Here is a 55,734-nt window from a genome sequence, read left to right on the forward strand (position 1 = left end):
GTGATGTGATCACCCATCTGAACAACCAAGCGATCGACTCGGCAAAGACCTTTGCCGAAGTGGCCGGTGCACTGCCGAAAGACCGTTCGGTGTCCATGCGGGTGCTGCGTCAGGGGCGGGCCAGTTTCATTACGTTCAAATTGGCCGAGTAAACCTTTCAGGGCACGAAAAAGGGCGGTCTCACCGCCCTTTTTCGTGTTTGTCAAGAGAGGGTAGTGCGTGACGTTGGTAATATCGATCAGTTAAACTCTCCGGCTATTTTCGACGGCTAGCCCGCCTGCGCCTTTTCGAGTGCTGAACTGTGAGTGACCTCAGTCATATCCGCAATTTCTCCATCATCGCCCATATCGATCACGGCAAGTCGACACTGGCAGACCGATTCATCCAGATCTGCGGCGGTCTTTCGGAGCGCGAGATGGAGGCCCAAGTTCTGGACTCCATGGACCTCGAGCGCGAACGCGGCATCACCATCAAGGCCCATAGCGTGACCCTGCACTACAAGGCGCAGGACGGCAAAACCTACCAGTTGAACTTCATCGACACTCCCGGCCATGTCGACTTCACCTACGAAGTCAGCCGTTCCCTGGCCGCCTGCGAGGGGGCTTTGCTGGTCGTGGATGCCGGTCAGGGCGTGGAGGCGCAATCGGTCGCCAACTGCTACACCGCCATCGAGCAGGGGCTGGAAGTGATGCCCGTGCTGAACAAGATGGATCTGCCCCAGGCCGAGCCGGAGCGGGTCAAGGACGAGATCGAACACATCATCGGCATCGATGCCGGTGATGCAGTCCCGTGCAGCGCCAAGAGTGGGATGGGTGTGCTTGACGTGCTGGAGCGTCTGGTCCAGGTCATCCCGCCCCCGGAGGGCGAGATCGAGGCGCCGTTGCAGGCGTTGATCATCGACTCCTGGTTCGACAACTACCTGGGCGTGGTCTCGCTGGTACGGGTCAAGCACGGCCGGGTGAAGAAGGGCGACAAGATTCTGGTGAAGTCCACCGGCAAGCTCCATCAAGTGGACAGCGTTGGGGTTTTCACCCCGAAGCACGCCGAGATGCCAGACCTCAAGGCGGGCGAGGTGGGTTTCATCATCGCCGGCATCAAGGACATCCATGGTGCGCCGGTAGGCGATACCCTGACCCTCTCCAGTACTCCTGACGTGGACATGCTGCCGGGCTTCCAGCGGATCAAGCCGCAGGTATATGCCGGCCTGTTTCCGGTCAGCTCGGACGATTTCGAGGATTTCCGCGAGGCGCTGCAGAAGCTGACGCTGAACGACGCCGCGCTGCAGTACGAGCCGGAAAGCTCGGATGCGCTCGGTTTCGGGTTCCGCATCGGCTTCCTCGGCATGCTGCACATGGAGATCATCCAGGAGCGCCTGGAGCGCGAATACGACCTGGATCTGATCACCACGGCGCCGACCGTGGTCTACGAGGTCCTGCTGAAGAACGGCGACACGGTTTATGTCGACAACCCGTCGAAGTTGCCGGATCTGTCGTCGATAGCCGAAATGCGCGAGCCGATCGTGCGAGCCAATATCCTGGTGCCGCAGGAGCATCTGGGCAACGTCATTAACCTGTGCATCGAGAAGCGTGGCGTCCAGCGCGACATGCAGTTCCTCAGCAGCCAGGTGCAGATCAGCTATGACCTGCCGATGAACGAGGTGGTGCTGGATTTCTTCGACCGGCTGAAGTCGGTCAGTCGCGGTTATGCCTCGCTGGATTACAGCTTCGATCGCTTCCAGCCTGCCAATCTGGTCAGGTTGGACGTGCTGATCAATGGCGACAAGGTGGATGCTCTGGCGCTCATCGTGCACCGCGACAAGTCCCATCAGAAGGGGCGGGCACTCACCGAGAAGATGAAGGAACTGATCCCTCGGCAGATGTTCGATGTGGCCATTCAGGCCGCTATCGGTGGGCAGGTCGTGGCGCGAACCACGGTCAAGGCGCTGAGAAAAAACGTGCTGGCAAAGTGCTATGGTGGCGACGTGAGCCGCAAGCGCAAGTTGCTGGAGAAGCAGAAGGCCGGCAAGAAGCGGATGAAGCAGGTTGGCAGTGTGGAGATTCCACAGGAAGCCTTCCTCGCGGTGCTCAAGGTAGATAGTTAGCCCTATGTCGATCAATTTCCCCCTGTTGCTGGTGCTGGCGGTGCTGGTCAGCGGTGCATTGGCTCTGCTGGATCTGGTCTTGTTGGCGCCACGTCGACGGGCGGCGATCACCGCATACGAGGGCAGTGTCGACAAGCCCGATCAGAACGTGGTGGAGCGCCTGAGCAAGGAGCCGCTGCTGGTCGAGTACGGCAAGTCGTTCTTCCCGGTCTTGGCCATCGTGCTGGTGCTGCGCTCCTTCTTGGTAGAGCCTTTCCAGATTCCTTCGGGCTCGATGAAGCCCACCCTGGAAGTGGGCGACTTCATTCTGGTGAACAAGTTCGCCTATGGTATCCGACTGCCGGTGTTGGACACCAAGGTAATCGAAGTGGGCGAGCCGCAGCGTGGCGACGTCATGGTCTTCCGCTACCCGAGCGATCCGAACATCAACTACATCAAGCGAGTGGTCGGCTTGCCGGGCGACCATATCCGCTATGACAGCGACAAGCGCCTGTTCGTCAATGGGGTGCCGGTTGCCGAGCAACTGCTGGGCAAGGCACCGGGGATTCTGGGCAGTGCGGTGCTTTACAAGGAGCAAATCGGCGATGTCGACCACCTGATCCGCAAGGAAACGAGGCGCCCCGCCGAGCCCTCTCACGAATGGGTGGTGCCGGAAGGCCACTATTTCATGATGGGCGACAACCGCGACAACTCCAACGACAGTCGTTACTGGAACGACCCGCAGATCGCTGGCGAGATGCAGGGTATGGTTCCGGACGAGAACATCGTCGGCAAGGCCTTCGCCGTCTGGATGAGCTGGCCGGAGCCCAAGTGGCAGAATCTGCCGAACTTCACCCGCGTCGGCCTGATCCGCTGAGCCCTCGACAAATGTGCGGTACTCGCCAGCACGGTGGGGCAGCCTCTCTATAGGCTGTGTCCGCCGTCAATGGCTGTTGAAAGAGATCGAGCATGAAATTCCCGCACTCACAGAAAGGCCTGTCGATACTGAGTTGGCTGGTTGTGCTGGCCGTGGTGGCATTCTTCGCCAGTACGGCGTTCAAGGTGATGCCCCATTATTTCGACTATATGTCCATGGAGAAGATCATCATCTCCATCGAAACGGAGCGGGCCGCGGATATCCGCAGCGTCGGAGACTTCTATGCCCATGTCAGCAAGGGTATGCAGGTCAACAACCTCCGGGACCTGAATCTGCAAGAGGTGCTGAAAGTGACCCTCGAAAACAACGAGTTTCGCGCCCATCTAAAATACGAAAAGCGCGAGCCGCTGATCGAGAACCTCGATCTGGTGGTGAATTTCGACAAAGAATTCCGTGTACCCATGCCGTGAGCTCATCCCTGAATCGTTTGGAGCGCAAGCTCGGTCATACCTTCCAGAACCAGGACCTGATGCTCCTGGCGCTGACCCATCGCAGTTTCGCCAGTCGCAACAACGAGCGACTGGAGTTTCTCGGCGATGCCATTCTCAACTTCGTCGCCGGCGAGGTGCTCTTCGAGCGCTTTCCCCAGGCGCGGGAGGGGCAGTTGTCGCGCCTGCGGGCACGGCTGGTCAAGGGCGAGACCCTGGCCCTGCTGGCCCGCGGCTTCGACCTCGGCGATTACCTGCGACTCGGCTCCGGTGAGCTGAAGAGCGGCGGTTTCCGTCGTGAATCCATCCTCGCCGACGCCCTCGAGGCGCTGATCGGTGCCATCTACCTGGATGCCGGTCTGGAAACGGTGCGCGAGCGTGTGCTGGATTGGCTGGCCGGCGAGCTGGATAGCCTGACCCTGGTCGACACCAACAAGGACCCCAAGACCCGCCTGCAGGAGTTCCTCCAGTCCCGGGCCTGCGAGCTGCCCCGCTACGAAGTGGCGGATATCCAGGGTGAGCCGCACTGCCGGACGTTTTTCGTCGAGTGCCAGGTTGCCCTCCTGAACGACAAGACCTACGGCCAAGGTGCCAGTCGCCGCATCGCCGAACAGGTAGCGGCGGCAGCGGCTCTGGTGGCCCTGGGGGTGGAGAATGGCAATGACTGAAGCAAGTTCGCCGCGCTGCGGATACGTGGCCATCGTCGGCCGTCCCAACGTCGGCAAGTCCACGCTGCTCAACCATCTCCTCGGGCAGAAGCTGGCGATCACCTCGCGCAAGCCGCAGACTACCCGGCACAACATGCTGGGGATCAAGACCGAGGGCAACGTGCAGGCGATCTACGTCGACACCCCCGGTCTGCACAAGCAGAACGACAAGGCACTCAACCGCTACATGAACAAGACCGCCTCGGCAGCCTTGAAGGATGTCGACGTAGTGGTCTTCGTGGTCGACCGCACGCGCTGGACCGAAGAGGACCAGTTGGTGCTCGAGCGCGTCCAGTATGTGCAGGGGCCGGTGCTGATCGCGGTGAACAAGGCCGATCGCCTCGAGGACAAGAGCGAACTGCTGCCGCATCTGGAATGGCTGGCGCAGCAGCTGCCCAACGCCGAGGTCGTGCCCATCTCCGCGCTGCACGGACAGAACCTGGATACCCTGGAGCGGCTGGTCGCCGAGCGCCTGCCGGAAGGCGAGCATTTCTTCCCGGAAGACCAGATCACCGATCGTTCCAGCCGCTTCCTCGCCGCCGAACTGGTGCGGGAGAAGATCATGCGCCAGTTGGGCGCCGAACTGCCCTACCAAGTCACGGTGGAGATCGAGGACTTTAAGCAGGAGGGGCGTATCCTGCACATCCACGCGTTGATCCTGGTCGAGCGCGAGGGGCAGAAGAAGATCATCATCGGCGAGAAGGGCGAGCGGATCAAACGCATCGGCCAGGATGCCCGCCAGGACATGGAGGTGCTGTTCGACTCCAAGATCATGCTCAACCTGTGGGTCAAGGTGAAGGGCGGTTGGTCCGACGACGAGCGGGCGCTGCATTCGCTGGGCTACCGGGAGAGCTGAGCATCGGCCTCTGACGGGTCGTCCATCCCGTGCTGGCCGCCGGCCGCGTGTATGCCATGACCTGCCAACCCGCCTTCATCCTGCATAGCCGCCCCTACAAGGAAAGCAGCGCGCTGGCGGACTTCCTCACTCCGCAGGGCCGGCTGCGCGCCGTGTTGCGGGCGGCGCGCGGCAGGGCCGGCAGCCCGGCGCGGCCCTTCGTGCCGCTGGAGCTGGAGCTGCGCGGGCGCGGCGAGTTGAAGACCGTCGCCCGTCTGGAAAGCAGCGGCATTCCCTACTGGCTGACCGGCGCGAGCCTGTTCGCGGCGCTCTACCTGAACGAGTTGCTGATCCGCCTGCTGCCCGCCGAGGATCCTCACCCGCCGCTGTTCGAGCATTACGCCCTGACTCTCGATGCCCTGGCCGGCGGACGCCCGCTGGAGCCGCTGCTGCGCGCCTTCGAATGGCGCCTGCTGGCGGAGCTGGGCTATGGTTTTTCCCTGGATCGTGATCGACACGGCCGGCCGGTGCGCGCCGGCAGCCTCTATCGGCTGCTGCCCGATGCCGGCCTGGAGTCGGTCGAGCAGCTGCAGCCAGGTTTGTTCCGGGGCCGTGAGTTGCTCGCCATGGGCAAGGCCGACTGGCAGTTCCCCGGCGCCCTGGCCGCGGCCAAGCGCCTGATGCGTCAGGCTCTGGCACCCCATCTCGGCGGTCGGCCGCTGGTCAGCCGCGAACTCTTCACGACTCTCAAGGAATCCTCCCGTGACTGAAGCCAACCGCATTCTGCTCGGCGTGAACATCGACCATGTGGCGACCCTGCGCCAGGCTCGCGGCACCCGCTATCCGGACCCGGTCAAGGCCGCATTGGATGCCGAGGAGGCCGGCGCCGACGGCATCACCGTGCATCTGCGCGAGGACCGCCGGCATATCCAGGACCGCGATGTGCGGGTACTCAAGGACGTGCTGCAGACGCGGATGAACTTCGAGATGGGGGTCACCGAGGAGATGCTCGCCTTCGCCGAGCAAATCCGTCCGGCGCATGCCTGTTTGGTGCCGGAGACTCGTCAGGAGCTGACCACCGAGGGCGGTCTGGATGTCGCCGGGCAGGAGGCGCGGATCCGCGCGGCGGTGGAACGGCTGGCGGCCATCGGCTGCGAGGTGTCGCTGTTCATCGATGCCGACCCGCGGCAGATCGAGGCCGCTGCGCGCGTCGGTGCGCCGGCCATCGAACTGCACACCGGCCGCTATGCCGACGCCCACACCCCGGCGGAAACGGCCTGCGAGCTGGCACGCATCCGCGACGGTGTGGACTGCGGGCTGAGCCACGGGCTGATCGTCAATGCCGGACACGGCCTGCACTACCACAACGTCGAGCCGATGGCGGCGATTCCCGGAGTGCACGAGTTGAACATCGGCCACGCCATCGTCGCCCATGCCCTGTTCGTCGGCTTCAAGGAGGCGGTGCGGGAGATGAAGGCGCTGATGCGGGGCGCTGCGGCACGCCGCTAACGGCGGAGCAGGTTGAGCAGCAGGCTTGCCACCAGGCTGACCAGTAGCATCGAGGTGATGGGGACGAACGGCCTGCCGCGCGCCGTTTCGATATGGAGGTCGCCCGGCAGCCGGCCGAACCAGCCGAACAGCCAGGGCGCATGGCGCAGCGCGAGGCCGAGCAGCGGCAGGGCCGCGCCGAGGATCATCAGCCCGCGGGCCACCCGATCATCTCCGTCAGGGCCGGGGCAGACGGGCTGCCTGGGCCTCAGGGCTTGCGTGCCAGCAGTGTGGCGCGGGTCGGCGCGGGCAGGCCTTCGACGGTCTTGCCGTGGTCAGCAGGGTCGAGGAAGTCCGGCAGCGACTGGAACTTCATCCATTCGGTGGCGCGCTGCTCCTCGACGGAGGTGACGGCGACATCCACGCAGCGCACCTCGACGAAGCCGGCACGGCGCAGCCACAACTCCAGGGCCGCCACTGAAGGCAGGAACCAGACGTTGCGCATCTGCGCATAGCGGTCTTCCGGTACCAGCACGGTACTGGCATCCCCTTCCACCACCAGGGTTTCCAGCAGCAGTTCGCCGCCCCGACGCAGGCAGTCCTTGAGCGCCAGCAGGTGATCGATGGGCGAGCGGCGGTGGTAGAGCACGCCCATGGAGAACACCGTGTCGAAGCCCTCGAGCTTCTCCGGGAGATCTTCCAGGGCGAGGGGAAGGTGCCAGGCGGGCAGCTCCGGCAGGTAGCGGCGGAGCGCGAGGAACTGGCAGAAGAACAGCCAGTTGGGGTCGATGCCGACCACGCAGTCGGCGCCGGCGCCGAGCATGCGCCACATGTAGTAACCGTTGCCGCAGCCGACATCGAGGATGCGCCGGCCGGTCAAGTCCAGATGCGGAGCGACCCGCTGCCACTTCCAGTCCGAGCGCCACTCGGTGTCGACATGCACGCCGAACACATCGAAGGGGCCTTTGCGCCAGGGCGACAGCCCAAGCAGGGCTTGGCGCAGGGCGGCTCGGGTGGCGTCGTCGCAGGCGCCGGCAAGCTGTACCTGCTCGCCCAGCTCGATGCGCTCGGCAGTCAGTGCGGGCAGGGCCTGGAGGGCTGCCTGCCAGCGCTGCAGGTCGCCATGGCTGCGGGTCAGGCGCTCGTCCAGCTGCGTCGGGAGGGTGTCGGCCCAGGCGGCCAGAGGAGTGCCGGCAAGGCGGCGGGCGAGGGGCTGCAGGTCGATCATGGCAGGGCGATCAGCGAGGCGAAGTTGAGACACTGGAACCAGGGTACCACTTTGCGAAAGCCGGCGGCCTGCAGGCGCTCGCGGTGTTCCTCAAGGCTGTCCGGCAGCATCACCTTCTCGATGGCGCTGCGCTTCTGGGCGATCTCCAGCTCGCTGTAGCCGTTGGCGCGCTTGAAGGCGACGTGCAGGTCGCCGAGCAGGGCCTGCTCCTCGGTATCGGTAAAGCGCAGCTTCTCCGAGAGAATCAGCGCACCGCCCGGCAGCAGGGCTTGGCGGATGCGCCCGAGCAGTTCCTGGCGCCGCTCGGGCGGGATGAACTGCAGGGTGAAGTTCATCGCCACCAGAGACGCCGGCGCGAGCTCCAGAGCGAGAATGTCCGCCTCGACGGTTTCCACCGGCAACAGCTCCTGGAACATGGCGTCCTGAGCGTGCAGGTATTCGCGGCAGCGCTCGAGCATGGCCGGCGAGTTGTCCACCGCGATCACCCGGCAGCCTTCGCTCTTCACGTGGCGGCGCAGCGCCTGGCTGACCGCGCCGAGGGAGCAGCCGAGGTCGTAGAGGCGGGTGCCGGGCTGGGCGAACTGCGCGGCGAGCACGCCGATGTTCTCGACGATGGTCGGGTAGCCAGGCACCGAGCGCTTGATCATGTCCGGGAACACCCGAGCCACGTCCTCGTTGAAGGTGAAGTCCGGCACTTCGGCGAGGGGGCGGGCGAAGAGGCGGTCGGGAGAGTGTTTCACGTGACTTCCGCGTCGGATGGCAGGGCGCGGCATTTTAGCCAAGAGCGCCCCGTCCATACAGCGGCGTCGACGGCGTGCGCCGGGCGGTCATTCGACGGTGATGGCGCAGTCGAAGGCCTTCGCCGGCTCCACACCGACTTCCCAGGGCCGCCGGTAGACCAGCAGCAGGGTGTCCTGACCGGCCTGCACGGCCTGGAAGCGCCAGGTCGACTGTCCGGCGCTGCCGACCACCTCGGAGTCTTTCGGCGAGCTGTAGACCTCCGGGCCGAGGCTGCGCAAAACCTTGGAGGCGGATTCGCGCACCTGCCAGCGGTAGCCGGTGGAGGGGTTGCTGGGCAGCGTCAGCACCAGTTGCTGGCGGCTTTCCAGCTGCAGCGGGCAGTCGTCCTCGTCCTCTAGGGCGACGACGCTGGAGGGGCCGCTGTGCGCGCAACCGGCCAGCCAGACGAGGCCGATGGTCAGCAGGCAGGGCAGGGCGAGGCGCATGACGGACTCCTCCTGGCGGGGTGGTGGAGGGAGGATAGCCGGAACCATGGGCCTCTGCCGTGGCCTGGGCGGTTTTCCCCTCTCTCCATAGGGGCGCTGGGTCGATGTTCAGGCGGAGGTTGTGGTGCAGTTGAGATAGCGCAATCTTTCCACCAGCGCCGGCAATTCGTGCATGTTGTGCAGCAGGTGTTCGACGCCCAGCTCGCGGAGGATCTCGCCCTGTTCCGGTGGAATGTGGCTGGCGCCGAGGAAGCCGATCACCTGCATGCCGGCGGTCAGGGCGGCGGTCGCGCCGGTAGCGCTGTCTTCGACGACCAGGCAACGCTGCGGGTCCACGCCGGCCGTGCTGGCTGCCAGCAGGTAGACGTCCGGCGCCGGCTTGGGACGCTCGACCAGGTCGGCGCTGAACACGCCCACGTCGACTCGCTCGGTCAGTCCGGTACGCTGCAACGCGTGGCGCACCGCCGCGTGCTGGCTGTTGGAGGCGATCGCCAGCGGCAGGTCGATGGCATGGAGCGCCTCGCGCACGCCGGCAATGGCCTGCACTTCGGCGCGGATGATTTCCTCGGCGCGGCGGCGCACGTTGGGATGGAAGTCGGTCGGCAGGTCGAGGCCGAAATGCGCGGCGACCCGGGCGATGATGTCGCGGCTCTGCAGGCCGAAGGTGCCGGCCAGTTGCACGTCCAGCTCATGTTCCGGCACCAGCGCGGCGAGCGCCTCGCGGATCACGCGGCCGGTGATGATTTCGCTGTCGATCAGCACGCCGTCGCAATCGCAGATCAGCAGGTCGATATGGCTGGTTCGGTTCATGGGCAAGGCCTCTTCGGGTCGGATCGTTGTTGTGTGAAGAGGCATCTAAACCTTGTAGTGGAGCGATGTGCAAGGCATCAGGATGCCCATGGCGGGCGGGCGGCGAAGGCCTCGACCAGGTAGTCGAGCATCGCCCGGACCTTGGCCGGCGGGCGGCGCTCGGGCGGGTAGAGCGCGTGGATGCCGCCCAGGGGATGCGGCGGATGGTCGAGTTCCAGGGGCACCAGCGCGCCGCGCTGCAGGGCGGCGGCAACGATGAACAGCGGCTGGTAGATGAGCCCCTGGCCGCCGAGCGCGGCAGCCAGCAGAGCGTCGCCGTTGTTTGCCGTCAAATTGCCGGAAACGACCACGCGCACGCTGCCGTCGCGGCCGAAGGCCCATTCCCGGCGCCCACCCCAGGACGACAGGGTGTAGCCCAGGCAGTTGTGCTGGCCGAGATCGGCGACCCGCCGCGGCAGGCCGCGCCGGTCGAGATAGTCCGGTGCGGCGCAGACCAGCATCGGGCAGTCGCCGAGCCGGCGTGCCTGCAGCGGGCTGTCGGCGAGCCGGCCGATGCGCACGGCCAGGTCCCAGCGGTCCTCGATGAGGTCGACCTGGCTGTCGGTCAGACCCAGTTCGACCTGCACCGCCGGATGGCGGCGGGCGAAGGCCGGCAGCAGCGGGGCGATGAAGCGGTTGCCGAAGCTCAGCGGCACGTTCATGCGCAGTAGGCCGCTGGCCTCGACCCGCTGCGAGAGCAGCGCCGCCTCGGCCTCGTCGAGTTCGCCGAGAAGGCGCTGGCAGGTCTCCAGGTACTGGCTGCCGGCGTCGGTGAGAACCAGGCGCCGGGTGCTACGCTGGAACAGCTTGAGGCCGAGGCGCTGCTCCAAAGCGTCCACGTGCTTGGTCGCCATGGCCGGCGAGATTTCCAGCTGGCGGGCGGCGGCGGACAGGCTGCCGGCGCTGGCGGCGCGGACGAAGACGCGCATGCCGGTGATGCGGTCGAGCATGGTTATTTCCTACTCTTGGTGAGAATTGATGCTGCGGATTGGAAGATTATCCGTTGGCAGGCGCAGGTCCATACTCCTTGCCACTTACCGCTTAGGAGCCTGTCCATGTCCGCCCGCGAAGCCATTCAGCCGACCCTGTTCGTGCCCCACGGGGCCGGTCCCTGTTTTTTCATGGACTGGAATCCGCCGGAGGCCTGGAACGCCATGGCCGCTTTCCTCAAGGGAGTGGCTGGCACGCTGCCGCAGCCGCCGCGGGCGATCCTAATGGTTTCGGCGCACTGGCTGGAGGCGGAGTTCGCCGTCGGCGGCGCTCGTCAACCGGGGCTGATCTACGACTACTACGGCTTTCCGCCGCACACCTACGAGCTGCGCTATCCCGCGCCCGGCGATCCGGCGCTGGCGGACGAGGTCGCCGGACTGCTCGGCGCGGTCGGTCTGCCTTGCGGGGTGGATGCGCAGCGCGGCTTCGACCACGGCATGTTCATCCCGCTGAAGCTGATGTTCCCCGCCGCCGACATCCCGGTGGTGCAGCTGTCGCTGCGCGGGGACCTCGACCCGCAGACGCACCTCGACGTCGGCCGTGCGCTGGCACCGCTGCGCGAGGAGGGCGTGCTGATCGTCGGCAGCGGCATGAGCTTCCACAACATGCGTGGCTATGGCGACCCGCGCTTCGGGCCGGTGTCCGACCAGTTCGACCAGTGGCTGACCGCCACGGTGGAGGCCTCGCCGGCACAGCGCACGGCGCTGCTGGCGCACTGGGAGGCGGCGCCGGCGGCACGGCTCTGCCATCCGCCGCGCGCCGAGGAGCATCTGATGCCGCTGATGGTGGTCGCCGGCGCAGCGGCCGAGGGGCGCGGCCGGCGAGTGTTCTCCGACCGGGTGTTGGAAACCACCCTGTCGGCTTTCCGTTTCGACTGAATAATTCGCACAAGGAGATTCGCATGATCATCGATCTGTCCGGCAAGACCGCCCTCGTCACCGGCTCCACCGGCGGCATCGGCCTGGCCATCGCCCGGGGGCTGGCCGAGGCCGGTGCCACCGTCGTCGTCAACGGCCGCGAACAGAGCAGCGTCGACGCGGCGCTGGCGCAGTTGCGCGATACGAAGGGCGGCGCCTCGGCCCGCGGCGTGGCCGGCGACCTGGGCACGGCCGCCGGCTGCCAGGCGCTGATCGCCGCCGAGCCGGAAGCCGACATCCTGGTCAACAACCTCGGCATCTACGGTGCCCGTGACTTCTTCGAGATCGGCGACGAGGAGTGGGAGGAGATCTTCCAGGTCAACGTGATGAGCGGCATCCGCCTGTCGCGCCATTACGCCCGGGGCATGCAGGCCCGCGGCTGGGGGCGCATCCAGTTCATCTCCAGCGAGTCGGCGCTGAACATCCCGAGCGAAATGGTCCACTACGGGGTCAGCAAGACGGCGCTGCAAGGCGTCTCGCGCGGCCTGGCCAAGGTGCTGGCCGGCAGCGGGGTGACCGTCAACAGCATCCTGCCGGGGCCGACCCGCACCGAGGGGGTGATCGCCTTCATCGCCGAGATGGCCCGCCAGGAGGGCGTCACCCCGGAGGAAATGGAGCGGCTGTTCATCCAGCGCCATCGGCCGTCGAGCCTGCTGCGTCGCTTCGCCGAGCCGGCGGAGGTCGCCCACCTCTGCGTCTACGCCGCCTCGCCGCAGGCCAGCGCCACCACTGGCGCGGCGCTGCGGGTGGAGGGCGGGATCGTCGAGAGCATCGCCTGATATTCACCGCTGGCCGGCGTGCCCGGCCAGCCTGTCGAGGAGTACCGACATGTCCGCTTCGTCCGCCCGCATCGCTACCCAGGACCCGCCCCGCCTGATCCGGCGCCTGTGCAAGCACTGGGCGCACAAGTTTCCCGTCAGCTTCGACGAGCGGCAGGGCGAGATCCAGCTGCCCCTGGGGCGTTGCCTGTTGCAGGCGGGCGACGGGCAGTTGCAGGTCCATCTGCAGGCGAGCGACGCCGAGCAAGTCCAGCGTCTCCAGCAGGTGGTCGCCGAGCACCTGCAGCGCATGGCCGGCGACGAAACGCTGGACTTCGTTTGGGGCGACGGCGAACCAGGGGGGCATGTTCGATAGTGGGAAAGAGTAGGAAGTATCCAGCAAGCAGACATCGGCAGCGCTACGGGTCAAGGGCGGCCATTATCTGCCGTATGTCTGCGTGGTCCCGATGCCGGTCACCGGCCCTGCGGGCTTGCCAGCCGGGGCGGGGAAGTGCCAAGGTTCCCCGCCTTTTTCCGGACGACGGACCGCCATGCGCCTGCTGCATACCTCCGACTGGCATCTCGGCCAGCATTTCATGGGCAAGACCCGCCAGGTCGAGCACCAGGCTTTCTGCGCCTGGCTGATCGAGCAGGTACGCGAGCACGCGGTCGACGCGCTGATCGTCGCCGGCGACGTGTTCGACAGCGGTGCGCCGCCCAGCTACGCCCGCGAGCAGTACAACCGCTTCATCGTCGAACTGCGCGAGACCGGCGCGCGGCTGGTGGTGCTCGGCGGCAACCACGATTCGGTGGCCATGCTCGGCGAGTCGCGCGGCCTGCTGGCCTGCCTGGACACCTGGGTGATCCCGGGGGTGGCGGCGGACCCGGCCGAGCAACTGCTGGTGCTGCCCAAGCGCGACGGCTCGCCGGGGGCGCTGCTCTGCGCCATCCCCTTCGTCCGCCCGCGCGATGTGCTGAAGAGCGAGGCCGGGCAGAGTGCCGAGGACAAGCAGCAGGCGCTGCAGGCGGCGATCCGCGACCATTACCGGGCGTTGTTCGCCCTCGCCGAGGCGCGCCGTGCGGAGCTGGGCGGCAGGCTGCCGATCGTCGCCAGCGGGCACCTGACCACCGTGGGCGCCAGCGCCAGCGAATCGGTGCGGGAGATCTACGTCGGCAGCCTGGAAGCCTTTCCGACCAGCGCCTTCCCGCCGGCGGCCTACATCGCCCTCGGCCACATCCACCGCCCGCAGAAGGTCGGCGGACGGGAGCACATCCGCTACAGCGGCTCGCCGATCCCGCTGTCCTTCGACGAGGCGCGCCAGCAGAAGGAGGTGCTTCTGGTCGACCTGCACGAGGGCGGCCTCGAGGCGGTGACGCCGCTGCCGGTGCCCCGTTTCCAGGCGCTGGTCGCGCTGCGCGGCACCCTCGCCGAGCTGGCCGGCGCCATCGCCGAATCGGCCGGACAGGGCAGCGTCGAGCGGCCGGTGTGGCTGGAGGTGCAGGTCGCCGCCGACGAGCACCTGCCCGACCTGCCGGCGCGCATCGCCGCGCTCTGCGCGGGACTGCCGGTGGAGGTGTTGCGCATCCGCCGCGAACGCGCCGGTACCGCCGCCGGGTTGCAGCGCGTGGCCCGGGAAACCCTCGACGAGCTGAGCCCGGAGGAGGTGTTCGACCGGCGTCTGGCCGGCGAGGCGCTGGACGAGGCGCTGCGCGAACCGCTGCAGGAACTCTATCGTCAGGTGCGCGACGAGCTGCGGGAGGGCGAGGCATGAAGATCCTCAGCCTGCGCCTGAAGAATCTCAACTCCCTCAAGGGCGAGTGGAAGATCGATTTTCGCGAGGCGCCGTTCAAGGGCAACGGCCTGTTCGCCATCACCGGGCCGACCGGCGCCGGCAAGACCACCCTCCTCGACGCCATCTGCCTGGCCCTTTACCACCGCACGCCGCGCATGGACCGCCTGTCCAAGGAGTCCAACCAGCTGATGACCCGGCACACCGCCGAGTGCCTGGCCGAGGTGGAGTTCGAGGTCAAGGGGCAGGGCTACCGGGCCTTCTGGAGCCAGCGCCGTGCCCGCGACAAGGTCGACGGCGCGCTGCAGATGCCCAAGGTCGAGCTGGCCGCGGCGGACGGGACCCTCCTTGCCGACAAGGTTGGCGACAAGCTCGCCCAGATCGAGGCGCTCACCGGTCTCGACTTCGCGCGCTTCACCCGCTCCATGCTGCTCGCCCAGGGCGGTTTCGCCGCCTTTCTCGAAGCCGATGCGAAAAGCCGTGCCGAGCTGCTCGAACAGCTCACCGGCACCGAGATCTACGGGCGGATTTCCCAGCGGGTCTACGCCCACGCCAAGCAGGCCGGCGAGGCGCTCGAGCTGCTCAAGGCGCGGGCCGGCGGCGTCGAGCTGCTCGACGAGGCGCAACGCGGCGCGCTAGCCGCCGAGGCTGCTGGCCTGTCCGCACAGGAGGAGCCGCTGCTGGCGCACCAGGGCGAGCTGCAGAGGCAGCGCCAGTGGCTGGATCGCCTGGCCCAGGCCGAAGCCCATCAGGCGCAGGCCGGCGAAAACTGCCGGGCAGCCGAGCAGGCCCTGGGCGAGGCAGCGCCACAGCTGGCACGGCTGGCCGCCGGCGAGCCGGCGCTGCGTTTGCAGCCCGCCTGGCTGGCCTGGCAGCAGGCCCGCCAGCAGCTGCAGCAGGGCGAGCGCAGCCGCGAGCAGATCCTCGGCGAGCGCCGGCAGGCTTTGGCGGAAGTCAGCCTGCGGCTGTGGCAGGCCAGCCAGGCTGCCGGGCAGATCGCCGAGGCCGCCCGGAGCAAGGAGTCCGCCTTGCGGCGGCAAGTGCGCGAGCTGCAGGAACGGCTGGCCGTGCAGCCGCGGCATGCCGAGCTGGGCGGCTGTCTCGGCGCCTGGCGCGGGCAGTTCGCCAATCGGCGCCAGCGGTGCATGGAGATCGCCGAACTCGCTGGCCGGCGGCAGGTCGAGCAGGCGGCGCTGGTCGAGCTGGCCGGCCGGCTGGACAGCTGGGCTCGCCAGCTCGATGCGATGCGCGGCCAACTGGCGGTTGCCCGCAGCGCCGAGGGTGACTGCCGTCAGCGGCTGGATATCCTGCTCGACGGCCAGAGCGAAGGGGTGCTGCGCCAGCACTGGCAGCAGCTGATGGGGCAGCGCAACCTGCTGGAGCAGTTGGAGCGGATCGCTCTGGACCTCGACAGGCTCGACGCCCAGTTGGCCGCCTCCGACCGGGAGCGCGCCGAGCAGCAGCTGCTGCAGACCGAAAAGGCGGCGCAGCGCGACGGGCTGCGCCAGCGTTTTCTCGAACTCGAGCAGCAGATCGACGACAAGCAGAAACTGCTTGAGCAGGAGACGCGCATCCAGGCACTGGAGGCCTATCGTGCCCGGCTGCAACCTGACGAGGCCTGCCCGCTGTGCGGCTCCCGCGAGCATCCTGCGATCGCCGCCTACCAGGCGCTGGATGTCTCCGCCACGCAGCAGGCGCTGCAGGAGAGGCAGGCCGAACGGGACGGCGTGCGCACGGCGAGCGAGCGCCTGAGCGCCGAACTCGCCGCCCTCGACGCCGACCTGAAGCGGACCCGGCAGCGTCTGGAGCAGGGCCAGGCCGAACGCGCGCAACTGCTGCAGCGCTGGCAGCGCTTGGCCGGCGAACTGGATGCCCCCCTGGCCGGTCCGCCGGCGCTGGCTGAGCGGAAGCGGCAAGTGGCCGAGCACCTGGCCGCCAGCGAGCAGCGTCTGCAGCAACTGGACGGCCTGAAGAGCGCGCTGGAAGACGCCCGCAACCAGCGCTTGGCGTTGGAGCGGCAGTGTGCCGACGGGGAGCGCGAGCTGGCCCGGCTGGAGGAGCGCCGGCAGGGCGGAGAAACCGGGTTGCAGAGCCTGGCCGAGCGGCTGTGCCGGTGCGAGGCGCAGCTGCAGCAGGACGAGGCGGTGCTGGCCGAGGCGCTGGCGCTCTTCGGGCATGCGCTGCCGGCCGACGAGGACGCCTGGCTCGCTGCACGCGAGGCCGAGTGGCAGGCCTGGCAGGGGGATCAGGAGCGGCTGCAGCAGCTGGGGCGCGATCTGTCGCTCCAGTGCCGCGCGGTCGAGATCGCCGGGGACCAGGCCGCGCTCTGGCAGCGGCGCTGGCAGGAACTGGGGGAGGCGGGGCGGCCGGTGCTGGTGCTCGACGACCCGCAGGCGGCGCTGGACCGGGCAGAAGCCGCTCTGCAGGTCGCTCGGCGGCTGGCCGACGAACTCGGCGGCCGGCTGCAGTCGCTGGACGAGGCGCTGCAGGGACAGCATCGGCAGTTCGAGGCCTGCTCCGACGACTGGCGGGCGCAGCTGGCGCAGAGCCCCTTCGTCGACGAGGCGGCCTTTCTCGCCGCACGGCTCGAGGAGGCCGAGCGCGGTGCGCTGCAGGCATTGAGGACGCGCCTGGAGCGGGGGCAGACCGAGGCCCTGGCGTTGCGCGCTGTTGCCGAGCAGGCCGTGGCCGAGCTGCGCGGCGAGCCGGCTACCGAGGTCTCTGCCAGCGAGCTGGCGGCCCAGTTGCAGGTGCTGGCCGAGCAGCTCAAGGCCCTGGCCCAGCGCCAGGGCGAGCTCCGCGCCACGCTGGCCGCCGACGACGAGCGCCGTCTGGGCCAGCAGGCGCTGTTCGCCGCGATCGCCGCGCGCCAGGGCGAATACGACCTTTGGCAACGTCTCAACGGGCTGATCGGCTCGGCCGACGGCGCCAAGTACCGCAAGTTCGCCCAGGGCCTGACCCTCGACCACCTGGTCTGGCTGGCCAACCGCCAGTTGGCCAGACTGCACGGTCGCTACCAGTTGGCGCGCAAGGCCGATGGCGAGCTGGAGCTGGAGGTGGTCGATACCTGGCAGGCCGATGTCGCCCGCGACACCCGCACCCTCTCCGGCGGCGAGAGCTTTCTGGTCAGCCTGGCGCTGGCCCTGGCGCTGTCCGACCTGGTCAGCCACACGACTAGCATCGACTCGCTGTTTCTCGACGAGGGCTTCGGCACCCTCGACGGGGAAACCCTGGAGGTCGCCCTGGATGCCCTGGACAGTCTCAACGCCAGCGGCAAGACCATCGGGGTGATCAGCCATGTCGAGGCGCTCAAGGAGCGCATCCCGGTGCAGCTCCGGGTGAGCAAGGGCGTGGGTCTGGGCTACAGCAGCCTGGAGCGGCGCTTCGCCGTGTCCTGAGTCAGGGTCTGCAAGGATGGCGTGAAATATGCTTGAGGCTGGTCGGCACGGCGAATTCGCGGAGCCGGCCGGTTCGCCGCACCAGCAGCGGGCAACGGTCGCCCTGTCGCGCAACCGTAACCAATCTTCTGTAAACAGCTGCCATCGCAACGCGGAGCCCGTGGTATGTCCACCCTGACCGAACTCGCCCAACAGATCGCCCAACTCTATCCTCTCGAGGACCAGCGAGGCGGCAAGCGCTATCGCGTGGTCGACGAATTGGCGGGAATGACCGAGCTGGAGGAGGTCGGCGGTGCGCCGCGCTATATCCGCACCGCCGATCTGAAGGATCGCCGGCTGTGGGTCCTCGCCGCCGACAGCTGGCCCGAGCGCCGGCGGCGCGGCGGCCACCGCTGAGCTTGGTGGCCTGTTTGGTCGGTTCGATTAGTCAATTTCGGCGCCCGAGGCCTCGATACTGCGTGGCCGCTCCTCGCCATAGCTCGGCTATGACTCGTCGCGGCGCCTTGTCTCGAAAGCCCGGTCATCCGAACCTGAGTTAATCAACCAACCGCACAGGCCGCTAGACCGGGCGCGGCGGCTCCAGCAGCATGCGGGTGATCCGCCGCTCCTTCACTTCGCTGACCCTCAGCCGCCAGCCGCGGTAGCTCAGCGCGTCGCCGGTCGCCGGCAGGCGGTCGAGCAGGCTCATGGCCAGCCCCGCCAGGGTCTGGTAGTCGTCGGTGGCCTGGGCCTGGAAGCCCAGGCGCCGGCCGAGCAGCGCCAGGCCGATGGCACCGCTGACCTCGTAGACGCCGTCGCGCTCGATCACGTCCGGCCCTTCCATCTCGCTGGCATCCGGCAGTTCGCCGGCGATCGCCTCGAGAATGTCGGTGAGGGTCAGCAGGCCCTCGAAGTGGCCGAACTCGTTGACTACGAAGGCCACGTGGGTGGAGGCCTGGCGCATCTGTTCGAGGGCATTGAGCACCGAGCAGCCGTCCGGCAGGTTGAGCGGCTGGCGCACCAGTTGCTCGATGTCCGGATGCGCGCCCTGCAGCAGGGCGCGCAGCAGCTCCTTCTTGTGCACGTAGCCGAGGGGTTCGTCGATGGCCGCGGTGCGTGCCACCACCAGCCGCGAATGGGGCGAATCGAGCAGTTGCTGGCGGATCTGCGCCTCGTCGGCGTCGAGGGCGATGTGGTCGACCTGCATGCGGTCGGTCATCGCGGTGGCGATGGGCCGTTCGGCCAGGTGCAGCACGCCGCTGATCATCACCCGCTCGCGGCGGCCGAACGGCGCGCGGTCGGCTTCGTTGCCCTTGAGCAGGTCGGCGATCTCCTCGCCGACCTCTTCGGCCTCCAGTTGGTGCCCGCCGAGCAGGCGCAGCACCGCGTGGGCGGTGCGCTCGCGCCGCGTGCGCCGGCCCTGCAGCTGTTTCTTGCGGCGCCAGCGGGCCAGCTGGTTGAACACTTCGATGAGGATCGAGAAGCCGATCGCCGCGTACAGGTAGCCCTTGGGAATGTGGAAGCCGAAGCCCTCCGCGGTGAGGCTGAAGCCGATCATCATCAGAAAGCCCAGGCACAGCATGATCACCGTGGGGTGGGCGTTGACGAAGGCGGTCAGCGGCTTGCTGGCGGCGATCATCAGGCCGATGGAGATCACCACGGCGAGCATCATGATCTCGAGCTGCTCGACCATGCCGACGGCGGTGATCACCGCGTCCAGGGAGAACACCGCATCGAGCACGACGATCTGCGCCACCACCGGCCAGAAGCGGGCGTAGGCCCGGCTGCCGGACTGCGCGTGGGTGTGGCCCTCGAGGCGTTCGTGCAACTCCATGGTGGCCTTGAAGAGCAGGAACACGCCGCCCAGCAGCATGATCAGGTCGCGCCCGGAGAAGCTCTTGCCCAGGATCGAGAGCAGCGGCTCGGTCAGGGTCACCAGCCAGGAGATGCTGGCCAGCAGGCCCAGGCGCATGACCAGCGCCAGGGACAGGCCGATGATTCGCGCGCGGTCGCGCCGCTCGGGCGGCAGCTTGTCGGCGAGGATGGCGATGAACACCAGGTTGTCGATGCCGAGCACGATCTCCAGCACGATCAGGGTCAGCAGGCCTAGCCAGGCCGTGGGGTCAGCCAGCCATTCCATGGGCGGTTACCTTGCTTGCGAGAGAGAGGAGGAGGGCGCCTGCGGCCTTCCGGCGGGGGCGGGAGGCCAGCGGGCGAACGCATTCGTTCGTGGGGGAAAGACCGGGCCGACCCGGGGAGGAGCGCCGCCCCGCGGGAAGGCGAGGCGGCTGACGACAGGCGTTGTCCATGTGCGACCGATCAATAGGGAGGAACGTGCATCCTACGGCATCGATGCGGCGTCGCTAAGCGCGCAAGCGTAACCGTTTCTTAGCGGCAGGCCTGCCAGCGTTCTTCCCGCCAGCGGCGCCGGGCCTCAAGGTCGAGGAAGGTCCAGGCGATGAAGCGGCTCTGCTTCTGCCCCTGGGCCATGGGCACGACGCGCACCTCGGTGGCCCCGGCCTTGTTCAGCGCGGCCTGGGCGGCGGGCAGGTTGGCGGCCTTGGAGAGCAGGCTGCTGAACCAGTAGACCTGCCCGGCGAACTGCGCGCTTTCCGCGATCATCCGCCCGACGAAGGCGGCCTCGCCGCCGGGACAGTGCAGTTCGGCGCCCTGGCCGCCGAAGTTCAGCAGCGGCAGCTTGCGCTTGGGGTCGAGCTTGCCGAGGTTGCGCCATTTGCGCCGGCTGCCGCGGGTGGCTTCCTCCGCCGTGGCGTGGAAGGGCGGGTTGCAGAGGCTCAGGTCGAAGCGTTCGTCGGCCTGCAGCAGGCCCTGGAAGAGGTGCGCGGGATCGGCCTGGCGGCGCAGCCGGATGGCCCCTTCCAGCGCGTTGGCGCGGACGATGACCTCTGCCGAGGCGAGGGCGGTCGGGTCGATGTCGGTGCCGAGAAAGCGCCAGCCGTACTCGCGATGGCCGATCAGCGGGTAGATGCAGTTGGCGCCGACGCCGATGTCCAGCACCTGCAGCGCCGCGCCGTGCGGGATCGCCCCGCCGTGGTCGGCGGCCAGCAGGTCGGCGAGGCCGTGCAGGTAGTCGGCGCGGCCGGGAATCGGCGGGCACAGGTAGCCGGGCGGGATATCCCAGTGGCGGATGCCGTAGTGGTCGGCGAGCAGGGCACGGTTGAGGGTCTTGACCGCGTCCGGATTGGCGAAGTCGATGCTCTGCTTGCCGTAGGGGTTGAGGATGACGAAGGCGGCGAGCGCCGGGTGGCGGCGGATCAGCGCGGGGAAGTCGTAGCGGCCTTGGTGACGGTTGCGCGGGTGCAGCGAACTCGGGCGTTCCGGCGGCTGCGCGGGGGGCGACGGGGGACGGGGCTGGCTGGGCATTGCGGGAGGCTAGCGGTGGGTTGGGTGACGGATTGTCCCACAACTCGGGCCGCTGCGCCGCCCGGTGCCGCTATTCGGCGGGCACCGGGGGGTAGCCGAGGAAGGCCAGCGGCGGGCGCCGCTGGCCGGTCGCTATCAGAGCGTGGCGATGCGGGCGCGCTGCTCGCCCAGTTTGGCCAGGGCCTGCTCGGCCTCGCTCAGCTTGGCGCGCTCCTTGGCGATCACCTCGGCGGGGGCCTTGTCGACGAAGCTGGCGTTGCCCAACTTGCCGCCGACGCGCTTGACCTCGCCGTCCAGGCGCTGGATTTCCTTGTCCAGGCGGGCCAGTTCGGCGTCTTTGTCGATCAGCCCGGCCATCGGCACCAGCACCTGCATCTCGCCGACCAGCGCGGTGGCGGCCAGCGGCGCTTCCTCGCCCTCGGCCAGTACGCGGATCGACTCCAGCTTGGCCAGCTTGGCCAGCAGCGGCTCGTTCTCGGCGAGGCGGCGACGGTCGCCGGCCGAGGCGTTGTTGAGCACCACGTCGATGCGCTTGGCCATCGAGATGTTCATCTCGCCGCGGATCTGCCGCACGCCGAGCATCAGCGCCTTGATCCACTCGATGTCGTCCTCGGCGGCCTCGTCGAGGCGCGCCTCGTCGGCCACCGGCCAGGGCTGCAGCATCAGGGTCGGGCCGGACTTGCCGGCCAGCGGTGCGAGGCGCTGCCAGATTTCCTCGGTGATGAAGGGCATGAAGGGGTGCGCCAGGCGCAGCGCGGTTTCCAGTACCCGCACCAGGGTGCGGCGGGTGCCGCGCTGGCGGGAGGCCGGGGCGTTCTCGTCCCAGAGCACCGGCTTGACCAGTTCCAGGTACCAGGCGCAGTACTGGTCCCAGACGAACTCGTAGAGCGCCTGGGCGGCGAGGTCGAAGCGGAAGGCGTCGAGCTGGCGGGTCACCTCCTGCTCGGTGCGCTGCAGCTGGGAGACGATCCAGCGGTCCACCGGGGACAGCTCGACCGGCTCGCCGGCGGCGCCGCAATCCTTGCCCTCGGTGTTCTCGAAGACGAAGTTGGCGGCGTTCCAGACCTTGTTGCAGAAGTTGCGGTAGCCCTCGACCCGGCCCATGTCGAACTTGATGTCGCGGCCGGTGGAGGCCAGCGAGCAGAAGGTGAAGCGCAGCGCGTCGGTGCCGTAGCTGGCGATGCCTTCGGGGAATTCGGCGCGGGTCTGTTTGGCGATCTTCTCGGCGAGCTTGGGCTGCATCATGCCGCTGGTGCGCTTGGTCAGCAGGGTGTCGAGGCCGATGCCGTCGACGATGTCCAGCGGGTCGAGGACGTTGCCCTTGGACTTGGACATCTTCTGGCCCTGGGCATCGCGCACCAGGCCGTGGACGTAGACGGTCTTGAAGGGGATCTGCCCGGTCAGGTGCAGGGACATCATGATCATCCGGGCGACCCAGAAGAAGATGATGTCGAAGCCGGTGACCAGCACGTCGGTGGGGTGGAAGGTCTTGAGGAAGTCGGTCTGCGCAGGCCAGCCGAGGGTGGAGAAGGTCCACAGGCCGGAGCTGAACCAGGTGTCCAGCACGTCCTCGTCCTGGCGCAGCGGCTCGTCGTTGCGGATCGCGTACTTGCTGCGCACCTCCGCCTCGTCGCGGCCGACGTAGGCGTTGCCGGCCTCGTCGTACCAGGCCGGGATGCGGTGGCCCCACCAGAGTTGGCGGCTGATGCACCAGTCTTGGATGTCGCGCATCCAGGAGAAGTACATGTTCTCGTACTGCCTGGGCACGAACTGGATGGCGCCGTCTTCCACGGCCTTGATGGCCTTCTCGGCTAGCGGCTTGGTGGAGACGTACCACTGGTCGGTCAGCCAGGGTTCGATGATGCTCCCGGAGCGGTCGCCGCGCGGCACCTTCAGCGCATGGTCGTCGATCTTCTCCAGAAGGCCCATGCCGTCGAAGTCGGCGACGATGGCCTTGCGCGCGTCGAAGCGGTCCATGCCGGCATAGCTATCCGGCAGGGTCGGATCGATACGCGCGTTCGGCGTGCCGTCGATGTCGAACACCTGAGCCTGGGCCAGGACGCCGGCGTTCTTGTCGAAGATGTTGATCAGCGGCAGGTGGTGGCGCTTGCCGACCTCGTAATCGTTGAAGTCGTGAGCCGGGGTGATCTTCACGCAGCCGGTGCCGAACTCGCGGTCGACGTAGTCGTCGGCGACGATCGGGATCAGGCGGTTGACCAGTGGCAGCAGCACGTGGCGGCCGATCAGGTCCTGGTAGCGCTCGTCCTCCGGATGCACGGCGACGGCGGCGTCGCCCAGCATGGTTTCCGGACGGGTGGTGGCGACCACCAGGTAGGTCTTGCCCTCGGCGGTGCGGGCGCCGTCGGCCAGCGGGTAGCGCAGCTGCCAGAGGTGGCCCTTCTCGTCGTGGTTTTCCACTTCCAGGTCGGAGATCGCGGTGTGCAGCTTGGTGTCCCAGTTGACCAGGCGCTTGCCGCGGTAGATCAGGCCATCCTCATGGAGGCGCACGAAGGCTTCCTTGACCGCTTCGGAGAGGCCCTCGTCCATGGTGAAGCGCTCCCGCGACCAGTCCACCGAGCTGCCCAGGCGGCGGATCTGCCGGGTGATGGTGCCGCCGGACTCCTCCTTCCACTCCCAGACCTTGTCGAGGAACTTCTCGCGGCCGAGGTCGTGGCGGCTGACGCCCTGGGCGGCCAGCTGGCGCTCCACCACCATCTGGGTGGCGATGCCGGCGTGGTCGGTGCCCGGCTGCCACAGGGTGTTGCGGCCCTGCATGCGGCGGAAGCGGATCAGCGCGTCCATGATCGCGTTGTTGAAGCCATGGCCCATGTGCAGGCTGCCGGTGACGTTCGGCGGCGGGATCATGATGGTGTAGGGCTCGCCGCTGCCCTGCGGGGCGAAGTAGTTCTTCGACTCCCATTCGGTGTACCAACGGGATTCAATGGCGTGCGGCTGGTAGGTCTTGTCCATGCGGAGGAAACCCTTATAAGACGGCTGATCTGGGGGAACCGGGGAGTATAAAGGCAAACCCGTGCCTGTGGGCTGTATCCCTGCACGTCCAGGCGGGCGATCCCGATGGTCGGATTTCGCCGTCGGCGGCGACACTCTAGGAGTGGCGCGAGGCGAGCAGGCGCTCTAGGCGAATCTCGAGGCGGCGCTTCAGTTCGGCCTCGATCTGCGGCAGGAAGTCGTCGATGACTTCCTGCAGGACCAGCTGGCTCTCGGTGCGCAGGGTCTGCTCCAGGCTGGGCGGAGACGGGGTGGGGCGGGGTTCTTCCCCATCCTCTTCGAGGGTGACGATCTCCGAAAGCAGCGGGATCTCGTCGGCACCGAGGGTTTCGGTGAGCAGCGGCGGCAACAGGTCTTCGTCCAGCAGATCGCGGATCGATTGCAGGTCGTCCAGCAGGTGGGCGGTGTCCGGCTTGGGTTTCAGGCTGTCCATAGGTCGTCAGATGCGCGGCAGGCGGTGATCCTGCAAAGGATAGCCGCGCTCGCGGTAGACGCGGTAGTTGGTGCGCGAGGCCTGACGGATGGCCGGCTCGCTCACCACCAGCTCGGCGATCCGCTCGAAGCGCTCGCAGAAGGGCGGCACGACGAGGGCCAGGTTGATCAACAGGTCGTGGTGGCTGCCGGGATCGTCGCCCAGGCCGAGGGTGATCGGCGCGTCGGCATCCTCCTCGGTCGCGCCGTGGGGCAGGAAGGCTTCGTCCTTGAAGCTCCACAGCTGCTCGTTCAGCGCATCGCGCTGGGCCGCGTCCTGGCAGTGCAGATAGATGCGGTGCCCCAGGCGCCAGGCCTTTTCCGTCAGCTTGCAGGCGAAGGCGAGGCGCGTCGCCGGGTCTGCGGAGGGCAGGATGTAGAAGTCGACCTGGGGCATGGAGTCCTCGGTTGCGGGAGCGGGCAGGCCGCTCCCGCGTCCCTCACGGGGCACTGCGATCCAGCAGGAACTGGGTGAGTAGCGGGACTGGGCGGCCGGTGGCGCCCTTCTCCTTGCCGCCGCTGATCCAAGCGGTACCGGCGATGTCCAGGTGCGCCCAGTGGTAGTTCTTGGCGAAGCGCGATAGGAAGCAGGCGGCGGTGATGGTGCCGGCCTTGGGGCCGCCGATGTTGGCGATGTCGGCGAACGGGCTGTCGAGCTGTTCCTGGTACTCCTCGAACAGCGGCAGCTGCCAGGCACGGTCGGCAGCATGTTCGCCGGCCTTGAGGATCTGGCGGATCAGGGTGTCGTGGTTGCCCATCAGGCCCGAAGCCTGGGTGCCCAGGGCGGTGATGCAGGCGCCGGTGAGGGTGGCGACGTCGATCACCGCCTGCGGCTTGAAGCGTTCGGCGTAGGTGAGGGTGTCGCACAGCACCAGGCGGCCCTCGGCGTCGGTGTTGAGGATCTCCACGGTCTGCCCGCTCATGCTGGTGACGATGTCGCCGGGGCGGGTGGCGCCGCCGCTGGGCATGTTCTCGGCGCAGGCCAGAAGGCCCACCACGTTGATCGGCAACGCCAGTTCGAGCAATGCGCGGAAGGTGCCGAGCACGCTGGCGGCGCCGCACATGTCGTACTTCATCTCGTCCATGCCGAGGCCGGGTTTGAGGCTGATGCCGCCGGTGTCGAAGGTGATGCCCTTGCCGACCAGCACGAAGGGCTGCTCGTCCTTCTTGCCGCCCTGGTAGTTGAGTACGACCAGCCGCGGCGGCTGGTCGCTGCCCTGGGCTACGGCGAGGAAGGCGCCCATGCCGAGCTCCTTGAGCTTCTTCTCGTCGAGGACCTCGACCTTCAGCGCGTCGTGCGCCTTGGCCAGCGCCTTGGCCTCGTCGGCCAGGCGGCTCGGGTGGCAGAGGTTCGGCGGCAGGTTGCCGAGGTCGCGGGTCAGGGCCATGCCGCTGGTGATCGCCTGGGCGTGGCTGGCGGCGCGGGTCACCTCGGCCTGGCTGGCCTTGTCGCAGACCAGGACGATCTTCTTCAGGGCCGGGGCGGTGGCCTTCTCGCTCTTGAAGCGGTCGAACACGTAGGTGGCGTCGAGCAGCGTCTCGGCCAGCAGGCGGGCCTTGCCGTAGGCATCGCGCCCCTTGACGTGGAGCTCGCCCAGGGTCAGCGCGGCGTCGCTGCCGCCCAGGCCTTTGAGTACACCCTGGGCGGCGGCGACGATCTTGCGGAACTGGCGGTCGCTCAGTTCGTTCTCCTTGCCCGCGCCGACCAGCAGCACGCGCTCGGCCTTGAGGTTCGGCAGGTTGTGCAGCAGCAAGGTCTGTCCGGCCTTGCCGGCCAGATCGCCGCGCTTGAGGGCGGCGGTCAGGGCGCCGTCGCAGGCCTGATCGATGACTTTGGCGGTGGCGCCGAGCTTGCGGCCTTCGCCGACGGCGATCACCAGCGTGGCGGTTTTCAGGGTTTCCGGGCTGGCACTTTTGACAACGAGTTGCATGGCGTGATGTCCCCAAGACAAAGGGTCTGGTTTGCAGGATAATGCCGGTCTTTTTCGTGGTGTGTCGCAGGCTGTTGAAACTGCTGCGTTCGGCTATCGGCGTTGGCGTCGGGTTCGGAGTCCTTCCATGTCGGGGAAACGGCGCTTCGCTGCCCGGTCCGGCCTTCGCTTGCCGCCTGTGCGACGGCCTGGGAGGCAGCGGGTCGGCTCAGGCAGCTAGTGTGAGCGCAGCGGCTTGAGCCTGACAACCCTGGAGTGTCTGGTTTGATCATCCCTCGTTATCTTTCCCGTGAGCTGCTCATGACGCTGAGCGCGGTCAGTGCCGTGCTGCTGGTGATCATCATGAGCGGCCGCTTCATCAAGTACCTGGCGCAGGCGGCCCAGGGGCAGCTTGATCCGGGTGTGTTGCTGCAGATCATGTTCTACCGGATACCCAGCTTCCTGGAGTTGATTCTGCCGCTGGGGCTGTTCCTCGGTATCCTGCTGGCCTACGGCCGACTCTATCTCGACAGCGAGATGACCGTGCTGGCGGCGGCCGGGATGAGTCCGCAGCGCCTGGCCGCCTATACCCTGGTGCCGGTCATTCCGGTCGCCGCGCTGGTCGCCTGGATGAGCCTGGGGCTGGCGCCCCAGGGGATACGGATGATGGAGCAGCTGCTCAACGAGCAGGAGGCCCTGACCGAGTTCGATACCCTGGTGCCGGGGCGTTTTCAGACCATGAAGGACGGCTCGCGGGTGACCTATGTCGAGGATTTGACCGACGACCGCACCGAGCTTTCCAGCGTGTTCATCAGCGAGAAGCGGATGTCCCACGATGGTGATAAGGAGCGCGGTATCACCGTGCTGGTGGCGGAGGGCGGTCGCCAGGAGGTGCGGGAGGACGGCAGTCGCTACCTGATTCTGCAAAACGGCTATCGCTATGATGGCAACCCCGGGCAGGCCGACTACCGGGTGATTCGCTACGACACCTATGGCGTGCTGCTGGCCAAACCGGCGGTGAGCAGCGAGATCAACGAGCGCGAGGCGATCCCCACCGGCGAGCTGATCGGCAGCGAGCTGCCGCGCCACCAGGCCGAACTGCAATGGCGCCTTTCCCTGCCTTTGCTGGTGTTCGTGGTCACCGTGCTGGCGGTGCCGCTGGCAAGGGTTAACCCCCGCCAGGGCCGTTTTCTCAAGCTGCTGCCGGCGATCCTTCTCTACATGGCCTATCTGGCCACGTTGATCTCCGTTCGCGGTGCGCTGGAGAAGGGCCGGATCCCGATGCTGATCGGCCTCTGGTGGGTTCACGGGATCTTCCTGCTGATCGGTCTGGGGCTGCTGTTCTGGGAGCCCTTGAGTCTGCGACTGGCAAGCCGGCGTGCCGCGCGGGGTCCGAGTCATGGGTAAGCTGGACAGATACATCGGCGTCAGCGTGTTTCTCGCCATCTTGGCGGTGCTCGGGGTGATCGTCGGGCTGGCCCTGCTGTTCGCTTTCATCGACGAGTTGGGCGATGTCCGGGGCAACTACGATCTGGCTGCGGCCGCCTGGTACGTCTTCCTGACCGTGCCGCAGCGGATCTATGAAATGCTGCCGATGGCCGCGCTGATCGGCTGCCTGATCGGTCTCGGCAATCTGGCCAGCAGCAGCGAGCTGACGGTCATGCGTGCCGCCGGGGTATCGCTCGGGCGCATTGTCTGGGCGGTGATGAAGCCCATGCTGGTGCTGATGCTGCTTGGCGGGCTGCTCGGCGAATACCTGGCGCCCTGGGCGGAAAACAAGGCCGAGGCCTACCGCTCCCTGGCCCAGGGCGGCGGCGAGGCGCAGACCGGCAGGCACGGCCTCTGGCATCGTCAAGGCGATGAGTTCGTGCACATCAACGCGGTGCAGCCCGGTGGTGTGCTCTATGGGGTGACGCGCTATCGTTTCGACGAGCAGCGCCATATGCTGTCCTCCAGCTTTGCCAGGAAGGCGCGGTACCAGGACGGACGCTGGCAGTTGGAGGAGGTGACGAGTACCCGCTTCCTCGAGCGCAGCACGGAGGTCGTCAAGGTTGCCAGCGAGCAGTGGGATGTTGCGCTGAGTCCGCAGTTGCTGGGGACCGTGGTGATGGATCCGGAGGCCCTGTCGATGACCGGGCTATGGCGCTACATCCATTATCTGGCCGAGCAGGGGCTGAACAATGCGCGCTACTGGCTGGCCTTCTGGGCCAAGGTGCTGCAGCCCTTGGTGACTGCGGCGCTGGTGCTGATGGCGATTTCCTTCATCTTCGGCCCGTTGCGCTCGGTTACCCTTGGCCAGCGGCTCTTTACCGGGGTGCTGGTCGGCTTCGTTTTCCGCATCATCCAGGATCTGCTCGGCCCTTCGAGCCAGGTGTTCGGCTTCTCGCCCCTGCTGGCGGTGGCTCTGCCGGCCGGGCTCTGTGCGCTGCTGGGGCTCCACCTGCTGCGTCGGGCCGGGTAGCGGAGCTGTACCCCGCCGCCCGCGGCCGAATGAACGGGGGCTGTCGGCGGCTACTTCTTGTGGAGGCTCTTCGGCAGTCGGACCACCTGGCTGCTGGAGTACATGTCCTGCCAGGTGCGCCCCTGTTTATCCCAGAGCATCCAGAGGTAGCCTAGGCCGAGGCATAGCCCTGAGGCGATGGCGATCAGGAAGCGCAGCAAGGCCTGCCACAGGTCGATGGCGGTGCCGTCGGCGTTCTGGATGCGCAATCCCCAGACCTGCATGCCGAGCGTCTGGCCGTTGTGCGTCCAGAATTTCGCGAAGAAGCCAAACAGGCAGAAGAACAGCAGGGTGGAAAGCAGCGGGTCGCCATCCAGCGCACCGGCATCGGACAACTGCCTGAGTCGGTCGCTCCCGATGATGCCCATCTGAATCAGCTTGTAGATGAAGGTAACGACGATCAGCAGGGCGATACAGAGTAGAAAGTCGTAGAACACCGCTGCCAGGCGGCGGGGCAGCCCCGCGGCAGGAAAGTCGCCTTGGGGTTTCAGGACAGGTTTGGGCATGGATGGACTCGCGGTAAGGCAAAGGCCATCATTCTACGAAATGCCGGGCACAAAAAAGCCCCTGATGTCGCCATCAGGGGCTTTCTTACAAACCGAGGATCAGCCCAGGATCTGAACTTTGTCAGCCTGCATGCCTTTCTGGCCTTGTACCGCTTCGAAGGTGACTTTCTGGCCTTCTTTCAGGCTCTTGAAGCCGGTACCTTCGATTGCGCGGAAGTGGACGAACAGGTCCGGGCCGCTTTCGGGAGTGATGAAACCAAAGCCTTTCTCGTCGTTGAACCACTTGACGGTGCCGGTTTGACGATTCGACATGTCTTATTTCCTTGAAACTGGAGTTGATGGCAGTCTCTGTGACAACAGAGAGCTGGAACTGGTTGCAGAGAGTAAGAGAAGTCGAGCGGGATGTAGCGGACCTGTAGGACCTACTGCCACCAAGTCAAGATTCAACAGCGACCCACGCAAACACAGTTTAGATACTGTACGCCAAGTCCGCGGAAAAAGCCAAGCCCTGGCGAGGAAGGTTTTTGTAGGGGAATTTCTTGTCGATATTTTGTAATGATTTTCGCTGAAAATAATGGATTTTTGTGCTGATTCGTGATGCTTTGGTGTTCTGTTGCCGCCAGCTTCCGTGGCGGTTGATGAATGAGATTTACCGGTAGATTGCTGTGTTCCCGGCGGCAGTTCGTCGCATGTGGACATGTCTTGCTGCATTGGCCGGTTTCAATCTGTTTTCCGCATCGCTGTGACGGATCCGTGTTCAATCGATGAGTGCGAGCGACGCCCGAAGGTTTCCCGTGTGCTTCGGCAGCCGAGGAGGGTAAAGAGGAAACCTGATTGGCAATGATGCTCAGCCAGAGGCCCGACAGGCGTGAGGCGTGTCATGCCCTCGAAGCCAGGTTCAGGTCGACGATGCCTATCTCGGCGGCGAGTTCAGCGGGGTACGGTCGGGGACGGAAAACAAGGTTCCGTTCGTCGCCGCCGTCTCGCTCAGCAATGATGGCCGCTCCCTGAGCACCCAGCTTATGCCCGTGCCGGGCTTCAGTTTCAAGGCCGTCGAACAGTGGGCCAGGTCCTGCCGGGTCCCAGGCTAAGCCGTGCCCTGCGGCGGACTGGCTTGCTTCACTGCGATCACCGCGGCTGGATGTCCACATCAACGAACCGTGATCGCTGGACACAAGCCCAGGGACTTGACCGAGTTCCAGTGGGTCAAGTCCCTGGGCAATCTCGAGACCCGCTCGGCCGGGCGTTACCCTGCCTTCAGCTTCCGCAAGTAGGCGGCCCGACACCTGGGCGCATTCGCCTACCGCTTCAACCGCCGATTCGAACTACGCACGCTGCCTGCGCGACTCCTCGTGGCGGTCGCGCGTTGCACGCCACACCCCTGCGGGTGATTCGGGATGGTTGAGGCTAATTCTCATTACTAATCAGGAAAGGCCTTGAAGGGGGGATAAGACGTCGCGACGTGATCGGAAAATCCGGGGGGTACACTCGGTTTTTGTGGGCGCTGGATATTTAATTCTTTCGATCTGTTTGGAAATAACGCTATCTAATAAGCGCTGGCTTGACCTTGAGGTCGTCAGGATCTTTCCTTGTAGTAGTCGCGTTTTATCGCAGGCTTTCCTGGGGGCTGGGAAGGGCAGGGCTTCCGGGAGTGTCGATCAGTGCATGGCTGGGCGAATGCGGCAGGGCATTCGTTTTCATCGAGGAGGAGGACAGTCATGTACTTTCACTCAAACGATGAGGCCGTAGTCCGTTCATTCGTGTCGGGATGCAGGTGCTGACCAGGGATGAGTAACGGCGGTTGCCCTGTTTCGCCAGGGGATTGGGGCGCGTCTTTAGCTATAGCTATGCTCTTCATCATCCGGAAAGGGTAGCCAAGCCGGTCCTCTTCGTTGGCCTGTTCCGTCTTTTACCGCTGCCTGAGAGAGCTGCCGAGCCGGCACTCTCCGTCGCAAGATTCTCGTGTTTCTTCTCGTGTGAGAGGGTGTCCTATGACGGTCTTCAGTGTAAAACCCGTGAAGCTGCTTTTTGCAATGGCAGTGCTTTTGCCAGCTTCCCTGTCCATGGCTGAAAGTGGCGGCAGTCCCGCCGCTGCTCCCAGTGCTCCTGCTCCAATAGTACTGGAAAGTACGGTCGTTTATTCGCAGATGCCTGAGGTTCAGGATTATGCTTATGGGATGCGCCTGGATATCGCTGAGGTGGTGGCCATGGAGTATTTCCCCCCCGAGCCGCATTTTTGCGGAGTAATTCCGGCACAGATGACATATGAGGACTCCATGGGGGAACTCAATACCATTCGCTATCTGTATCCGGAAACTGCAGGATGTAGCGAGAATTAGAGCAATGAAATGGACTCCCCCTCCTTATGGCGTCAATGTGCCAGGCTGAAGTTGCGAAAAAACAGCAACCATCGGAGGAGGAGTCATCATGAAACTCAGCGTATATGGGCTCCCCCGGCTCCCCCGGTTCGTCTTCACTACCTGTCACTGTGCAATCGTGGTAGATCTACTGCTCAACATCATCCAGGCGTCCTGGCCTGCCGATCATCCCGGTTGATAACACTGACTGCGCCTATCTGCCTTGTCCCGGCAATGCTGGAGCACCATGGATCAGTAGGGTGCGCAGGTAGATATCGCCTCGCTTGTGATCGATCCCAAGCACTCCTTGCCGCCAGCTGGAGTGCTGGCGAGGAACCAAGTCCAGCCAGTAATGGGCACTGCCACATGCCTCCATCGCCACCGTGCAGGGCTTGAGTCGACGAAAGAAGCCCAGCACTTGCGAACGCTTGAGCTGTTTGCGGCAGACCACCTACTCGTGGCTGTCGACGCCATGAGGCTGAAATACCTGCTTCGCCAAAGCGATGCCTAATTCGATGACTGCTGTTTTTTGCAACTTCAGTCTGGCGCGCTGACGCGGTAAGAAGAGGGAGTCCATTTCATTGCTCTAGGCCCAGTAGGTCGCATCGTCGAGGATTTCCTGGTCCTGGGCGAAGGCCTTGGGCAGTTCCTCCTTGAGCAGTTCGATCCACGTGCGGGTCTTGGCGTCGAGGAAGCTGCGCGAGGGATAGAGCGCGTAGATGCTGCGCTGGTGCAGCCGGAACTGTGGCAGCAGGCGCTTCAGGATGCCCTGGCGCAGGGCCTTGGCGGCGACGAAGCTGGGCAGCAGGCAGATGCCCATGCCGGCCGCCGCGGCCTGGGCCATGGCTTCGGCGACGTTGACCTGGAAGTGGTCGCCGGGACGCACGATCAATTCCGTGTCGCCATCCTGGAACACCCAGCGGTCGGAGAACAGCGGGTCGACCGAGCGCAGGCAGCGATGTGCGTGCAGATCCTGGGGCAGTTTCGGGATGCCGTGCCGTTCGAGGTACTCCGGTGCGGCGCAGACCACGCTGTACAGGTCGCCCAGGCGCTGCGCGACCAGCTCCGAGTCGGGCAGGTCGCGGGACAGGGTGATGACCACGTCGTGGCCTTCCTCGAGCAGGTCCGGCACCCGCTGCGAGAGGGTCAGCTCCAGGGTGACCTCGGGATAGCGCGCGGTATAGCGGGCCACCAGCGGCGCGAGCTGGAGGGTGCCGAGGCTGGTGATCGAGTGCACGCGCAGGTGGCCGCGGGGTGTCAGGTGCGCACCGCTGGCCTCCACGGCGGCGTCGTGCACTTCGGCGAGGATCGTCCGGCAGCGCTGCAGGTAGCGCTCGCCGGCCTCGGTCACCGCCAGGCGGCGGGTGGTGCGGTGCAGCAGGCGCGCCTGCAGGCTGGCCTCCAGATCGGACACCAGCCGCGATACCTGGGCGTTGGAAAGCTGCAGGGAGGTCGCTGCGGCGGTGAAGCTGCCGCTGTCGACTACCCGCACGAAGGCGCGCATGGCTTGCAGGATGTCCATGACTTTACTCCGAGACAGGAAACAGACTGAATTATGCGCAAAGCCGCCCAGCTTGTTGCTGCGAAAATCGGTCGCGGGCGCCTGACGGGCATTTTTTCGTCCGTTCAGCGTCCGCTCTTCTCGATGAGAATTCGCTCCTGGCTGCATTCGCCCGGTGCGGCGCTGTGCGTCTTGGGCGGCTGCGGCCCGATCAGCCCGGCCAGGCTGGGGCCTTCCCGGAAGTTCGCCGGCAGGCGGATCTGGATCTCGTGGAGGCGGTTGTCGGTGCAGAGGAAACTGAAGCTGTTGGGCGCATCCGGGTGGGTCCGCTTGAGGATTTCCAGCAGTTCCCGGCGCTCGACGCTCTTGCCGATGTTCGCCCGGATGTACTGGCCGACCTCCGAATCGTTGAAGGTCCGCACCGCCGTCACCGCCTTGCGGAAATAGGCGTCGTCGTCCATCTCGGTCTGGCAGGTACCGTGTTTCTGCCATTCGTAGTTGCCGAAGTTGTTCTCGAACTGGAAGTTCGGCATCCAGGGTTTGACGAGGGAAAGCGTTTCCTCGCTGAGTTGAATATCGGACTTGGCGCAATTGCCGTAATTCTTTCCGCACTCTTTCTTGTTCGGCCAAAGTCCGTGCAGGGTGAAGTGGGCGATATTCAGTTCGCCGCTGTCCATGGCCCGGCATTCGGGCTTCTGCTTGCTCTTGCTTTTATCCAGCTTGTATTCGCAGAAGCCCGGCTGCCAGGTGACGGCCAGTACGTAGCTGTCCTGCAGCCCCGGGGTCTGGCAGACCCCGGCGGATGACTGCCGGGTCTCGCGGGCGGCCGGTTTGGTCAGGTCCATGTCCCGGGCGCTACCGCAGTCTCCCGGCACCCAGCGCAGCGGCTCGGCGACGCCGGGCATCTCGATGCGCAGCCAATGGTAATCCCGCTCGTCGATCTCGCGAATCCGGTATTCGCGGCCAGGTTCGGCCTTCGTCGGGCCGGGGTTGGTCTGCTTGCGAAACGACAGATAGGCCTCGCAGCGTTGGCTGGCGACGAAGGTGCCGGAGGCGGGCTGGCTGGCCCAGGTGGCGCCGGTCAGGAGACAGAGCAGCAGGGGCAGTGCGAATTTTTTCATGGGGTTTTATTGCCGGGGGAATTGAGGAGTGTGTCTGCGACGGGGGTTTTGCGGATATATGGATGATAAAGGCGTAGGTATATCAAGATGTTACAAGGTTTGTTCAAATGTTTCCTTTGAAAGAGTCAATGCTATAATCGTGCCACTATAACAAGGCCGGCTTGTGGAAGAGATTTCCTTTTATTACCGGTCGTGTCGGGACAGGTATCTTCTTATGTAGTTTTACTACGTAAAGTTGTCGACGAAAGTTGCCGGAGTCGGTACTTCGCAAGAAATTGCGGCGGTATTCGGCTGCGCGTATTTCGGCCTTCGAGACGGTTCCCGACAAGCTGCAAACACTCAAGATCACTACGAAAAAACAACAAGGTCATCTATGAAGAAAGTCATTGCCGTGCCGGTTCTGCTCGCACTGGCCATCTCGAACGCCGTCGCCTCCGAAAGCCATCAGGACAAGCCTGACTGGACGTACGAGGGGCATACCGGCGCCGAACACTGGGGCAACCTGCACGCCGATTACGCCACCTGCAGGCGCGGCCAGGCCCAATCGCCCATCGACATCCAGCACACCGCCGTTGCCGGTGGCGAGTTGCCTGCCATCGCTTTCAAATATGCCGAAAGCCCCGCCAGGGTGGCCAACAACGGTCACACGGTACAGATCGACTTCGACTCCGCCGGGCATATCAAGTTGGGCGACGATAATTATACGTTGCACCAGTTCCACTTCCATACGCCCAGCGAGGAACGGCTGAACGGCGAGCACTATCCGCTGGTCGCCCACATGGTCCATCGCAGCGATGCCGGCGAGCTGGCAGTGGTGGCCGTATTGTTCAAGGAGGGCGAGAAACACGAGGCGCTCGAGCGGGTGTTCGCCGCCATGCCGGCAAAGATCCACGGCAAGGTCGAGCTGGCGGAGGACTTCCATCCGGCCCATCTGCTGCCGGAGGACCAGGATTACTACCACTACATCGGCTCGCTGACCACGCCGCCCTGTACCGAGGGGGTCCGCTGGCATGTGCTTAAGCAGCCCGTGGAGGTTTCGGCGGAGCAGATCGCGGCGTTCAAGCAGCTCTATCCGATGAATGCCCGTCCGCTGCAGCCGCTCAACGGCCGCACGGTGGGAGCCCGTCTGTAATTTGGGGCACGGGGACGGCCGGGGCGGTCCGCGCCCAGAGGCTTCCGGTCGTCCCCGAGCCCGGCGGCCGGAAACGGCCGGCCCCCGTCCGCTCAGTGCAGCGCCGCCACCACTTCCACCTGGCGCAGCCGCTGGCTCAGTTGCAGGCGCTGGGCCGGGTCGTCGCAGAGCAGCAGGGCGCGCTGCAGGTCGAAGCGTTCGCCCAAGGGACATTCGAGCCGCTGGTAGAGGTCGGCGCGGACGAGATGGTCGGCGACGCTGGGCGGGCCGAGCAGCAGGACCCGTTCGGCGTCCTTCAGGGCGGCCAGATGGTCGTCGTCCTGCAGGTGGGTTTGGCGCAGCTGGCGCGACAGCTGCTGCAGCAGGCTGTGCGGGGCGCAGGGCTGCAGGTGGCGGGCCTCGAGTTCCACCTGTGCGCCGATCTGGCGGACCAGCAGGTCGCGACAGTCGCGGGTATACAGGCGGCGGCCGGTGACGGGATCGAGCAGGTGGTCGGCGCTTTCCATGCGCAGCAGGAAGTGTCCGGGAAAATCCACGCCGTAGAGGGGAATCTCCAGGTAGCGGGCCACTTCCAGGGCGATCAGCGCCAGCGCCAGCGGGTGGCCACGGCGCTGTTGCAGCACCTTGTGGAGCAGTGCCGCAGGCGGACGCAGCGGCAGGTGGTCCTCTTCGTGGAAACCCAGGTCGTGCAGCTGGCGCAGCAGCGGCTGGCCCAGCTCCTGCAGCGGCAGGCCGGGCAGGGCGGCGGCGACCTGCTGCGCCAGTCCGCCGACCTCGCGCAGGACGAGCTCGGGGCGCAGGGCGGGATCGTGCTCGGTGGCGATCCACAGGGCGGCCTCGAAGGTGGCTGGCGGATCGCGTTGCAGACAGGCAAAGCAGGCTTGGCGCGAGTTCATGGGCACACTCCAGTGTTGTCCTGTTTTTAGCCGCTGCGAAGCAATCCGTCCAGAGCGCGCCGGCCGCGGTATTCCGGGGGCCGCGCCTATACTCAGGATGAACATCAGCAAGGGAGTATCGCCATGTTCGCCCTGATGAAGGCCGCCCGGCTCGAGGCGTTGCATCTGGCGCGGGACCCCGTCACCGGCCTCGAAGCCATCGTCGCCATCCACAACACCCGCCTCGGCCCCGCGCTCGGCGGCTGCCGCTTCCTCGACTACCCCGACACCGAAAGCGCCGTCCGCGATGCCATGCGCCTGGCCCAGGGGATGAGCTACAAGGCCGCGCTGGCCGGGCTGGAACTCGGCGGCGGCAAGGCGGTGCTGATCCGTCCGCCGTACATCGGCGACCGCTGCGCGCTGTTCGAGGCCTTCGGGCGGGTCGTCGAGGACCTCAACGGGCGCTACATCACCGCGGTGGACAGCGGCACTTCGAGCGCCGACATGGATTGCATCGCCCGGCAGACCCGCCACGTCACCAGTACCACCGACGAGGGCGATCCCTCGCCGCACACCGCCGAGGGGGTGTTCGCCGGCATCCGTGCCACGGCCCAGGCACGCCTTGGCTGCGAGTCGCTGGAGGGCCTGCGCATCGCCGTGCAGGGGCTCGGCCACGTGGGCTATGCGCTGGTCGAGCGGCTTGCCGCGGCCGGCGCCGAACTGTTGGTCAGCGATCTGGAGCAGGGGCGCGTGCAGCAGGCGGTGGAACAGCTGGGCGTGCGCCCGGTGGCCAGTGCCGCGCTGCTCTGCGAGCCCTGCGACATCCTGGTGCCCTGCGGGCTGGGCGGGATTCTCGACGGCGAGACGGTCGGCACGCTGCGCTGCGCCGCGGTGGCCGGCGCGGCGAACAACCAGCTGGCCTGCCCGGAGGTCGCCGACCTGCTGCAGATGCGCGGCATCCTCTACGCGCCGGACTACGTCATCAATGCCGGCGGGCTGATCTATGTGGCGCTGCGCCATCGCGGCGAGAGCGACGCGAGCATCGGCGCGCATCTGGGCGGCATTCGCCAGCGACTGAGCGCCATCTACGCGCGTGCCCAGGACGAGGGGCGTTCGCCGGCGCGCATCGCCGACGAGGAGGCGGAGCGGCTGATCTACGGCTAGAGTTCTGGGGGGCGCTGCGCCTTGCGCCGCGCCAGGCCTCGCCGTTTCTGCGCGGCGGGGCGGGGGAGGGCTGTAGCGCCCGCGACGCCTTGATTCTCGACATGCATTTCGTGCATTGCCCGCCGTCACGAGCGGCGGGTTCGGACGCGCCCACAAGGCGCCGAGGAGCTCAGAATGTCTCTCGATCTTCCCTATACCCGCTACCTGGCGCCCGACGGTCGTCCGGTGGCCGAGCTGCCCGGCTGGGCCGACGACTTCAACCTGCTCACCCGGCTCTACCGGCAAATGGTGCTGACCCGCCTGTTCGACCTGAAGGCGGTAGCCCTGCAGCGCACCGGACGGATCGGCACCTATGCGCCGACCCTCGGCCAGGAGGCCATCGGCGTGGCCCTGGGTAGCCTGATGCAGCGCGAAGACGTGCTGGTGCCCTATTACCGCGACACCGCCGTGCAGCTGCTGCGCGGGGTGCGCATGGAGGAGATCCTCCTCTACTGGGGTGGCGACGAGCGCGGCAGCGACTTCGTCGAGCCGCTCGCCGCCCAGGACTTCCCGATCTGCGTGCCGATCGCCACCCAGGCCCTGCATGCCTGCGGCGTGGCCACCGCGTTCAAGGTCCGCGGCGAGCACCGCGTCGCCGTCACCACCTGCGGCGACGGCGCGACCAGCAAGGGCGACTTCCTCGAGGCGCTGAACGTCGCCGGCGCCTGGCAGCTGCCGGTGGTCTTCGTGGTCAACAACAACCAGTGGGCGATCTCGGTGCCGCGGCGCATCCAGTGCGGCGCGCCGACCCTGGCGCAGAAGGCGCTCGGCGCCGGCATCCACGGCGAGCAGGTCGACGGCAACGACATCCTCGCCGTCCACGACCGCCTGCGCCACGCCCTGGAGCGCGCCCGCCACGGCAAGGGCCCGGTGCTGCTGGAGTGCCTGAGCTACCGGCTGGGCGACCATACCACCGCCGACGACGCGACCCGCTACCGCTCAGCCGAGGAGGTCCGCCAGGCCTGGCAGGAGGAGCCGGTCAAGCGCCTGCAGGCCTTCCTCGTCGCCCAGGGGGTGTGGGACGAGGGCCGCGAGCAGGCGCTGCTCGCCGACTGTCAGGTCGAGGTGCAGCGGGCCGTGGAAAACTTCGAGGCGGCCGGCGTCCAGCCGCTGGGGTCGGTGTTCGAGCACGTCTACGCCCGCTGGCCGGCGGCCCTGGCCGAGCAGCGCGAGATGCTCGAGGAGCGGCTGGCCCGGCGCCAGGGAGGCGAACATCATGAGTAACGGCAAATACACCCTGGTGGAGGCGGTCAACCTGGCCCTGCACCGGGCGATGCGCGACGACGACAACGTGGTGGTGCTCGGCGAGGACGTGGGGGTCAACGGCGGGGTGTTTCGCGCCACCCTCGGGCTGCGCGAGGCGTTCGGCTTCAAGCGGGTGCTCGACACGCCGCTGGCCGAGACCATGCTCGCCGGCCTCGCGGTGGGCATGGCCGCCCAGGGCCTCAGGCCGGTGGTCGAGATCCAGTTCATGGGCTTCATCTATGCGGCCATGGAGCATCTGGTGTCCCACGCCAGCCGCCTGCGCAACCGCACCCGCGGTCGGCTGAGCTGCCCGATGGTGCTGCGCACGCCGATGGGCGCCGGCATTCGCGCGCCGGAGCACCACAGCGAGAGCACCGAGGCGTTGTTCGCCCACGTTCCCGGCCTGCGCGTGGTGGTGCCGTCGTCCCCGGCGCGCGCCTACGGCCTGCTGCTGGCGGCCATCGACGACCCCGACCCGGTGGTCTTCCTCGAACCGACCCGGCTCTACCGGATGAACCCGCAGCCCCTGCTCGACGACGGCCGGCGCCTGCCGCTGGACAGCTGTTTCACCCTGCGCGAGGGCCGCGACCTGACCCTGCTCAGCTGGGGCGCTAGCGTCCACGAGAGCCTGCAGGCCGCGGGCGCCCTGGCCGAGCGCGGCATCGACGCCGAGGTGATCGACGTCGCCTGCCTCAAGCCGCTCGACCTCGACACCCTGGCGGCCTCGGTGCGCAAGACCGGGCGCTGCGTGATCGTCCACGAGGCGCCGAAGAGCTGCGCGGTCGGCGCGGAGATCGCCGCCAGCCTCTACGAGCGCGTCCTGCTCGACCTGCAGGCGCCGATCCAGCGGGTCACCGCCCCGGACATCCCGCCGCCGCTGTACCGTCTGGAGCAGCTCTACCTGCCGGGCGTCGAGGACATCCTCGCCGCCTGCGAGACGGTGCTGGACTACGCCTGAGGCCAGAGGAGAACGATCATGAAATATTTCAAACTGCCCGATCTCGGCGAAGGCCTGCAGGAAGCCGAGATCGTCGAGTGGCACGTCAAGGCCGGCGACAGCGTGAAGGCCGATCAGCTGCTGGTCTCGGTGGAGACCGCCAAGGCCATCGTCGATCTCCCGGCGCCCCATGACGGCGTGGTGGCGAAGATCTTCGGCCAGGTGGGCGATCTGCTGCACGTCGGCGAGCCCTTGGTCGGCTACGAAGGGGAGGGCGATGCCGGCACCGTGGTCGGCCGCCTGGAGGGCGGCGCCGAGGGCCAGGCGGACAGCTTCTGCGTCGGCGCCGCGCCCTCGACCCGCGAACACCTGGCGCCGCGGGCGACCCCGGCGGTGCGCCAACTGGCGCAGAAGCTGGGCGTCGAGCTGGCCGGCCTGAGCGGCTCCGGCCCGGACGGGCTGGTCACCCGCGCCGACGTCGAGGCCGCCGCGGAAGGGGCGCGCGAGCGTTTCGGCGGCGAGAAGCTGCGCGGCGTGCGGCGCAGCATGGCGCTCAACATGGCCCGCGCCCATGCCGAGGTGGTGCCGGTGAGCCTGTTCGCCGACGCCGACCTGCACCGCTGGGCGCAGGCCCGCGACCCGCTGGTGCGCCTGGCCATGGCGATCGCCGCCGCCTGCGCCGCGGAGCCGGTGCTCAATGCCTGGTTCGACGGCAAGGGCCTGTCGCTGCGCCAGCACGCCCAGCTCGATCTGGGCATCGCCGTGGATACCCCGGACGGCCTCTTCGTGCCGGTGCTGCGCAACGTCGGCGCGCGCAGCGCCGAGGACCTGAAGGAGGGCATGGCGCGGCTGCGCGCCGACGTCCAGGCGCGCTCCATCCCGCCCCAGGAGATGATGGGCGCGACCCTCACCCTGTCCAACTACGGCACCCTGTTCGGCCGCTATGCCAGTCCCGTGGTGGTGCCTCCGCAGGTGGCCATCGTCGGCGCCGGCGCGATCCGCGACGAGCCGGTGGCGGTGCGCGGCGAGGTGGTGGTGCATCCGGTGCTGCCGCTGTCCTTGACCTTCGACCACCGCGCGGTCACCGGCGGCGAGGCGGCGCGCTTCCTCAAGGCGCTGGTCGCGGCGCTGGAGCAGCCGTGACTTCGGCTTGATGCCGCTCTGCCCGGCGATGGCGATCAGTCCTGCTCCTGCAGGCGGATACCGCGGGCATGGAGTAGGGGAGGGACGATCAGGATCAGCAGCGTCAGCGCGAGGAGCACGGCAGAAATTGGCTGCGTCACGAACACGAGCCAGTCTCCCTGGCTGATGGACAGGGCGTTGCGCAGCTGCTTCTCGGCCATGGGACCCAGCAGCATGCCCACGATCACGGGGGCGATGGGGAAATCGAGGCGGCGCATCAATACCCCGAGCCAGCCGATCGCCAGCATGAGCAGGAGGTCGAAGGAAGACTGGCGCATGCAGTACACGCCGATGGTGGCGAACACCAGAATTCCGGCATTCAGGTAGGGGCGGGGAATCCGGAGAAGCTTGACCCAGAGGCCCACCAGGGGAAGGTTCAGGATGAGAAGGATTGTGTTGCCAATGTACAGAGATGCAACCAGAGCCCAGACCAGCTCTCCCGAAGTTTGGAAGAGCAGCGGACCCGGCTGTAGGTTGTAGTTCTGGAACACGGCCAACAGAATTGCTGCGGTAGCGGAGGTTGGTATGCCCAGTGTCAGCAGCGGAACCAGGGAGCCCGTTGCGCTCGCGTTGTTGGCTGCCTCGGGACCGGCAACGCCCTCGATGGCACCCTCGCCTTTGTTAGCCGCGAATTCTTTCGGATACTTGCTGAGTTTGCGTTCGACCGAATAGGACAAGAAGGTCGGAATTTCAGCGCCACCTGCCGGAATCGATCCGAACGGAAAGCCGATGAGCGTTCCCCGTAGCCAGGCTGGAATCGATCGCTTCCAGTCGGAACGCGTCATCCATAAAGAAGACAAACGATAGTGACTGCCCGTTTCTTCCCTTTGGTAGAGCACGCCGTGCAAGGCTTCACCGACTGCAAATAACCCGACGGCAACGAGTACGACCTCGATGCCATCAATCAACTCGGGTATCCCCAATGTGTATCGAGCAACGCCCGAGAGGGAGTCTAGGCCGATCAAGCCGATGGTCAGTCCAAGACCCAGTGAGGCGAGGCCCCGCAGCATGGAAGATCCGATTACCGCAGACACTGTCGTGAAGGCAAGCACCAGAACTGCGAAATACTCCGCGGGGCCGAATTTCAGGGCTACGTTGGCAACAATGGGGGCGAAAAAGGTCAGCAAGACCGTAGCGATCGTTCCGGCAACGAATGAACCAATGGCTGCCGTTGCCAAGGCGGGGCCTGCCCGTCCGTTGCGTGCCATTGAGTTGCCTTCCAAGGCTGTGACCATGGAGGACGACTCCCCTGGGGTATTGAGCAGGATGGAGGTTGTGGAGCCTCCAAACTGAGCGCCGTAATAGATGCCGGCGAACATGATCAGGGCGCTTGTGGGATCGACCTTGGCCGTAATTGGCAGCAGTAAGGCAATTGTCAGCGCCGGTCCAATACCCGGCAAGACACCGATCGCGGTGCCAAGCAGGCATCCGATGAACCCACATATCAAATTGATCGGCGCAAGCGCGGCGGCAAAGCCTGTTGTCAAGCTTGAGAAAATTTCCAACATGCTTACCTCCTTGGGCCCGGGTCAAATCCAGGCGTTGACAAGAGGCGGAAGGGAAACTCCAAGCCCGGTGGTAAAAAGCCAGTAGACCGGTAATGCCAGAGCGATGCCGATAGCAAGGTCTCGTGCCGGACGGCGACTACCGAACCCATGTGCCGAGCAGGCAAACAGCAGCGCTGCAGCCAATACGAATCCGATATGAGTAATGAGCAAGGCGGCGATCACAAGACCTGCGGTAACCCAGGACGCTCCAGTCTTGCCGCCGGGCAGAGCCTTGGTCATTTTGTCGCTGTCGTATGCAGGATTTCGGGGGCCACCGGCGACGGCCTGAAGGCTTATCAACACACCTACGATCCCCAGGAACACTGCTACGGCGTAGGGATAGACGTGAGCACCCAAGATGGCGAACCCCTTCTCCGCAGGAAAACGGGATGCTCCGAACGCCAATAGGGCACTTATGAAGATGAGGCTTGCGCCTACAGCCAACTGTGCCGGCAATACTTTTCGAGGATGGCTCATATCAGAGCAGACCAACCTTGACCAGCATATCGCGCAGTCGAGAGTGCTCATCGTCAACAAATTTGGCAAAGTCATCCCCACTAATAAAGCTGGGTGACCATGCATTGGCTTGAAGATTTTCTTTCCACACTTGTGTGTTGGTGGCAGCCAGGACAGCGTCGGTTACTTCCTGACGTTGCGCAGGCGTGAGGTTGGCTGCGCCATAGACGCCGCGCCAATTGCCAATGGTCATGTCCAATCCCTGCTCTTTGAGTGTTGGTGCATCGACACCGGCAATGCGGGTGGGCGAGCCGACGGCGAGTACACGGAACTGACCGGATTCGATGTATTTCGAAAGCTCGGCATAGTCGCCGGTGATCGCCGTGATGTGGCCTCCCAAGGTCGCCGCGACCGCTTCGCCCCCTCCGCCGAAGGCGATGTAGTTCACCTTGTCGATTGGAATATTCAGCTTGCCCGCCAACTCGGCGACTCCGATGTGATCTACCGAACCCTTGGATCCACCGCCCCATTTGACGTTGGACGGATTGGCTTTGAACTCGACCAGCAAGTCGTCCAGCGTTTTGTGGGTAGACGCGTTGCGTACGGCAATCACGTTGTATTCGCTGAAAAGTCGTGCGATCGGCGTCACCTTCTCCAAGGTGATTTGCGGCTTGTTCTGTACCACGGCACCGACCATGACAGCGCCGACGATGAGCAGGGCATTCGGGTCGCCCTTGGTGCTGTTGGCAAATTGCGCCAACCCGAGCGTTCCTCCTGCGCCTCCCTTGTTCTCAAATGTGACTGCTTTTGCCACCGTGGCCTCGATCAAGGCTTTGCCCAATATGCGTGCGGTCTGGTCATAACCGCCACCGGTTGGGCCGGGGACCATGAATTTGACGGTGTCCAGCGCAAAGGCTGATGTTGCGAGTGCGGCTGCGGTGATGGCAGCTGTAGTCAAGGTACTGAATCGACGGAGCGAGACGAACATGAGTTGTCTCCGGATATCAATGAATTATTGATGCCGAGTGAATATTTATCATCCATTCCCGTTGAGTGTTGACCAAGGGTGGGACACCATTCATTGAGCGTGCGTCCGTGGATAAGCGTAGATCAGCGCGTGGGGGGGGCCGGCCTCGGCCCCATGAGGCTCGAAGGCATGTCGCTCGACGGCGACAGTTCAACCATCTACTGATCACTGTCTCCGTTCTGCTACCGCTTTATCAGCGGCTCTGGATAAATGTTCTGGGCATGACCGGGTCCCCGCCACTGCTCGGCGGCGATGAACTGGCGGAGAGCGATCCCCGCGTCGTTGGCGAGGGTCATCAGAATGCCGCCGCCGGGCCGCTCCACGCTGAAGTTCACCGTGTATTCCGCGCGGAACACTTCGCTGAGGGTCTGGAAGGGGCTGTCCATGGATCGTACTTCCCGTGCGCTGGATCGATGGACGAAGGGACCGGCGTTGTCCCGGCAAGCGCGCCCGGCCGTTCTATCCCAGCTTCGGGCGGGGAGCGGTGCGACGTCAGGTGAAACATGTGCCGGGTGCGTTTCGCTTCCGGGCCGTTGATAATGGCCCGGCGGACATCCCCGGATGTCCGGTCTTTTTCTGCATTAAATTCCAGATCGTCCACCGGGCCAGCACCGGCGGACGCTCACGCGAGGGCTGTGAATTGAAGACCGATTGGACTAAAAGGCTGGACTATCTATTGAAGACCGAGTGGGCAGAAAGCCTGCGCCAGCGCATGCACGGGCAGGCCGAGTCGCTGGGCAATCTGCTGGTGGAGGCGTTCCACTACCTGGCGCTGTTCGCGATCGGCGGAGCGACGAGCTGGGCGGCGCTCCAGGCGTTCGCCGGCATGCTGGACAAGGGCCATGTCACCGTCGACGACATTCTCCTGCTGTTCATCTACCTCGAACTCGGCGCCATGGTGGGGATCTACTTCAAGACCAACCACATGCCGATCCGCTTCCTGATCTATGTGGCGATCACCGCGCTGACCCGGCTGATGATCGGCGACATTTCCCACAGCCACACCCCCGGCTGGGGGGAGCTCATCGTCTCCGGAGCGATCCTGCTGCTGGCCGTGGCGAACCTGGTGGTGCGTTACGCGTCCTCGCGCTTCCCGGCCGAGCAGGCGGACGGCCCGGCGCGGCGGCGCATCCAGGTGTCGGAGAAGCCCCAGGGCGAGAATGCCTGACCGGGGCGCTCCCGTCCGCGCGGCGGGGGCGGCCGTGCAGGGATGCACGAACCCTCAGGGCCCGGCTGCGCCGTAGCCCTTCACGCCAGCGGCGCGAACAGCGCGGCGATATCCTCCTCGTCCATCCGCCAGTCGCCCACGACGGCGCCCTCCAGCAGGCCGCGGGCCAGCTCGGCCTTGGCCTTCTGCAACTGCTGGATCTTCTCCTCGACGCTGCCGCGGGCGATCAGCCGGTAGACGAACACCGGCTTGTCCTGGCCGATGCGGTAGGCGCGGTCGCTGGCCTGGGCCTCGGCGGCCGGGTTCCACCAGGGGTCGAAGTGGATCACGGTGTCGGCGGCGGTCAGGTTCAGCCCGGCGCCGCCGGCCTTCAGGCTGATCAGGAACACCGGCAGTCGGCCGGACTGGAACTCCTCGACCGGCGTGCGCCGGTCGCGGGTGCTGCCGGTCAGCTGGGCGTAGGGAATCTTGCGGGCGCGAAGCTCCGCGGCGATCAGCTCGAGCATGCCGGTGAACTGGGAGAACAGCAGCACGCGCCGGCCTTCGGCGAAGAGTTCCTCGAGCATCGGCAGCAGCGCGTTGAGCTTGGCGGAGTCGGCGGCTTTGCCGGTGGCCGCCGCCTCGTCGTCGAGCAGGCGCAGGTCGCAGCACACCTGGCGCAGCCGCAGCAGGGCCTCGAGGATCAGCAGCTGGCTGCGCGCCAGGCCCTGGCGCTGGATCTCCGCGCGGATCTTGCGGTCCATCGCCAGGCGCAGGGCCTCGTAGCGGTCGCGCTGCGCCTCGGTCAGTTCCAGGTACTGGGTGATCTCGCTCTTGGGCGGCAGTTCGGGGGCCACCTGCTCCTTGGTCCGGCGCAGCAGGAAGGGCCGCACCCGCGCCTTGAGATGGGCCAGGCGGGCGAGATCGCCGTGCTTCTCGATGGGGATGCGGTATTCCTGCTTGAAGGCCTGCTGGTCGCCCAGCCAGCCGGGCATCAGCAGGTGGAACAGCGACCAGAGTTCGCCCAGGTGGTTTTCCATCGGGGTTCCGGTCAGGCACAGGCGGTGCCGGGCGTTCAGTTCCCGCGCGGCCTGGGCGGCCTTGCTGCGCGGGTTCTTGATGTTCTGCGCCTCGTCGAGGATCAGCAGGTGGAAGGGCTGGCGAGCCAGGGCCTTGAGGTCGCGGGAGAGCAGGGCGTAGCTGGTCAGCAGCAGGTCGGCGCGGCCCATCTCCTCGAACAGGGCGCTGCGCTGGGAGCCGTGCAGGGCCAGCACGCGCAGCCCGGGAGCGAAGCGCGCGGCCTCGTCCTGCCAGTTGGGGATCAGGCTGGTGGGCATGACGATCAGCGCCGGTGCGGTCAGGCGCCCGGCTTCCTTCTCCAGGAGAAGGTGCGCCAGGGTTTGCAGGGTCTTGCCCAGGCCCATGTCGTCGGCCAGCACCCCGCCGACCCCCAGCTCGCGGAGCGTCTGCAGCCAGGCCAGCCCCTGCAGCTGGTAGGGGCGCAGCTCGGCCTGGAGTCCGGCGGGCGGGCGCACCTCCTGTTGCGGCAGGTCGCGCAGGCGGCGGGCGAAGTCGCGCAGCGTCTCGCCGCCCTGCCAGTGCAGCGGCACTTGCTCCTCCAGGGCGGCCAGCCGGGCGGCGTCGGGTCGCGCCAGGCGCAGGCGCTGCGGGGTCTCGCCGGAGGCATGGAAGAACAGCTCGCCGAGATTGGCCAGCAGCGGCCGGAGGCGGCCGAAGGGCAGGGCGATGCGCTGGCTGGCGCTCTGGCCGCGGGGCAGCGGGACCAGCAGCAGTTCGTCGTCGGCGCGTCGCGCCAGGGCTTCCGGGGTCAGCAGCCAGGGGCTGTGGCGGATCGCGTGGAGGAGGATCGGCAGCAGGCTGAGGCGCTGGCCCTGCACCTCGATGCCCATTTCAAGGTCGAACCAGTCCTGTTCGGGAGCGGCTTCCAGCTGCAGGTACCAGTCGTCGATGTCCAGCAGGTTGTAGTGGAAGTCCGGGCGCATCTCGATGCGCCAGCCCAGCGCGCGCAGGCGCGGCAGCGCGTGGCGCACCCAGTGCAGCCAGGCATCGTCGTCGGCCAGTTCGAGGAGTTCGCCGGCGCTTTCCGGCAGCGCCTCGCTCTTGCGCAGGGCGGTGTGCAGGCCCTGGGCGACGAGGGTCTGGCGATGGCGCGCCTCGCTCTCGGGATGGCGGCGGATGCGCAGGATTTCCGTGGCGCCGGGCACCAGCAGGTCCTTCGCCGGCTTGCCGAAGGCGAGGTGTTCGCCGTAGCGGAAGGCCAGCGCGGCGCGGTGCTGGGTCTGTTCCACCATGCGCCCCTTGCGGGCGTCGTAGTGCAGGCGCACGTGGCTGCCGAGGATCAGCTGGGGGACGGGCTCGAGGTCGTCGATCCGTCGCTCGGGCAGCGGTGCCCTGGGCTCGGCGAGGGGGGGCGACTGCCGCTGGAGGATGAGCAGGGCTGCTACCACATGCTTGCAGTTGTGCCCCACCGGGCAACTGCAGCGGCCCTCGATGCGCCAGCTGCCGGCGTGCGGGCGCAGCTGGATGCTCTGCCGGTAGCGGCGGATCGCCGAGCCCAGGCAGGTGGCGTCGACTTCGTCCGGGGTGGTCTGCAGCAGGGTGCAGCGTCCCTGCGAGGCATAGTCCTGGCCGCGCTGCAGGGTGCCGATATCGAACTGGTCCCGCCAGTCTTCCGGGCGCAGCCGAAGGAGGTCGGGCTGCATCAGCGATTCCGCCGCGGCGGATGCTGAAAGGGAGGGAAATTAGTAGGCATGGGCGTCGGCAAATGGATGGAAACCGCCGATTCTCTCACAGCAGGGCGCGTTGGACAGCCTCGGTGGCCGGTGCCCGGACGGACGTGGCCAGAGCGGGCCGGCGCCTCACTCGGCGAAGCGGCCGTCCAGACCTTCGGCGCGGAATTCCACGGTCTGCGCCCGGTAGCCGTGGCGCAGCGGCGGCAGCGGCAGGCAGGCGTGCCAGTCGCCGCCCGGCGGAAGTGCGCCGGGGGCGACGTAGTGCGGTCGGTCGTAGCGGTCCTCGGCCAGGTCGACGCTGTCCCCGGGGGCGTAGGCGGCGACCCGCCAGCGCAGTTCCAGCAGGGGCCGGTCGCTGCCGTTGTGCAGCTGCGCCGCCAGCGGCCGGTCGGCGGGACAGTCGGCGGGGGCGTGGTGCAGCCGGAGTTCCAGCCGGGCGAGGTGCCATTCCGTGTCGTGCTCCTGCCAGAACACCGCGGTGGCGATCAGCGCGACGCCGAGCACGGCGGCCAGGGAAACCGGCAGGGCTTTGCCGGGGTAGCGCAGCAGCAGGACCAGCCAGGTGAGGAAGAGTAGGGCGCCGATCAGCATGGGCGCGCGACGCGAAGAGGAGACATGGGCGGCCTCGGAGCGGGATGCTGCGGGCATTCTACGGGGGAATCCGCCCGCCCGGCCACGGCGGGGAAGGCCTTTGCCGGAGCCCTGCCTCCCGCCGGGTTGCCCGGCGGAGGGGGGCGGTCCGGACGGCCGGGAGGCCGTTCGGACGAGGCGGCGGTCAGCCGGCGACGGAACGGTTCTGCACGGTCTCGGTGCGGCCGTAGACGTCCTCGAGGCGCTCGATGTCGTCCTCGCCCAGGTAGCTGCCGGACTGCACCTCGATGATCTCCAGCGGGATCTTGCCGGGGTTGGCCAGGCGGTGCACGGCGGCGACCGGGATGTAGGTGGACTGGTTCTCGGTGAGCACGAAGGTCTTCTCGTCGCAGGTCACCTGGGCGGTGCCGGACACCACGATCCAGTGTTCGGCGCGGTGGTGGTGCTTCTGCAGCGAGAGGCTGGCGCCGGGCTTGACGGTGATGCGCTTGACCTGGAAGCGGCTGCCCATGTCCACCGAGTCGTAGGCACCCCAGGGGCGATAGACCAGGCAATGGTTCTGGGTTTCCGGGCGCTCCTGCTCGTCGAGGGTCTTGACCAGCTTCTTGACGTCCTGCACGCGGTCCTTGTGGACCACCATGGTGGCGTCCTTGGTCTCCACCACCACCACGTTGTCCAGGCCGATCACGGTGACCAGCTTGCCGTTGCCGTGTACCAGGCTGTTGTGGGTGTCGTGGAGGATCACGTCGCCCTTGGTGACGTTGCCGTTCTCGTCCTTGTCGTGCACTTCCCAGATCGAGGCCCAGCAGCCGACGTCGCTCCAGCCGGCGCTCAGCGGTACGGCGGCGGCCTGGCGGGTCTTCTCCATCACCGCGTAGTCGATGGAGTTGTCCGGGCAGCAGGCGAAGCTGGCCGGATCGACCTTCAGCTCCTCGTCGTGCCGCTCGCTGCGCTCCAGGGTCAGCAGGCAGTTGTCGTAGATGTCCGGATCGTGCTCCTTGAGTTCCTCGAGGAAGCGGCTGGCGCGGAACAGGAAGACCCCGCTGTTCCAGAAGTAGTTGCCGGACTCGACGAATGCCTGGGCGCGGGCGAGGTCCGGCTTCTCGACGAACTGCAGGACGCGGCTGACGCCCTCGGGCAGGACGCCCTGCACGGCGAGGTCGCACTTGATGTAGCCGTAGCCGGTTTCCGGGCGGTGGGCGGGGATGCCGAACAGCACCAGCTCACCCATTTCCGCGGCCTGGGCGGCGACCTTGATGGCCTGCTCGAAGGCCGGCTGGTCGGCCAGCACATGGTCGGCCGGGAGCACCAGCAGCAGTTCGTCGCGGCCCTCGGCGAGCAGCTTCATGGCGGTCAGGGCGACGGCCGGCGCGGTGTTGCGGCCGAAGGGCTCGAGCACCAGCCCCTGGACGTGCAGGCCGACGGCCTCGAGCTGCTCCTTGACGATGAAGCGGTGCTCCTGGTTGCACACCACGATGGGGGTTTGCATGCCTTCGAAGGCCAGGCGCTGCAGGGTCTGCTGGAAGAGGGTCCGCTCGCTGGTCAGGGCGAGGAACTGCTTGGGGTACTGCTTGCGGGAAAGGGGCCAGAGACGCGAGCCGCTACCGCCTGACAAGATCACCGGAATCATACTTTGCTCTCCTTCGAAGATGGGGTGTTGCCGTTCTTGCTGTTTCCCTGCAGGTATTCCGCACTGGTCTTGCAGGTAGTGGGCGACAGACCGCTCACTCTTTCACCGGGGGTTTGACCCAGACAGGGTTGATCTGGTTCGCCGAACCCGTCACATACAGGCAAACGGTTTCGCCGCGGGCGAGGCTGATCGGCTTGAGGTCGGCGACCTTGCGCTCGCCGTCGAACAGCGCCAGGTTGGCTTTCACCGGGTTGATCTCGCGGTCGCCGCGGCCCTTGGGCTCTACGCTCTTGACCACTTCGGTCTTGCCGTCGGCGGTCTTCAGGGTCAGCGGCTTGTCCGAGAGGTTCTGCACCCGCAGCAGGGCCTTCTGCTTGCTCTTGAAGGCCGGCTCCTCGACCAGCAGCGGGGCGCCGCCGGCCTGGGTCACCAGGGTGTAGTAGTGCTCGGCCGCGAGGTTCACCGGCAGGCTCTGGGCGCCGATGCGGGCGCTGTACTGGCCGGCTGGCAGGTATTCGAAGGCGCTGCTGGCCTGCGGCGAGACGTCCTCCAGCGAGACGCTGCCGACGCTGGCGCTGGCTTCCTGGTTGCCGGCGTTGTAGAAGCGCACGAAGGTCGAGCCCTTGGGCGCGACCGCCTCGTAGAGCGCGCCGTCCCCGGCCTGGGCATAGGTGTCGGCGAGGCCGAGCAGCAGGCTCAGGCCGAGGGCGAGGCGGTGTTTGCGGTGCAGTCGGGTCATCTCATGTACTCCTTGATGAGGGGGCGGGCGCTCAGTGGCGCGCCCCTTGCGAGGTGGCGGTGTTGTCGGCCAGGTGCTTGTCCTGGCGTCCGGCGGCCTTGAGCTGGGCGACCCACTCGGCGTCGAATTCGCTCAGGTCGTAGGCCATCGGCAGGTAGCGTTCGGGAAACTCCCAGATCACCAGGCGCGGCGGGGCGTTCTTGAAATCGTCGCTCTGCAGGAACTTGAGCATCGGCAGGATCGGCCCGCGGCCGTCCTCGGCGAAGTTCACCAGGTCGCTGCCGAGCGCCTGGCGCAGTGCGCCGGCGAAGTTCCAGCGCTCGTCGGCGCTGTAGCTGGTGCCGACCAGGGCCACCGGCACCTGGGTTTCGACGAACAGGTCGTTCGCGCCGGCGCCGTTCTCCTCCCGGGCGCGGGTGCTGTATTTGGTCAGCTGGTCCGGCGGCGGCAGCAGCTCCTCGAACAGCGGATCGAGCGGCAGGAAGTTGGTCAGGTCGCCCTTGTGCGGCCCGCCCGGCACGCTTTCGGTGACGTAGAGGCTGCCGGGCTCGGGGAGCAGGCCGCTCGGCCTGATCGCCGTGGCCAGCTGACCGGCGACCACCTGGGCGCCGTAGGGCGTCCAGTGGGTGTCGGTGCGCAAAAATACCGGCCCCGCGGCCTTGGCCTGGTGCAGCGGGCCGAGCAGGTCCGGCGCCTGGATGCCGGCATCGGCCACGGCGCGGCGGAAGTTCTGGTAGAGCTGCTCGTGGAGCGGGGCGGGACGGCGCTCGCCGAAGTACTCCGGGTACAGGCGCGCCTTGGCCGGCAGGATCGCCATCACCAGTTGCACGCCGTGCCGCGCCAGGGTTTCGCGCACGCCCTGGATCAGCGCCTGGTTGTCCTGGGTGTTGTGCAGGGCGTCGGCGACCGGCTTGAACTCCTCGTCGCTGTACAGCCAGTCGTTGGCGCCGACCACCACGCCGGGGCGGCCTTCGCCGAACAGGCTGAAGTCCAATGCGGCCCAGAGGTTGGTGCCGAGCTTCTTGATCGGGAAGTGCTCGTCGTAGTGCTTCTCGAAGGCCAGGGCCAGCTTGCCGTTGAGCACCGGGGTGTCGACGGCGGCGGAGAAGTCCGAGGCGCCCTTGAGCGACCACAGGCTGAGGGCCAGCAGGGTGCCGGTGAAGGTGCCGGCGTAGAGCAGGTTGGAGGTTCTGTGCATGGCGATCCCTCTTCAGAACTGGAAGTAGAGGAAGGGCGAGAAGCTCTGCGCCGAGAGCTTCAGCACCGAGGCGGCGAACAGCAGGAGCAACGCGACGCGGGTCGCCAGCATCGGCAGATCGATGGCCGCCGACGGCGCCAGGGTCAGGGTGCCGCTCGCGGCCGGGGCGATGCCCTGGTCGTCGGCCTGGGCCTTGGGCGCACCGCTGAGCGGCTGGGCATGGAACTGGCGGATGCCGAACACCGCCATCACCAGGTAGGCGAGCAGCAGGGTGGCGATCTGCAGGCTGGTCAGTTGCGCGCGGTTCAGGTCGGACAGGCTCCAGTCGCCGAAGCCGAACATGGCGGCGTACATGCGCCAGGCCACGTCGAGGTTCTCGGCGCGGAAGATCACCCAGCCGAGTACCACCAGCAGGAAGGCGAAGGCCCAGCGCAGCGGACGGATGCTCTTCGGCGCGGCGTCGATGCGCAGCGCGCGTTCGATCGCCAGCCAGGTGCCGTGCCAAGCGCCCCAGAGGATGAAGGTCCAGTTGGCGCCGTGCCACAGGCCGCCGAGCAGCATGGTCAGGACCAGGTTGCGGTAGGTCTGGAAGGTGCTGCCGCGGTTGCCGCCCAGGCTGATGTACAGGTAGTCGCGCAGCCAGGTGGAGAGGCTGATGTGCCAGCGGCGCCAGAACTCGGTGATCGACTGGCTGACGTAGGGCTGGTTGAAGTTCTCCATGAAGCGGAAGCCCATCATCAGGCCGAGGCCGATGGCCATGTCGCTGTAGCCGGAGAAGTCGAAGTACAGCTGCGCGGTGTAGGCCAGCGCGCCGAGCCAGGCGTCGCCGGTGGTCGGGTCGCTGAGGGCGAAGCAGTGGTCGGCGAGCGGCGCCAGGGTGTCGGCGATGAACACCTTCTTGACGAAACCCTGCATGAAGCGCGTGCAGCCTTCGGCGAACTTGTCCAGGGTGTGGGTGCGGTGGTTGAACTGGTCGACCAGGTCGCGAAAGCGCAGCACCGGGCCGGCGATCAGGTGCGGGAAGATCGCCACGAAGGCGGCGAAGTCGATCAGGTTGCGGGTCGCCGGGGTGTCGCCGCGGTACACGTCGATGATGTAGCTGATCGACTCGAAGACGTAGAACGAGATGCCGATCGGCAGCAGGATGTGGGTGACCACGAAGGGTTCCAGGCCGAACGAGGCGAGGAGCGCGTTCAGGCTGTCCACGCCGAAGTTGGCGTACTTGAAGTAGCCGAGCGTGCCGAGGTCGACCACCACGCCGAGGATCAGCCAGTGCCGGCCGGTCTTGCTGCGCACGCCGGCGGCGCCGATGCGCAGGCCGATCCAGTAGTTGAAGACGGTGACGGCGGCGAACAAGCCGAGGAAGTCGATGCGCCACCAAGCATAGAAGATATAGCTGGCGGTCAGCAACAGCAGGTTGCGGTAGCGCGCCGGGCTCAGGTAGTACAGCCCGAGGAACGCCGGCAGGAATAAAAACAAGAAGACGTTGGATGAAAAAACCATTACCCGTGTCTCGCGTGTAGCGCCAATTGTTCAGGCTCCTCTATGAGCCCGGCCTCTCCCCCGGGAGTCCCCGAAGATGTCCATGCCCGGCTGCGTCTCTCGCGCAGTTCGGGGCTGTCCCGCCCGGCCCCGGAAGGGGCTCGGCGGCCGGCGACGGACGGACTGCCGGCTGCCGGTTCGGCAGGCGCTAGTCGCGCTTGCCGACGGTCGATCTGGGCGATTTCTCGTCCGGATCGAAGATCCGGGTCACGTCGCCGCCCAGGCGGAAATTCTTGAACGGTCCCATCTCGGCCTTCCTTTCCCGCAGGGCGGGGGAGCAGGCATAGAGCGCGCAGTAGGGCTCCAGCCAGGAGAACTTGGCGTCGGTCTCCAGGTCCTCCATGTCCTGGTCCTCGTCGCCGGCCCGCGCGGCGAACGGCTCGGGGTCCTCGACGCCGGCCAGCACGTTGCCGGCCAGGCGGCCCAGGGCGCCGTCGTTGTCGCCGCGCAGGTCGACGCCGTTGGCCTGGGCGAAGGCGGCGACCATCATCAACGGCGGCAGGCTGTAGTTGTGGTAGGCGAGGGCGCGCTGGCGGCGCTTGAGTTCGTTGGGCAGGAAGCCCTTGGGGTCGACCTGCCCGGCGGCGACGTGGAACTGCCCGACCGCCCAGTCGAACAGGTCGCGGCGGTCGGTCGCCACGCCGGCGGCCATCGCCGCCCAGGCCGCCCAGTAGGAGTGGTTGTTGGTCTGCTGGAGCGGCAGATCGCTCCAGTCCGCGACCACCTGCTTGCCGACCCTGGCGAACCAGGCCTCGATGCGCCGCGCCTGCTCCGGGTAGGCCGCCAGCGGCTGCGAGCTGGAGAACTTCAGGCGCAGGTAGGCCCCGGCCAGGCTGCCGAGCGCCCATTTGCGCATCGACTTGCCGGTGTGGTTGTACTCGGTGGAGAGCAGGGCGCCGTCCTCGGCCCAGGCGTCCAGCCAGGCCAGCGCGCATTCCAGGTCGCCGCTTCGGCCTTTTTCCATGTAGCGCGTGACCATCCGGCTGAAACCCCGTTCGATCTCGGTGATCGGTGCGGTCTTGGTGCGGAAGGCCTTTTCCGATTCCTCGTTGAGGGTCGCGCGGGCCGCGTCCGAGCCTTCGTACTTGCTGCGGAAGATCAGCTCGCCGGTATAGGGCGCGGGCACCGTCGGGCAGGCCGGCGCCTCGCCGCTACGGCGGTCCACCGCCGCGTAGTAGCCCTTGGGCGGAACCAGGGCGGCAGCGTGGACGGCTTGGCTCAGCAGCAGGCTGCCGAGCAGGCAGGGGAGAGCGAGTCTGGTCTTCATGATGAGCCTCAGTTGCCGCTGCGGGCGGTCAGGTTGGCCGGAGCACGGTTGTCGTGGCGCTTGCAGAGGCGCGCTTCGACCTCGACGGGCTCCTTGAGCCCCTCCGGCGGCTGGATTTCCAGGGCGAAGAAGCTCAGCCCGGCCCACTCGCCGTCGTCGCGCAGCCGGAAGGCGAAGCGACCGTTGGTTTCGGCCGTGGTGGGCTTGTCGAACTTGACCTGCTCGCGGCGGCCGCTCATGTACCAGAGGGTGCCTTCCAGGTTCTTCACCGAGGGGTCGCTGAAGCGGATGTCCAGCTGATGGCCGGCATTGGAGGCCTCGACCAGCTTGTCGACGCCGTTGACCAGGATTTCCTTGCTGCCGGCGCCGGGGCGCAGGGTGGCCTTGGCAACGAGCAGCGACGGGCCGCTCTCGCAGGCATTGTCGTCGAGCAGCGCCAGGGCCTGGCGGTAGAACTTGTCCGAGGCCAGGTCGTAGAGCGGCGAGAACTCCCAGATGAGGATCTTCGGCGGGTGCTGGCGGAACTCGTCGCTGGACAGGTATTCGAGCATCGAGCCCTCCAGGCCGCCGCCGGGGAAGGCGACGTTGAGGATGTCGGCGCCGATGTGTTCGGAGAGGAAGCCGGCGAAGTTGTAGTTCTGGCCGCTGTGGCTGGTGCCGACCAGGGTGATCTGCGGCAGGCCGCCCTCGCCGAACAGGTCGTCGCCGCCGCTTTCGCCCTTGGGTTCGGTGAAGAACTGGTCGCTGTACTCGAAGGCGTAGGTGGTTTCGCACAGCTGGCCGGCGACCCGGTGCAGGGTGCCGCGCTTGCCCATCCGGCCTTGGGTGCGGGTGACGAATTCCTTGTGGGGAATGTCGTCGAAACCGGGGATCTTTTTCACCGTCTCGGCGACG

52 protein-coding genes and 3 pseudogenes (2 of these 55 running past the window's edge) are annotated in these 55,734 nt (G+C 66.6%); 24 read left to right on the forward strand and 31 right to left on the reverse strand.

Annotation, left to right across the window (positions count from 1 at the left end):
* The 8 genes from BMY22_RS03105 to pdxJ form a co-directional block, all read left to right on the forward strand.
* A protein-coding gene (locus BMY22_RS03105; RefSeq protein ID WP_090619492.1) for a DegQ family serine endoprotease crosses the window boundary here: on the forward strand, window positions 1-152 show its final stretch. It extends 1,273 nt beyond the left edge of the window; 152 of the gene's 1,425 nt are visible here — the last part of the coding sequence; its start codon lies beyond the left edge, outside the window; the stop codon is at window positions 150-152.
* Between the two features lie 149 nt (window positions 153-301).
* Window positions 302-2,101, forward strand: a complete 1,800-nt coding sequence (lepA, locus tag BMY22_RS03110; protein WP_090619494.1) for a translation elongation factor 4 — start codon at window positions 302-304, stop codon at window positions 2,099-2,101.
* A gap of 4 nt (window positions 2,102-2,105) precedes the next feature.
* A complete protein-coding gene (gene lepB / locus BMY22_RS03115) occupies window positions 2,106-2,957 on the forward strand; it encodes a signal peptidase I (protein WP_090619495.1) in 852 nt (283 codons plus the stop codon).
* Window positions 2,958-3,049: 92 nt separating this feature from the next.
* On the forward strand, window positions 3,050-3,427 hold the full coding sequence (locus BMY22_RS03120) for a DUF4845 domain-containing protein (protein WP_090619497.1): 378 nt from the start codon (window positions 3,050-3,052) through the stop codon (window positions 3,425-3,427).
* The gene (rnc, locus tag BMY22_RS03125) at window positions 3,424-4,113 is read left to right on the forward strand and encodes a ribonuclease III (protein ID WP_090619498.1); all 690 of its coding nucleotides are present in this window, start codon (window positions 3,424-3,426) and stop codon (window positions 4,111-4,113) included. Before BMY22_RS03120 ends, rnc begins: the two co-directional genes overlap by 4 nt.
* A complete protein-coding gene (gene era, locus BMY22_RS03130; RefSeq protein ID WP_090619500.1) occupies window positions 4,106-5,008 on the forward strand; it encodes a GTPase Era in 903 nt (300 codons plus the stop codon). The genes rnc and era overlap by 8 nt, the downstream gene beginning before the upstream one ends.
* A gap of 56 nt (window positions 5,009-5,064) precedes the next feature.
* Window positions 5,065-5,757: a DNA repair protein RecO gene (gene recO, locus BMY22_RS03135; RefSeq protein ID WP_090619657.1), complete on the forward strand. Its 693-nt coding sequence runs from the start codon at window positions 5,065-5,067 to the stop codon at window positions 5,755-5,757.
* Window positions 5,750-6,496, forward strand: coding sequence for a pyridoxine 5'-phosphate synthase (pdxJ, locus tag BMY22_RS03140; RefSeq protein WP_090619501.1), 747 nt, complete (start codon window positions 5,750-5,752; stop codon window positions 6,494-6,496). The genes recO and pdxJ overlap by 8 nt, the downstream gene beginning before the upstream one ends.
* Here pdxJ and BMY22_RS03145 read toward each other — a convergent pair.
* From BMY22_RS03145 to BMY22_RS03170, 6 genes are all read right to left on the reverse strand, one after another.
* Window positions 6,493-6,699: a DUF2905 family protein gene (locus tag BMY22_RS03145; RefSeq protein ID WP_090619503.1), complete on the reverse strand. Its 207-nt coding sequence runs from the start codon at window positions 6,697-6,699 to the stop codon at window positions 6,493-6,495. The two genes, pdxJ and BMY22_RS03145, sit on opposite strands and share 4 nt — an antisense overlap.
* 44 nt (window positions 6,700-6,743) lie before the next feature.
* The gene (gene cmoB, locus BMY22_RS03150; protein ID WP_090619504.1) at window positions 6,744-7,703 is read right to left on the reverse strand and encodes a tRNA 5-methoxyuridine(34)/uridine 5-oxyacetic acid(34) synthase CmoB; all 960 of its coding nucleotides are present in this window, start codon (window positions 7,701-7,703) and stop codon (window positions 6,744-6,746) included.
* Window positions 7,700-8,443: a carboxy-S-adenosyl-L-methionine synthase CmoA gene (cmoA, locus tag BMY22_RS03155; protein WP_090619506.1), complete on the reverse strand. Its 744-nt coding sequence runs from the start codon at window positions 8,441-8,443 to the stop codon at window positions 7,700-7,702. The genes cmoB and cmoA overlap by 4 nt, the downstream gene beginning before the upstream one ends.
* An 87-nt stretch (window positions 8,444-8,530) precedes the next feature.
* Window positions 8,531-8,929, reverse strand: coding sequence for a protease inhibitor I42 family protein (locus BMY22_RS03160; RefSeq protein ID WP_090619508.1), 399 nt, complete (start codon window positions 8,927-8,929; stop codon window positions 8,531-8,533).
* Window positions 8,930-9,037: 108 nt separating this feature from the next.
* Window positions 9,038-9,739 (reverse strand): HAD family hydrolase, encoded by a 702-nt coding sequence (locus tag BMY22_RS03165; RefSeq protein WP_090619510.1) that lies wholly within the window; start codon window positions 9,737-9,739, stop codon window positions 9,038-9,040.
* Window positions 9,740-9,816: 77 nt separating this feature from the next.
* Complete coding sequence (locus tag BMY22_RS03170; RefSeq protein ID WP_090619512.1) at window positions 9,817-10,728, reverse strand: LysR family transcriptional regulator; 912 nt, start codon at window positions 10,726-10,728, stop codon at window positions 9,817-9,819.
* A gap of 105 nt (window positions 10,729-10,833) precedes the next feature.
* Between BMY22_RS03170 and BMY22_RS03175 the strand changes: the two genes are divergently transcribed.
* The 6 genes from BMY22_RS03175 to BMY22_RS03200 all read left to right on the forward strand — a co-directional run bounded on the left by BMY22_RS03175 (window position 10,834) and on the right by BMY22_RS03200 (window position 18,027).
* A complete protein-coding gene (locus BMY22_RS03175; RefSeq protein ID WP_090619514.1) occupies window positions 10,834-11,646 on the forward strand; it encodes a DODA-type extradiol aromatic ring-opening family dioxygenase in 813 nt (270 codons plus the stop codon).
* 23 nt (window positions 11,647-11,669) lie between these two features.
* Window positions 11,670-12,464, forward strand: coding sequence for an SDR family NAD(P)-dependent oxidoreductase (locus BMY22_RS03180; RefSeq protein ID WP_090619515.1), 795 nt, complete (start codon window positions 11,670-11,672; stop codon window positions 12,462-12,464).
* A gap of 49 nt (window positions 12,465-12,513) precedes the next feature.
* The gene (locus BMY22_RS03185) at window positions 12,514-12,819 is read left to right on the forward strand and encodes a DUF2218 domain-containing protein (RefSeq protein WP_090619517.1); all 306 of its coding nucleotides are present in this window, start codon (window positions 12,514-12,516) and stop codon (window positions 12,817-12,819) included.
* Window positions 12,820-12,994: 175 nt separating this feature from the next.
* The gene (gene sbcD, locus BMY22_RS03190; RefSeq protein WP_090619519.1) at window positions 12,995-14,215 is read left to right on the forward strand and encodes an exonuclease subunit SbcD; all 1,221 of its coding nucleotides are present in this window, start codon (window positions 12,995-12,997) and stop codon (window positions 14,213-14,215) included.
* Window positions 14,212-17,631, forward strand: coding sequence for an exonuclease subunit SbcC (sbcC, locus tag BMY22_RS03195; protein WP_090619520.1), 3,420 nt, complete (start codon window positions 14,212-14,214; stop codon window positions 17,629-17,631). Before sbcD ends, sbcC begins: the two co-directional genes overlap by 4 nt.
* Window positions 17,632-17,796: 165 nt before the next feature.
* Complete coding sequence (locus tag BMY22_RS03200; RefSeq protein WP_090619521.1) at window positions 17,797-18,027, forward strand: hypothetical protein; 231 nt, start codon at window positions 17,797-17,799, stop codon at window positions 18,025-18,027.
* A 163-nt stretch (window positions 18,028-18,190) separates the two neighbouring features.
* Here the strand turns inward: BMY22_RS03200 and BMY22_RS03205 are convergent, their stop codons facing one another.
* The 6 genes from BMY22_RS03205 to BMY22_RS03230 all read right to left on the reverse strand — a co-directional run bounded on the left by BMY22_RS03205 (window position 18,191) and on the right by BMY22_RS03230 (window position 26,405).
* Window positions 18,191-19,750 carry a TerC family protein gene (locus tag BMY22_RS03205; protein ID WP_090619523.1) on the reverse strand — a complete coding sequence of 520 codons (1,560 nt, stop codon included), beginning with the start codon at window positions 19,748-19,750 and terminating at the stop codon, window positions 18,191-18,193.
* Between the two features lie 248 nt (window positions 19,751-19,998).
* Entirely contained in the window at window positions 19,999-20,994 is a 996-nt protein-coding gene (gene rlmF, locus BMY22_RS03210; protein ID WP_090619524.1) for a 23S rRNA (adenine(1618)-N(6))-methyltransferase RlmF, read from the reverse strand.
* A 135-nt stretch (window positions 20,995-21,129) separates the two neighbouring features.
* Window positions 21,130-23,964: a valine--tRNA ligase gene (locus BMY22_RS03215; protein WP_090619526.1), complete on the reverse strand. Its 2,835-nt coding sequence runs from the start codon at window positions 23,962-23,964 to the stop codon at window positions 21,130-21,132.
* Between the two features lie 136 nt (window positions 23,965-24,100).
* Window positions 24,101-24,436 (reverse strand): DNA polymerase III subunit chi, encoded by a 336-nt coding sequence (locus BMY22_RS03220; RefSeq protein ID WP_090619527.1) that lies wholly within the window; start codon window positions 24,434-24,436, stop codon window positions 24,101-24,103.
* A 6-nt stretch (window positions 24,437-24,442) separates the two neighbouring features.
* Entirely contained in the window at window positions 24,443-24,871 is a 429-nt protein-coding gene (locus BMY22_RS03225; RefSeq protein WP_090619529.1) for a DNA polymerase III subunit chi, read from the reverse strand.
* Window positions 24,872-24,914: 43 nt separating this feature from the next.
* Window positions 24,915-26,405, reverse strand: coding sequence for a leucyl aminopeptidase (locus tag BMY22_RS03230; protein ID WP_090619531.1), 1,491 nt, complete (start codon window positions 26,403-26,405; stop codon window positions 24,915-24,917).
* Window positions 26,406-26,669: 264 nt separating this feature from the next.
* Here BMY22_RS03230 and lptF point away from each other — a divergent pair, with 264 nt between their 5' ends.
* On the forward strand, window positions 26,670-27,791 hold the full coding sequence (lptF, locus tag BMY22_RS03235) for an LPS export ABC transporter permease LptF (RefSeq protein ID WP_167363690.1): 1,122 nt from the start codon (window positions 26,670-26,672) through the stop codon (window positions 27,789-27,791).
* On the forward strand, window positions 27,784-28,845 hold the full coding sequence (gene lptG, locus BMY22_RS03240; protein WP_090619534.1) for an LPS export ABC transporter permease LptG: 1,062 nt from the start codon (window positions 27,784-27,786) through the stop codon (window positions 28,843-28,845). The genes lptF and lptG overlap by 8 nt, the downstream gene beginning before the upstream one ends.
* 50 nt (window positions 28,846-28,895) lie before the next feature.
* Here lptG and BMY22_RS03245 read toward each other — a convergent pair whose 3' ends face one another.
* Both BMY22_RS03245 and BMY22_RS03250 read right to left on the reverse strand, forming a co-directional pair.
* Window positions 28,896-29,390, reverse strand: a complete 495-nt coding sequence (locus tag BMY22_RS03245) for an RDD family protein (RefSeq protein WP_090619536.1) — start codon at window positions 29,388-29,390, stop codon at window positions 28,896-28,898.
* 99 nt (window positions 29,391-29,489) lie between these two features.
* Window positions 29,490-29,702, reverse strand: a complete 213-nt coding sequence (locus BMY22_RS03250) for a cold-shock protein (protein ID WP_039805696.1) — start codon at window positions 29,700-29,702, stop codon at window positions 29,490-29,492.
* 584 nt (window positions 29,703-30,286) lie between these two features.
* Here BMY22_RS03250 and BMY22_RS24795 point away from each other — a divergent pair.
* A pseudogene (locus BMY22_RS24795) lies at window positions 30,287-30,781 on the forward strand (transposase); the annotation flags it as partial.
* 600 nt (window positions 30,782-31,381) lie between these two features.
* Window positions 31,382-31,729, forward strand: coding sequence for a DUF2790 domain-containing protein (locus tag BMY22_RS03260; protein WP_244158784.1), 348 nt, complete (start codon window positions 31,382-31,384; stop codon window positions 31,727-31,729).
* Between the two features lie 250 nt (window positions 31,730-31,979).
* Here the strand turns inward: BMY22_RS03260 and BMY22_RS25345 are convergent.
* The 4 genes and pseudogenes from BMY22_RS25345 to BMY22_RS03275 all read right to left on the reverse strand — a co-directional run.
* Window positions 31,980-32,096, reverse strand: a pseudogene (locus tag BMY22_RS25345) (IS110 family transposase); the annotation flags it as partial.
* Window positions 32,094-32,324, reverse strand: a pseudogene (locus BMY22_RS03265) (hypothetical protein); the annotation flags it as partial. The pseudogenes BMY22_RS03265 and BMY22_RS25345, both read right to left, overlap by 3 nt.
* A gap of 9 nt (window positions 32,325-32,333) precedes the next feature.
* Entirely contained in the window at window positions 32,334-33,269 is a 936-nt protein-coding gene (locus tag BMY22_RS03270; protein ID WP_090619540.1) for a LysR family transcriptional regulator, read from the reverse strand.
* 104 nt (window positions 33,270-33,373) lie between these two features.
* On the reverse strand, window positions 33,374-34,369 hold the full coding sequence (locus tag BMY22_RS03275; RefSeq protein WP_090619541.1) for a ribonuclease T2: 996 nt from the start codon (window positions 34,367-34,369) through the stop codon (window positions 33,374-33,376).
* 373 nt (window positions 34,370-34,742) lie between these two features.
* Here BMY22_RS03275 and BMY22_RS03280 point away from each other — a divergent pair, with 373 nt between their 5' ends.
* Window positions 34,743-35,501 (forward strand): carbonic anhydrase, encoded by a 759-nt coding sequence (locus BMY22_RS03280; RefSeq protein ID WP_090619543.1) that lies wholly within the window; start codon window positions 34,743-34,745, stop codon window positions 35,499-35,501.
* A 92-nt stretch (window positions 35,502-35,593) separates the two neighbouring features.
* Here the strand turns inward: BMY22_RS03280 and BMY22_RS03285 are convergent, their stop codons facing one another.
* Complete coding sequence (locus BMY22_RS03285; protein WP_090619545.1) at window positions 35,594-36,397, reverse strand: SirB1 family protein; 804 nt, start codon at window positions 36,395-36,397, stop codon at window positions 35,594-35,596.
* Window positions 36,398-36,520: 123 nt separating this feature from the next.
* Here BMY22_RS03285 and BMY22_RS03290 point away from each other — a divergent pair, with 123 nt between their 5' ends.
* From BMY22_RS03290 to BMY22_RS03305, 4 genes are all read left to right on the forward strand, one after another.
* Window positions 36,521-37,540 carry a Glu/Leu/Phe/Val dehydrogenase family protein gene (locus BMY22_RS03290; protein ID WP_090619546.1) on the forward strand — a complete coding sequence of 340 codons (1,020 nt, stop codon included), beginning with the start codon at window positions 36,521-36,523 and terminating at the stop codon, window positions 37,538-37,540.
* Between the two features lie 174 nt (window positions 37,541-37,714).
* Complete coding sequence (gene pdhA, locus BMY22_RS03295; protein WP_090619548.1) at window positions 37,715-38,803, forward strand: pyruvate dehydrogenase (acetyl-transferring) E1 component subunit alpha; 1,089 nt, start codon at window positions 37,715-37,717, stop codon at window positions 38,801-38,803.
* Window positions 38,796-39,782 (forward strand): alpha-ketoacid dehydrogenase subunit beta, encoded by a 987-nt coding sequence (locus BMY22_RS03300; RefSeq protein WP_090619550.1) that lies wholly within the window; start codon window positions 38,796-38,798, stop codon window positions 39,780-39,782. Before pdhA ends, BMY22_RS03300 begins: the two co-directional genes overlap by 8 nt.
* Before the next feature lie 18 nt (window positions 39,783-39,800).
* Window positions 39,801-40,904: a dihydrolipoamide acetyltransferase family protein gene (locus BMY22_RS03305; protein ID WP_090619551.1), complete on the forward strand. Its 1,104-nt coding sequence runs from the start codon at window positions 39,801-39,803 to the stop codon at window positions 40,902-40,904.
* Between the two features lie 35 nt (window positions 40,905-40,939).
* On the opposite strand, the gene BMY22_RS03310 is transcribed toward BMY22_RS03305, so the two are convergent.
* From BMY22_RS03310 to BMY22_RS03325, 4 genes are all read right to left on the reverse strand, one after another.
* Window positions 40,940-42,451 (reverse strand): tripartite tricarboxylate transporter permease, encoded by a 1,512-nt coding sequence (locus tag BMY22_RS03310; protein ID WP_425265958.1) that lies wholly within the window; start codon window positions 42,449-42,451, stop codon window positions 40,940-40,942.
* A gap of 21 nt (window positions 42,452-42,472) precedes the next feature.
* Window positions 42,473-42,967, reverse strand: a complete 495-nt coding sequence (locus tag BMY22_RS03315) for a tripartite tricarboxylate transporter TctB family protein (RefSeq protein WP_090619553.1) — start codon at window positions 42,965-42,967, stop codon at window positions 42,473-42,475.
* Window position 42,968: 1 nt separating this feature from the next.
* Window positions 42,969-43,934: a tripartite tricarboxylate transporter substrate binding protein gene (locus BMY22_RS03320; RefSeq protein ID WP_090619554.1), complete on the reverse strand. Its 966-nt coding sequence runs from the start codon at window positions 43,932-43,934 to the stop codon at window positions 42,969-42,971.
* Window positions 43,935-44,155: 221 nt separating this feature from the next.
* Entirely contained in the window at window positions 44,156-44,359 is a 204-nt protein-coding gene (locus BMY22_RS03325; RefSeq protein WP_090619556.1) for a DUF3509 domain-containing protein, read from the reverse strand.
* Window positions 44,360-44,649: 290 nt separating this feature from the next.
* On the opposite strand from BMY22_RS03325, the gene BMY22_RS03330 reads away from it, so the two are divergent.
* Window positions 44,650-45,141: a phosphate-starvation-inducible protein PsiE gene (locus BMY22_RS03330; protein ID WP_090619557.1), complete on the forward strand. Its 492-nt coding sequence runs from the start codon at window positions 44,650-44,652 to the stop codon at window positions 45,139-45,141.
* 80 nt (window positions 45,142-45,221) lie between these two features.
* Here the strand turns inward: BMY22_RS03330 and BMY22_RS03335 are convergent, their stop codons facing one another.
* From BMY22_RS03335 to BMY22_RS03370, 8 genes are all read right to left on the reverse strand, one after another.
* Complete coding sequence (locus BMY22_RS03335) at window positions 45,222-47,843, reverse strand: DEAD/DEAH box helicase (RefSeq protein ID WP_090619559.1); 2,622 nt, start codon at window positions 47,841-47,843, stop codon at window positions 45,222-45,224.
* Between the two features lie 156 nt (window positions 47,844-47,999).
* Window positions 48,000-48,464 (reverse strand): multidrug transporter, encoded by a 465-nt coding sequence (locus tag BMY22_RS03340; protein WP_090619561.1) that lies wholly within the window; start codon window positions 48,462-48,464, stop codon window positions 48,000-48,002.
* 184 nt (window positions 48,465-48,648) lie between these two features.
* The gene (locus tag BMY22_RS03345; protein ID WP_090619563.1) at window positions 48,649-50,094 is read right to left on the reverse strand and encodes a mannose-1-phosphate guanylyltransferase/mannose-6-phosphate isomerase; all 1,446 of its coding nucleotides are present in this window, start codon (window positions 50,092-50,094) and stop codon (window positions 48,649-48,651) included.
* Between the two features lie 94 nt (window positions 50,095-50,188).
* Window positions 50,189-50,833 (reverse strand): alginate O-acetyltransferase AlgF, encoded by a 645-nt coding sequence (locus BMY22_RS03350; RefSeq protein WP_090619565.1) that lies wholly within the window; start codon window positions 50,831-50,833, stop codon window positions 50,189-50,191.
* A gap of 31 nt (window positions 50,834-50,864) precedes the next feature.
* On the reverse strand, window positions 50,865-52,031 hold the full coding sequence (locus BMY22_RS03355) for an alginate O-acetyltransferase (RefSeq protein ID WP_090619566.1): 1,167 nt from the start codon (window positions 52,029-52,031) through the stop codon (window positions 50,865-50,867).
* Window positions 52,032-52,043: 12 nt separating this feature from the next.
* Window positions 52,044-53,534 (reverse strand): MBOAT family O-acyltransferase, encoded by a 1,491-nt coding sequence (locus tag BMY22_RS03360; protein ID WP_090619568.1) that lies wholly within the window; start codon window positions 53,532-53,534, stop codon window positions 52,044-52,046.
* A 187-nt stretch (window positions 53,535-53,721) separates the two neighbouring features.
* Complete coding sequence (locus BMY22_RS03365; protein ID WP_090619662.1) at window positions 53,722-54,843, reverse strand: mannuronate-specific alginate lyase; 1,122 nt, start codon at window positions 54,841-54,843, stop codon at window positions 53,722-53,724.
* A 5-nt stretch (window positions 54,844-54,848) separates the two neighbouring features.
* On the reverse strand, window positions 54,849-55,734 hold the 3' portion of the coding sequence (locus BMY22_RS03370; RefSeq protein WP_090619570.1) for an alginate O-acetyltransferase AlgX-related protein. The gene runs 566 nt beyond the window's last position; 886 of the gene's 1,452 nt are visible here — the last part of the coding sequence; its start codon lies beyond the right edge, outside the window; the stop codon is at window positions 54,849-54,851.

This window comes from Azotobacter beijerinckii (genome assembly GCF_900110885.1).
In the GTDB taxonomy this organism is placed as follows: Bacteria; Pseudomonadota; Gammaproteobacteria; order Pseudomonadales; family Pseudomonadaceae; genus Azotobacter; species Azotobacter beijerinckii.

Bases quoted from the DNA above. Each gene is read 5' to 3' on its own strand.
- BMY22_RS03310 (WP_425265958.1), bottom strand. From the start codon at position 42,451: ATGTTGGAAATTTTCTCAAGCTTGACAACAGGCTTTGCCGCCGCGCTT.
- BMY22_RS03340 (WP_090619561.1), bottom strand. From the start codon at position 48,464: ATGCTGATCGGCGCCCTACTCTTCCTCACCTGGCTGGTCCTGCTGCTG.
- sbcC (WP_090619520.1), top strand. From the start codon at position 14,212: ATGAAGATCCTCAGCCTGCGCCTGAAGAATCTCAACTCCCTCAAGGGC.
- BMY22_RS03325 (WP_090619556.1), bottom strand. From the start codon at position 44,359: ATGGACAGCCCCTTCCAGACCCTCAGCGAAGTGTTCCGCGCGGAATAC.
- BMY22_RS03180 (WP_090619515.1), top strand. From the start codon at position 11,670: ATGATCATCGATCTGTCCGGCAAGACCGCCCTCGTCACCGGCTCCACC.
- cmoB (WP_090619504.1), bottom strand. From the start codon at position 7,703: ATGATCGACCTGCAGCCCCTCGCCCGCCGCCTTGCCGGCACTCCTCTG.
- BMY22_RS03200 (WP_090619521.1), top strand. From the start codon at position 17,797: ATGTCCACCCTGACCGAACTCGCCCAACAGATCGCCCAACTCTATCCT.
- BMY22_RS03285 (WP_090619545.1), bottom strand. From the start codon at position 36,397: ATGAACTCGCGCCAAGCCTGCTTTGCCTGTCTGCAACGCGATCCGCCA.
- BMY22_RS03355 (WP_090619566.1), bottom strand. From the start codon at position 52,031: ATGCACAGAACCTCCAACCTGCTCTACGCCGGCACCTTCACCGGCACC.
- era (WP_090619500.1), top strand. From the start codon at position 4,106: ATGACTGAAGCAAGTTCGCCGCGCTGCGGATACGTGGCCATCGTCGGC.
- BMY22_RS03280 (WP_090619543.1), top strand. From the start codon at position 34,743: ATGAAGAAAGTCATTGCCGTGCCGGTTCTGCTCGCACTGGCCATCTCG.
- BMY22_RS03300 (WP_090619550.1), top strand. From the start codon at position 38,796: ATGAGTAACGGCAAATACACCCTGGTGGAGGCGGTCAACCTGGCCCTG.
- pdhA (WP_090619548.1), top strand. From the start codon at position 37,715: ATGTCTCTCGATCTTCCCTATACCCGCTACCTGGCGCCCGACGGTCGT.
- BMY22_RS03165 (WP_090619510.1), bottom strand. From the start codon at position 9,739: ATGAACCGAACCAGCCATATCGACCTGCTGATCTGCGATTGCGACGGC.
- lepB (WP_090619495.1), top strand. From the start codon at position 2,106: ATGTCGATCAATTTCCCCCTGTTGCTGGTGCTGGCGGTGCTGGTCAGC.
- BMY22_RS03290 (WP_090619546.1), top strand. From the start codon at position 36,521: ATGTTCGCCCTGATGAAGGCCGCCCGGCTCGAGGCGTTGCATCTGGCG.
- rlmF (WP_090619524.1), bottom strand. From the start codon at position 20,994: ATGCCCAGCCAGCCCCGTCCCCCGTCGCCCCCCGCGCAGCCGCCGGAA.
- BMY22_RS03250 (WP_039805696.1), bottom strand. From the start codon at position 29,702: ATGTCGAATCGTCAAACCGGCACCGTCAAGTGGTTCAACGACGAGAAA.
- BMY22_RS03345 (WP_090619563.1), bottom strand. From the start codon at position 50,094: ATGATTCCGGTGATCTTGTCAGGCGGTAGCGGCTCGCGTCTCTGGCCC.
- BMY22_RS03225 (WP_090619529.1), bottom strand. From the start codon at position 24,871: ATGCCCCAGGTCGACTTCTACATCCTGCCCTCCGCAGACCCGGCGACG.
- BMY22_RS03260 (WP_244158784.1), top strand. From the start codon at position 31,382: ATGACGGTCTTCAGTGTAAAACCCGTGAAGCTGCTTTTTGCAATGGCA.
- BMY22_RS03205 (WP_090619523.1), bottom strand. From the start codon at position 19,750: ATGGAATGGCTGGCTGACCCCACGGCCTGGCTAGGCCTGCTGACCCTG.
- BMY22_RS03175 (WP_090619514.1), top strand. From the start codon at position 10,834: ATGTCCGCCCGCGAAGCCATTCAGCCGACCCTGTTCGTGCCCCACGGG.
- BMY22_RS03320 (WP_090619554.1), bottom strand. From the start codon at position 43,934: ATGTTCGTCTCGCTCCGTCGATTCAGTACCTTGACTACAGCTGCCATC.
- BMY22_RS03275 (WP_090619541.1), bottom strand. From the start codon at position 34,369: ATGAAAAAATTCGCACTGCCCCTGCTGCTCTGTCTCCTGACCGGCGCC.
- BMY22_RS03170 (WP_090619512.1), bottom strand. From the start codon at position 10,728: ATGCTCGACCGCATCACCGGCATGCGCGTCTTCGTCCGCGCCGCCAGC.
- BMY22_RS03315 (WP_090619553.1), bottom strand. From the start codon at position 42,967: ATGAGCCATCCTCGAAAAGTATTGCCGGCACAGTTGGCTGTAGGCGCA.
- BMY22_RS03350 (WP_090619565.1), bottom strand. From the start codon at position 50,833: ATGACCCGACTGCACCGCAAACACCGCCTCGCCCTCGGCCTGAGCCTG.
- BMY22_RS03245 (WP_090619536.1), bottom strand. From the start codon at position 29,390: ATGCCCAAACCTGTCCTGAAACCCCAAGGCGACTTTCCTGCCGCGGGG.
- BMY22_RS03160 (WP_090619508.1), bottom strand. From the start codon at position 8,929: ATGCGCCTCGCCCTGCCCTGCCTGCTGACCATCGGCCTCGTCTGGCTG.
- BMY22_RS03215 (WP_090619526.1), bottom strand. From the start codon at position 23,964: ATGGACAAGACCTACCAGCCGCACGCCATTGAATCCCGTTGGTACACC.
- BMY22_RS03220 (WP_090619527.1), bottom strand. From the start codon at position 24,436: ATGGACAGCCTGAAACCCAAGCCGGACACCGCCCACCTGCTGGACGAC.
- BMY22_RS03360 (WP_090619568.1), bottom strand. From the start codon at position 53,534: ATGGTTTTTTCATCCAACGTCTTCTTGTTTTTATTCCTGCCGGCGTTC.
- recO (WP_090619657.1), top strand. From the start codon at position 5,065: ATGACCTGCCAACCCGCCTTCATCCTGCATAGCCGCCCCTACAAGGAA.
- BMY22_RS03335 (WP_090619559.1), bottom strand. From the start codon at position 47,843: ATGCAGCCCGACCTCCTTCGGCTGCGCCCGGAAGACTGGCGGGACCAG.
- BMY22_RS03185 (WP_090619517.1), top strand. From the start codon at position 12,514: ATGTCCGCTTCGTCCGCCCGCATCGCTACCCAGGACCCGCCCCGCCTG.
- BMY22_RS03305 (WP_090619551.1), top strand. From the start codon at position 39,801: ATGAAATATTTCAAACTGCCCGATCTCGGCGAAGGCCTGCAGGAAGCC.
- BMY22_RS03270 (WP_090619540.1), bottom strand. From the start codon at position 33,269: ATGGACATCCTGCAAGCCATGCGCGCCTTCGTGCGGGTAGTCGACAGC.
- BMY22_RS03230 (WP_090619531.1), bottom strand. From the start codon at position 26,405: ATGCAACTCGTTGTCAAAAGTGCCAGCCCGGAAACCCTGAAAACCGCC.
- lptG (WP_090619534.1), top strand. From the start codon at position 27,784: ATGGGTAAGCTGGACAGATACATCGGCGTCAGCGTGTTTCTCGCCATC.
- sbcD (WP_090619519.1), top strand. From the start codon at position 12,995: ATGCGCCTGCTGCATACCTCCGACTGGCATCTCGGCCAGCATTTCATG.
- BMY22_RS03120 (WP_090619497.1), top strand. From the start codon at position 3,050: ATGAAATTCCCGCACTCACAGAAAGGCCTGTCGATACTGAGTTGGCTG.